This window comes from Mucilaginibacter sp. UYNi724, from assembly GCF_054057495.1.
The window spans coordinates 345,335-401,640 of the sequence record NZ_JBSRZI010000002.1 but is presented as its reverse complement, the minus strand read 5'-3'; the positions used below and the strand labels follow the sequence as shown (position 1 = coordinate 401,640).

General features: G+C 42.8%; 62 protein-coding genes and 1 other RNA gene (2 of these 63 running past the window's edge). 31 read left to right on the top strand and 32 right to left on the bottom strand.

The genetic code is table 11. From position 1 onward, the window contains the following. Positions 1–236, bottom strand: the 5' portion of a protein-coding gene (locus tag ACVW0P_RS04680) for a hypothetical protein (RefSeq protein ID WP_457131046.1). It extends 187 nt beyond the left edge of the window; 236 of the gene's 423 nt are visible here — the first part of the coding sequence; it begins with the start codon at positions 234–236; its stop codon lies off the left edge, out of view. 144 nt (positions 237–380) lie between these two features. Further along, complete coding sequence (locus tag ACVW0P_RS04675) at positions 381–1,778, bottom strand: dicarboxylate/amino acid:cation symporter (RefSeq protein ID WP_457131045.1); 1,398 nt, start codon at positions 1,776–1,778, stop codon at positions 381–383. A gap of 48 nt (positions 1,779–1,826) precedes the next feature. On the opposite strand from ACVW0P_RS04675, the gene ACVW0P_RS04670 reads away from it, so the two are divergent. The 4 genes from ACVW0P_RS04670 to ACVW0P_RS04655 are packed head-to-tail and all read left to right on the top strand — an operon-like array spanning position 1,827 to position 4,000. Next, entirely contained in the window at positions 1,827–2,354 is a 528-nt protein-coding gene (locus tag ACVW0P_RS04670; protein WP_457131044.1) for a hypothetical protein, read from the top strand. A gap of 45 nt (positions 2,355–2,399) precedes the next feature. Next, positions 2,400–2,897: an RNA polymerase sigma factor gene (locus tag ACVW0P_RS04665; RefSeq protein ID WP_134336942.1), complete on the top strand. Its 498-nt coding sequence runs from the start codon at positions 2,400–2,402 to the stop codon at positions 2,895–2,897. After that, positions 2,884–3,474, top strand: coding sequence for a hypothetical protein (locus ACVW0P_RS04660; protein ID WP_354430431.1), 591 nt, complete (start codon positions 2,884–2,886; stop codon positions 3,472–3,474). The genes ACVW0P_RS04665 and ACVW0P_RS04660 overlap by 14 nt, the downstream gene beginning before the upstream one ends. A 4-nt stretch (positions 3,475–3,478) precedes the next feature. After that, positions 3,479–4,000 carry a GNAT family N-acetyltransferase gene (locus ACVW0P_RS04655; RefSeq protein ID WP_457131043.1) on the top strand — a complete coding sequence of 174 codons (522 nt, stop codon included), beginning with the start codon at positions 3,479–3,481 and terminating at the stop codon, positions 3,998–4,000. A gap of 61 nt (positions 4,001–4,061) precedes the next feature. Here ACVW0P_RS04655 and dinB read toward each other — a convergent pair whose 3' ends face one another. Beyond that, complete coding sequence (gene dinB, locus ACVW0P_RS04650) at positions 4,062–5,246, bottom strand: DNA polymerase IV (protein ID WP_457131042.1); 1,185 nt, start codon at positions 5,244–5,246, stop codon at positions 4,062–4,064. Positions 5,247–5,317: 71 nt separating this feature from the next. Between dinB and ACVW0P_RS04645 the strand changes: the two genes are divergently transcribed. From ACVW0P_RS04645 to ACVW0P_RS04635, 3 genes are all read left to right on the top strand, one after another. Then, entirely contained in the window at positions 5,318–5,920 is a 603-nt protein-coding gene (locus ACVW0P_RS04645; protein WP_457131041.1) for a 2'-5' RNA ligase family protein, read from the top strand. 172 nt (positions 5,921–6,092) lie between these two features. Continuing rightward, an RNA gene (gene ffs / locus ACVW0P_RS04640) (signal recognition particle sRNA small type) lies at positions 6,093–6,191 on the top strand. Between the two features lie 113 nt (positions 6,192–6,304). Further along, positions 6,305–7,261, top strand: a complete 957-nt coding sequence (locus ACVW0P_RS04635; RefSeq protein ID WP_457131040.1) for a YpdA family putative bacillithiol disulfide reductase — start codon at positions 6,305–6,307, stop codon at positions 7,259–7,261. A 1-nt stretch (position 7,262) separates the two neighbouring features. Here ACVW0P_RS04635 and ACVW0P_RS04630 read toward each other — a convergent pair whose 3' ends face one another. Both ACVW0P_RS04630 and ACVW0P_RS04625 read right to left on the bottom strand, forming a co-directional pair. After that, positions 7,263–8,873, bottom strand: coding sequence for a beta-N-acetylhexosaminidase (locus ACVW0P_RS04630; RefSeq protein ID WP_457131039.1), 1,611 nt, complete (start codon positions 8,871–8,873; stop codon positions 7,263–7,265). A 101-nt stretch (positions 8,874–8,974) separates the two neighbouring features. Beyond that, positions 8,975–9,217 (bottom strand): hypothetical protein, encoded by a 243-nt coding sequence (locus ACVW0P_RS04625; RefSeq protein ID WP_354430419.1) that lies wholly within the window; start codon positions 9,215–9,217, stop codon positions 8,975–8,977. A 132-nt stretch (positions 9,218–9,349) separates the two neighbouring features. Here ACVW0P_RS04625 and ACVW0P_RS04620 point away from each other — a divergent pair, with 132 nt between their 5' ends. The 7 genes from ACVW0P_RS04620 (at position 9,350) to ACVW0P_RS04590 (ending at position 15,553) form a co-directional block, all read left to right on the top strand. Further along, a complete protein-coding gene (locus tag ACVW0P_RS04620; protein ID WP_457131038.1) occupies positions 9,350–10,003 on the top strand; it encodes a GNAT family N-acetyltransferase in 654 nt (217 codons plus the stop codon). A gap of 83 nt (positions 10,004–10,086) precedes the next feature. Beyond that, entirely contained in the window at positions 10,087–11,283 is a 1,197-nt protein-coding gene (argG, locus tag ACVW0P_RS04615) for an argininosuccinate synthase (protein WP_457131037.1), read from the top strand. 1 nt (position 11,284) lies between these two features. Beyond that, positions 11,285–11,635: a cupin domain-containing protein gene (locus ACVW0P_RS04610; RefSeq protein WP_354430413.1), complete on the top strand. Its 351-nt coding sequence runs from the start codon at positions 11,285–11,287 to the stop codon at positions 11,633–11,635. Beyond that, positions 11,616–12,611 carry an N-acetyl-gamma-glutamyl-phosphate reductase gene (gene argC, locus ACVW0P_RS04605; RefSeq protein ID WP_457131036.1) on the top strand — a complete coding sequence of 332 codons (996 nt, stop codon included), beginning with the start codon at positions 11,616–11,618 and terminating at the stop codon, positions 12,609–12,611. Before ACVW0P_RS04610 ends, argC begins: the two co-directional genes overlap by 20 nt. Positions 12,612–12,720: 109 nt before the next feature. Next, a complete protein-coding gene (locus ACVW0P_RS04600) occupies positions 12,721–13,872 on the top strand; it encodes an aspartate aminotransferase family protein (RefSeq protein ID WP_457131035.1) in 1,152 nt (383 codons plus the stop codon). Positions 13,873–13,927: 55 nt separating this feature from the next. After that, complete coding sequence (locus ACVW0P_RS04595; protein WP_457131034.1) at positions 13,928–14,878, top strand: acetylornithine carbamoyltransferase; 951 nt, start codon at positions 13,928–13,930, stop codon at positions 14,876–14,878. A 57-nt stretch (positions 14,879–14,935) separates the two neighbouring features. Further along, positions 14,936–15,553, top strand: a complete 618-nt coding sequence (locus tag ACVW0P_RS04590; protein ID WP_457131033.1) for an FMN-binding negative transcriptional regulator — start codon at positions 14,936–14,938, stop codon at positions 15,551–15,553. On the opposite strand, the gene ACVW0P_RS04585 is transcribed toward ACVW0P_RS04590, so the two are convergent. The 4 genes from ACVW0P_RS04585 to ACVW0P_RS04570 form a co-directional block, all read right to left on the bottom strand. Then, positions 15,550–16,794, bottom strand: a complete 1,245-nt coding sequence (locus ACVW0P_RS04585) for a cation:proton antiporter (protein ID WP_457131032.1) — start codon at positions 16,792–16,794, stop codon at positions 15,550–15,552. The two genes, ACVW0P_RS04590 and ACVW0P_RS04585, sit on opposite strands and share 4 nt — an antisense overlap. Positions 16,795–16,821: 27 nt before the next feature. Next, positions 16,822–18,120, bottom strand: a complete 1,299-nt coding sequence (locus ACVW0P_RS04580; protein WP_457131031.1) for an NAD(P)/FAD-dependent oxidoreductase — start codon at positions 18,118–18,120, stop codon at positions 16,822–16,824. A 163-nt stretch (positions 18,121–18,283) separates the two neighbouring features. Next, complete coding sequence (locus ACVW0P_RS04575; protein ID WP_457131030.1) at positions 18,284–18,451, bottom strand: hypothetical protein; 168 nt, start codon at positions 18,449–18,451, stop codon at positions 18,284–18,286. 138 nt (positions 18,452–18,589) lie between these two features. Next, positions 18,590–18,958: a BlaI/MecI/CopY family transcriptional regulator gene (locus ACVW0P_RS04570; protein ID WP_354430395.1), complete on the bottom strand. Its 369-nt coding sequence runs from the start codon at positions 18,956–18,958 to the stop codon at positions 18,590–18,592. Positions 18,959–19,178: 220 nt separating this feature from the next. On the opposite strand from ACVW0P_RS04570, the gene argB reads away from it, so the two are divergent. Both argB and proC read left to right on the top strand, forming a co-directional pair. Then, a complete protein-coding gene (gene argB, locus ACVW0P_RS04565) occupies positions 19,179–19,970 on the top strand; it encodes an acetylglutamate kinase (RefSeq protein ID WP_457131029.1) in 792 nt (263 codons plus the stop codon). 1 nt (position 19,971) lies between these two features. Continuing rightward, complete coding sequence (gene proC, locus ACVW0P_RS04560; RefSeq protein WP_457131028.1) at positions 19,972–20,787, top strand: pyrroline-5-carboxylate reductase; 816 nt, start codon at positions 19,972–19,974, stop codon at positions 20,785–20,787. Positions 20,788–20,978: 191 nt separating this feature from the next. Here proC and ACVW0P_RS04555 read toward each other — a convergent pair whose 3' ends face one another. Further along, positions 20,979–21,179 (bottom strand): hypothetical protein, encoded by a 201-nt coding sequence (locus ACVW0P_RS04555; RefSeq protein WP_354430389.1) that lies wholly within the window; start codon positions 21,177–21,179, stop codon positions 20,979–20,981. Between the two features lie 343 nt (positions 21,180–21,522). Between ACVW0P_RS04555 and ACVW0P_RS04550 the strand changes: the two genes are divergently transcribed. After that, positions 21,523–21,648, top strand: a complete 126-nt coding sequence (locus ACVW0P_RS04550; RefSeq protein ID WP_457131027.1) for a hypothetical protein — start codon at positions 21,523–21,525, stop codon at positions 21,646–21,648. 4 nt (positions 21,649–21,652) lie between these two features. Continuing rightward, positions 21,653–21,976 (top strand): hypothetical protein, encoded by a 324-nt coding sequence (locus tag ACVW0P_RS04545; protein WP_457131026.1) that lies wholly within the window; start codon positions 21,653–21,655, stop codon positions 21,974–21,976. A gap of 100 nt (positions 21,977–22,076) precedes the next feature. On the opposite strand, the gene ACVW0P_RS04540 is transcribed toward ACVW0P_RS04545, so the two are convergent. The 3 genes from ACVW0P_RS04540 to ACVW0P_RS04530 form a co-directional block, all read right to left on the bottom strand. Then, a complete protein-coding gene (locus ACVW0P_RS04540; RefSeq protein ID WP_457131149.1) occupies positions 22,077–23,426 on the bottom strand; it encodes a PhoH family protein in 1,350 nt (449 codons plus the stop codon). A 1,013-nt stretch (positions 23,427–24,439) separates the two neighbouring features. After that, positions 24,440–25,198: a TIGR03915 family putative DNA repair protein gene (locus tag ACVW0P_RS04535; RefSeq protein WP_457131025.1), complete on the bottom strand. Its 759-nt coding sequence runs from the start codon at positions 25,196–25,198 to the stop codon at positions 24,440–24,442. Positions 25,199–25,200: 2 nt separating this feature from the next. Next, positions 25,201–26,457 (bottom strand): putative DNA modification/repair radical SAM protein, encoded by a 1,257-nt coding sequence (locus ACVW0P_RS04530; protein WP_457131024.1) that lies wholly within the window; start codon positions 26,455–26,457, stop codon positions 25,201–25,203. Positions 26,458–26,609: 152 nt separating this feature from the next. Here ACVW0P_RS04530 and ACVW0P_RS04525 point away from each other — a divergent pair, with 152 nt between their 5' ends. Together ACVW0P_RS04525 and ACVW0P_RS04520 are read left to right on the top strand one after the other, a co-directional pair. Further along, positions 26,610–27,239 (top strand): class I SAM-dependent methyltransferase, encoded by a 630-nt coding sequence (locus tag ACVW0P_RS04525; protein ID WP_457131023.1) that lies wholly within the window; start codon positions 26,610–26,612, stop codon positions 27,237–27,239. Between the two features lie 40 nt (positions 27,240–27,279). After that, positions 27,280–27,558: a UBP-type zinc finger domain-containing protein gene (locus ACVW0P_RS04520; RefSeq protein WP_457131022.1), complete on the top strand. Its 279-nt coding sequence runs from the start codon at positions 27,280–27,282 to the stop codon at positions 27,556–27,558. Between the two features lie 8 nt (positions 27,559–27,566). Here ACVW0P_RS04520 and ACVW0P_RS04515 read toward each other — a convergent pair whose 3' ends face one another. From ACVW0P_RS04515 to ribD, 6 genes are all read right to left on the bottom strand, one after another. Continuing rightward, positions 27,567–27,881, bottom strand: coding sequence for a ferritin family protein (locus ACVW0P_RS04515; protein ID WP_354430375.1), 315 nt, complete (start codon positions 27,879–27,881; stop codon positions 27,567–27,569). A 32-nt stretch (positions 27,882–27,913) separates the two neighbouring features. Then, positions 27,914–28,930: a biotin synthase BioB gene (gene bioB, locus ACVW0P_RS04510; RefSeq protein ID WP_457131021.1), complete on the bottom strand. Its 1,017-nt coding sequence runs from the start codon at positions 28,928–28,930 to the stop codon at positions 27,914–27,916. Between the two features lie 28 nt (positions 28,931–28,958). Continuing rightward, positions 28,959–30,308 carry a magnesium transporter gene (mgtE, locus tag ACVW0P_RS04505; protein ID WP_457131020.1) on the bottom strand — a complete coding sequence of 450 codons (1,350 nt, stop codon included), beginning with the start codon at positions 30,306–30,308 and terminating at the stop codon, positions 28,959–28,961. Between the two features lie 73 nt (positions 30,309–30,381). Next, on the bottom strand, positions 30,382–30,996 hold the full coding sequence (locus tag ACVW0P_RS04500) for an IMPACT family protein (protein WP_457131019.1): 615 nt from the start codon (positions 30,994–30,996) through the stop codon (positions 30,382–30,384). A 3-nt stretch (positions 30,997–30,999) separates the two neighbouring features. Next, positions 31,000–31,863: an EamA/RhaT family transporter gene (locus ACVW0P_RS04495; protein WP_457131018.1), complete on the bottom strand. Its 864-nt coding sequence runs from the start codon at positions 31,861–31,863 to the stop codon at positions 31,000–31,002. A 12-nt stretch (positions 31,864–31,875) separates the two neighbouring features. Beyond that, complete coding sequence (gene ribD / locus ACVW0P_RS04490; RefSeq protein WP_457131017.1) at positions 31,876–32,928, bottom strand: bifunctional diaminohydroxyphosphoribosylaminopyrimidine deaminase/5-amino-6-(5-phosphoribosylamino)uracil reductase RibD; 1,053 nt, start codon at positions 32,926–32,928, stop codon at positions 31,876–31,878. Between the two features lie 33 nt (positions 32,929–32,961). On the opposite strand from ribD, the gene prmC reads away from it, so the two are divergent. Then, positions 32,962–33,834 carry a peptide chain release factor N(5)-glutamine methyltransferase gene (gene prmC, locus ACVW0P_RS04485; RefSeq protein ID WP_457131016.1) on the top strand — a complete coding sequence of 291 codons (873 nt, stop codon included), beginning with the start codon at positions 32,962–32,964 and terminating at the stop codon, positions 33,832–33,834. Between the two features lie 9 nt (positions 33,835–33,843). Here the strand turns inward: prmC and ACVW0P_RS04480 are convergent, their stop codons facing one another. Together ACVW0P_RS04480 and xerD are read right to left on the bottom strand one after the other, a co-directional pair. After that, complete coding sequence (locus tag ACVW0P_RS04480; protein ID WP_457131015.1) at positions 33,844–34,248, bottom strand: hypothetical protein; 405 nt, start codon at positions 34,246–34,248, stop codon at positions 33,844–33,846. Between the two features lie 104 nt (positions 34,249–34,352). After that, a complete protein-coding gene (gene xerD / locus ACVW0P_RS04475) occupies positions 34,353–35,258 on the bottom strand; it encodes a site-specific tyrosine recombinase XerD (protein ID WP_354430359.1) in 906 nt (301 codons plus the stop codon). Between the two features lie 40 nt (positions 35,259–35,298). Here xerD and aroQ point away from each other — a divergent pair, with 40 nt between their 5' ends. Both aroQ and ACVW0P_RS04465 read left to right on the top strand, forming a co-directional pair. Further along, positions 35,299–35,721, top strand: coding sequence for a type II 3-dehydroquinate dehydratase (gene aroQ, locus ACVW0P_RS04470; RefSeq protein ID WP_457131014.1), 423 nt, complete (start codon positions 35,299–35,301; stop codon positions 35,719–35,721). Between the two features lie 67 nt (positions 35,722–35,788). Next, positions 35,789–38,353, top strand: coding sequence for a mechanosensitive ion channel family protein (locus ACVW0P_RS04465; protein ID WP_457131013.1), 2,565 nt, complete (start codon positions 35,789–35,791; stop codon positions 38,351–38,353). Positions 38,354–38,420: 67 nt separating this feature from the next. Here the strand turns inward: ACVW0P_RS04465 and ACVW0P_RS04460 are convergent, their stop codons facing one another. Together ACVW0P_RS04460 and ACVW0P_RS04455 are read right to left on the bottom strand one after the other, a co-directional pair. Continuing rightward, complete coding sequence (locus tag ACVW0P_RS04460) at positions 38,421–39,479, bottom strand: glycosyltransferase family 2 protein (RefSeq protein ID WP_457131012.1); 1,059 nt, start codon at positions 39,477–39,479, stop codon at positions 38,421–38,423. Then, the gene (locus tag ACVW0P_RS04455) at positions 39,476–40,360 is read right to left on the bottom strand and encodes a lysophospholipid acyltransferase family protein (protein ID WP_457131011.1); all 885 of its coding nucleotides are present in this window, start codon (positions 40,358–40,360) and stop codon (positions 39,476–39,478) included. The genes ACVW0P_RS04460 and ACVW0P_RS04455 overlap by 4 nt, the downstream gene beginning before the upstream one ends. Before the next feature lie 35 nt (positions 40,361–40,395). On the opposite strand from ACVW0P_RS04455, the gene ACVW0P_RS04450 reads away from it, so the two are divergent. Continuing rightward, complete coding sequence (locus tag ACVW0P_RS04450) at positions 40,396–41,007, top strand: WbqC family protein (protein ID WP_457131010.1); 612 nt, start codon at positions 40,396–40,398, stop codon at positions 41,005–41,007. After that, positions 41,007–42,131, top strand: coding sequence for a magnesium/cobalt transporter CorA (corA, locus tag ACVW0P_RS04445; RefSeq protein WP_457131009.1), 1,125 nt, complete (start codon positions 41,007–41,009; stop codon positions 42,129–42,131). Before ACVW0P_RS04450 ends, corA begins: the two co-directional genes overlap by 1 nt. Here corA and ACVW0P_RS04440 read toward each other — a convergent pair. The 3 genes from ACVW0P_RS04440 to ACVW0P_RS04430 all read right to left on the bottom strand — a co-directional run bounded on the left by ACVW0P_RS04440 (position 42,128) and on the right by ACVW0P_RS04430 (position 46,151). Further along, complete coding sequence (locus ACVW0P_RS04440) at positions 42,128–42,409, bottom strand: helix-turn-helix domain-containing protein (RefSeq protein WP_457131008.1); 282 nt, start codon at positions 42,407–42,409, stop codon at positions 42,128–42,130. The two genes, corA and ACVW0P_RS04440, sit on opposite strands and share 4 nt — an antisense overlap. 482 nt (positions 42,410–42,891) lie before the next feature. Continuing rightward, on the bottom strand, positions 42,892–45,273 hold the full coding sequence (locus ACVW0P_RS04435; protein WP_457131007.1) for an ABC transporter permease: 2,382 nt from the start codon (positions 45,271–45,273) through the stop codon (positions 42,892–42,894). Positions 45,274–45,494: 221 nt separating this feature from the next. Next, entirely contained in the window at positions 45,495–46,151 is a 657-nt protein-coding gene (locus tag ACVW0P_RS04430) for a hypothetical protein (protein ID WP_457131006.1), read from the bottom strand. Between the two features lie 246 nt (positions 46,152–46,397). Here ACVW0P_RS04430 and ACVW0P_RS04425 point away from each other — a divergent pair, with 246 nt between their 5' ends. Together ACVW0P_RS04425 and ACVW0P_RS04420 are read left to right on the top strand one after the other, a co-directional pair. After that, on the top strand, positions 46,398–47,612 hold the full coding sequence (locus ACVW0P_RS04425) for a site-specific integrase (RefSeq protein WP_354427473.1): 1,215 nt from the start codon (positions 46,398–46,400) through the stop codon (positions 47,610–47,612). 278 nt (positions 47,613–47,890) lie between these two features. Beyond that, on the top strand, positions 47,891–48,019 hold the full coding sequence (locus tag ACVW0P_RS04420) for a hypothetical protein (RefSeq protein WP_354427474.1): 129 nt from the start codon (positions 47,891–47,893) through the stop codon (positions 48,017–48,019). Positions 48,020–48,622: 603 nt separating this feature from the next. On the opposite strand, the gene ACVW0P_RS04415 is transcribed toward ACVW0P_RS04420, so the two are convergent. The 4 genes from ACVW0P_RS04415 to ACVW0P_RS04400 all read right to left on the bottom strand — a co-directional run bounded on the left by ACVW0P_RS04415 (position 48,623) and on the right by ACVW0P_RS04400 (position 50,583). After that, positions 48,623–49,201 carry a DUF1579 family protein gene (locus tag ACVW0P_RS04415; RefSeq protein ID WP_354427476.1) on the bottom strand — a complete coding sequence of 193 codons (579 nt, stop codon included), beginning with the start codon at positions 49,199–49,201 and terminating at the stop codon, positions 48,623–48,625. Positions 49,202–49,374: 173 nt separating this feature from the next. Next, positions 49,375–49,566, bottom strand: coding sequence for a hypothetical protein (locus tag ACVW0P_RS04410; RefSeq protein WP_354427478.1), 192 nt, complete (start codon positions 49,564–49,566; stop codon positions 49,375–49,377). A gap of 4 nt (positions 49,567–49,570) precedes the next feature. Then, positions 49,571–50,113, bottom strand: a complete 543-nt coding sequence (locus ACVW0P_RS04405; RefSeq protein ID WP_354427480.1) for an SDR family NAD(P)-dependent oxidoreductase — start codon at positions 50,111–50,113, stop codon at positions 49,571–49,573. 32 nt (positions 50,114–50,145) lie between these two features. Then, complete coding sequence (locus ACVW0P_RS04400) at positions 50,146–50,583, bottom strand: SRPBCC family protein (RefSeq protein ID WP_354427482.1); 438 nt, start codon at positions 50,581–50,583, stop codon at positions 50,146–50,148. Between the two features lie 74 nt (positions 50,584–50,657). On the opposite strand from ACVW0P_RS04400, the gene ACVW0P_RS04395 reads away from it, so the two are divergent. Then, on the top strand, positions 50,658–51,020 hold the full coding sequence (locus ACVW0P_RS04395) for a winged helix-turn-helix transcriptional regulator (RefSeq protein WP_354427484.1): 363 nt from the start codon (positions 50,658–50,660) through the stop codon (positions 51,018–51,020). A 303-nt stretch (positions 51,021–51,323) separates the two neighbouring features. On the opposite strand, the gene ACVW0P_RS04390 is transcribed toward ACVW0P_RS04395, so the two are convergent. Continuing rightward, entirely contained in the window at positions 51,324–52,025 is a 702-nt protein-coding gene (locus ACVW0P_RS04390) for a LytR/AlgR family response regulator transcription factor (protein ID WP_457131005.1), read from the bottom strand. After that, the gene (locus ACVW0P_RS04385; protein WP_457131004.1) at positions 52,022–53,068 is read right to left on the bottom strand and encodes a sensor histidine kinase; all 1,047 of its coding nucleotides are present in this window, start codon (positions 53,066–53,068) and stop codon (positions 52,022–52,024) included. The genes ACVW0P_RS04390 and ACVW0P_RS04385 overlap by 4 nt, the downstream gene beginning before the upstream one ends. 256 nt (positions 53,069–53,324) lie before the next feature. Between ACVW0P_RS04385 and ACVW0P_RS04380 the strand changes: the two genes are divergently transcribed. The 3 genes from ACVW0P_RS04380 to ACVW0P_RS04370 all read left to right on the top strand — a co-directional run. Then, positions 53,325–54,611 (top strand): vanadium-dependent haloperoxidase, encoded by a 1,287-nt coding sequence (locus ACVW0P_RS04380; protein WP_354427490.1) that lies wholly within the window; start codon positions 53,325–53,327, stop codon positions 54,609–54,611. Positions 54,612–55,096: 485 nt separating this feature from the next. Then, positions 55,097–55,882 (top strand): hypothetical protein, encoded by a 786-nt coding sequence (locus ACVW0P_RS04375; protein WP_354427492.1) that lies wholly within the window; start codon positions 55,097–55,099, stop codon positions 55,880–55,882. 196 nt (positions 55,883–56,078) lie between these two features. Then, on the top strand, positions 56,079–56,306 hold the 5' portion of the coding sequence (locus ACVW0P_RS04370; protein ID WP_354428792.1) for a helix-turn-helix domain-containing protein. It continues 42 nt past the right edge of the window; only the first 228 of its 270 coding nucleotides appear in the window; the start codon lies at positions 56,079–56,081; the stop codon falls past the right edge of the window.

Genomic DNA, 56,306 nt, shown 5'->3' with positions numbered 1-56,306 from the left:
TTAAGTTCGTTTGCCGGGAAATCCCAAAAACCCAGGTCGGCAGCTTTACGGTGCAGGTATAGCAGTTCATCTTTGCTAAGTTTCAAGTTTATCTTCACTAACGAATCGCGCCTGTTTGTGAATTGGTATTCGCCGGTTTTAGAATCATAAGTGTTGTTAAGCGTATCCCCATAACCATACTCAAACCGTAACGATTGAAATTCAGAAAATTTATAAGGCGCGTTCTTGATCATCATACCGTAATAGTAGAAACAGTATAAAAGAAAAGGAACAACGATGCTTGCGATGAGGAATATTTTTTTAGAACGGGTTACCATTATATATAATTAGTGATTTATTGAGTTAGTGAATTATTAATAAACTTCGATATTTAAAATTCATTATTCGACTTTCGATATTTCATTTCCGCCACTCAGCTCCCCTTCCCATTTGCTTACTACTGCGGTCGCCATTGCGTTACCTAACACGTTGGTTGCAGAGCGGCCCATATCAAGCAGCGGGTCGATACCTATTAATAGCGCAAGGCCTGCCTCCGGGATGTTAAACATGGAGATAGTACCGGCAATAACTACCAGCGATGCACGCGGCACACCGGCAATACCTTTACTGGTAAGCATTAGGATAAGCAACATGGATAATTGCTGCTCAAAGGATAAGTGGATATTATAAGACTGCGCCAGGAATAACGACGCGAAGGTCATGTACATCATAGAGCCATCCAGGTTAAACGAGTAACCCAACGGTAATACAAAGCTTACTATTTTGTTGTTACAGCCAAAGCGCTCTAGTTCCAGCAATACTTTTGGATAGGCCGCCTCACTTGTTGAGGTGCTGAAAGCGATAAGCATGGCATCTTTAATGCGGCCTACCAGGCTAAATGCCCTGCCCTGTAATACTACAGACCCTGCAAGGATAATTACCAGCCACAGTATCAATAGCGAGAAGTAAAACTCGCCTATAAATATTGCGTAGGTAGATAAAATGCCTAAGCCTTGCTTCGCGATAATAGCGGTAATGGCGCCAAATACCGCCAAAGGTGCCAGTTGCATTACATAGCCGGTTATCTTTAATATAACATGCGCAATAGCGTCCATCGCTTTGATAACTACCTCGCCTTTTTCGCCGATGGCGGCAGTACCTACACCAAAAAATAACGAGAAGATCACGATCTGCAGGATCTCGTTGTTAGCCATCGCCTCCACAAAACTCTTCGGGAACACGTGGCCTATAAAATCGCGAAGTGAAAGCGCAGTTTTTTGTATCCCTGTGGCCAAATGGCTGTCCGGCAAAGGCAAATGCATAGCCTGGCCTGGTTTAAAAAAATTTACCAATAACATTCCCAAAGCCAATGATACCAGCGTAGCGCTCAAAAACCATAGCAGCGTTTTACCACCAATACGGCCAACGGCGCTTATATCGCCCACCTTAGCAACACCAACTACAAGGGTGGTAAACACGAGCGGGGCTACGATCATTTTTATCAGGCGAAGGAAAATATCGCTTAGTATGGTAAAGCCAACAAGCTTATCTTCGCGGCTGGTGTCGGCCGCTTTGCGCAGCGTTATCTGGGCGGCGCGGTCAACCTTTAAGCTTTTGTAAACGGCAGTTGTAGTATCTTTAGCCGCCACCAATTGCTCGTCTATTGTTTTTATATTTACCTCGGCGGCACTTATCTTGGTATTAATATTGTTTATAACGGTAGCATTATAAATGTATCCGGCGATTACGCCTAATACCAGGGCTACAAAGATGTACAGGGTTAATTTGCTTTTCTGCATGTGCTTGTTTGGTGGCGTAAAACTACAAAATTTAAAACTTTAATATCAATGAGTATCACTACCTATGGCTTGCAGCAAATAAAGAAAGAGATCCAACACCTGCCGCAAGAGCAGCTGACCGAATTATGCCTGCGATTGGTACGTTACAAAAAAGAAAATAAGGAACTGCTTGCCTACCTCCTTTTTGAAGCCCATAACGAACACGATTTTATAGAGAGTATAAAGGCCGAGGCCGGATTTATGTTTAGCCAGTTGCCTGCCCAAAGTTACTTTACAGCCAAAGGCCTGCGCAAGATCTTAAAAATGCTTACCAAGTACACCAAATTTATAGGCTCTAAGCCTGCGGAGATTGAACTGTTGCTGAACTTTTGTCAGAATTACCTACAATATGTAGTTCGCCAAACATCATACAAACCAATCCGGCTGATATTAACAAGACAGATAGAAAAGGTGAAAACCTCCATCAGCAAATTGCACGAGGACCTGCAATTTGATTACAGCCAGGACTATAATAAATTTTTAGATGACGCCGGTGAAAAATTGCCTTGGTTAAATAAAAAAAGTTACCTGTTGTAACATTAATGGTGTTACTTTGTCCAACTAAAAAACTAACTGAACCAGGTGGCAGACAGAGAAGACGCTTTCCGGAAAATATACGAAGCCAATTCGAAGAAAATTTACCATTTGTGCTATGGTTATACCGGCGATGACGATGCTGCGAACGACCTGCTGCAGGAAACCTTTTTAAAAGTTTGGCAAAACCTGCACAAATTTCGTAACCAGGCGCTTATTTCTACCTGGATCTATCGCATAGCGGTAAACACCTGCCTAACCTACCTACGATCAGAAAAACGACAAGCAAAAGACGAGCTGACCCCCGCCATTGCCGAAAATAAGCCAGAGGTTTTTTCGGAAAAGAACGAGCAGGTTGCTTTGTTGTATAAATGTATCTCCAAATTGGAGGAGTCGGAAAGAATTATTATAACATTGGTGCTTGATGAAGTGCCGTACCCCGAAATAGCGGATGTTTCGGGTATATCAGAAGGGAATTTGAGGGTGAAGATCTATCGCATTAAACAAAAATTGACAGAGTTATACAATCAGCATGAAAGACTTTGATCATTTAATGACGGTTTGGCAAGCGCAGCCAAAAAAGGAGCATTTATCTGTAGATGAAGTGCTTAAGCAAGTTAAAAGCGGCGTGCGCGGTTTAACAAACCGTATATATTGGAGTATTGTGGCCATGATAGTGATAATTGCCTTTGCTTTTATCATCACACTGTTTGGCGCGTTCAATTCGTGGCTTACCACTATTGGCATCATGATAGTGTTAATTACGATGCTTATGTACCTGGCGCTTATTGTAAGGCATTACCTTATCTTGAGTAAGCGCGACGCTACCGTTAACCCTACCGAATACCTGCATAGCCTAAAAGAGTACCAGCGTAATCGCAGTAAAGTTATAGGCTGGTTCTATTATATCTACACATTACTGATAAGCGGCGGCCTTGCTCTTTACTTTGTGGAGGTATTGCAGAATGCCTCGGCTACATTTAAGGGTGTTACATACGGTTCAATCATTGTATGGTTATTGTTTACTACATTCTATTTAAAACCCAGGATGTTTAAAAACGAGGAAGAAAAGCTAAACCTTATGATTGACAGGCTTGTTCGTTTACAAGACCAGTTCGATTAAACATATGCCCCATATTTTAGAGATAAAAGCAGTTGGCCTTGCCGATGCTGCTACACTATTGGCGCTAAGTCGTAAAACCTTCTTTGATGCCTTTTTGCCCACCAACAGCCCGGCAGCCATGGAAGCGTACGCTTCAAAAGCTTTTACCCTACCCCAATTTGAAAAGGAACTTAACAACCCTGATTCGCAATTTTACTTTGCTTTAGTGAATGGCACCCCTGGCGGATACATCAAACTAAATTACAATAGTGCCCAAACAGAACTGCAAGACGCCGAAGCTGTTGAAGTGGAGCGGATCTATGTTTTAGATGAATTTCAGGGGAAACAAATAGGACAGCAACTGATAGCGTTTGCTATGGAAACAGCCGTTGAAAAGAACCTCAAATACGTATGGCTTGGTGTATGGGAACACAATACCCGGGCCATTAAATTCTATAAAAGTAAGGGCTTTGAACACTTTGGCAGCCACCAATTTATGCTTGGTGATGATGAGCAAACGGATATTTTGATGAAGAAGGCTCTGTAGGTGTGCAGATGAGAATATATGCAAATGTGCAGATTGTGTATAAATCATCCGCACGTTAATTCTATCCCTTCAAAAACGGGTTAAAAGTCCGTGCTCCTATCTCCATACCCGCGGCACGGCAAATGGTTTTATCGCCAAAACGGAAATTGATATCATCCATCGCCTGGTAAAGTTTAATGCGTTCTTCGTTATCCTCAAAAAGGTTTATCTGGTAACTGCCGGGGCAAAGGTTGCTTAGCTTCACACCAATCAGCCGGATAGGCCGGTGCTGGTTCCATGCTTTGTTAAGCAAATTTTTTATGCCGGGGATTAGGATATGTTCTGCAGCGGTGAGGGCTATTTTGGTTTGCTGGGTATGCGTTTCAAAGTTGGCGTAACGGATCTTGATAGCAAGGCAGGACGATACCTTGTTTTCGCGGCGTAGCTTTCCCGCCAATTCTTCCGTCATGCTTACCAACACATTTTCAAGGGTGCGCTTATCGTTCACATCGTTGTGGAAAGTGGTTTCTGTTGAAATTGACTTACGGTCGCCATGCGGGATAATCTCGCTATCATCAATCCCATTCGCTTTGTTGTAAATATACAATCCCATTTTGCCAAAAACCGCTTCCAGGAATTTCAGGTTTACCCGCTGCAGGTCGCCAATTTTTTCGATGCCATATTGATAAAGCTTTTGCGCGGTGCTTTCACCAAGTCCGGGGATCTTACTTATATTTAGCGGCGCTAAAAAAGCTTTCTCCTGCCCGTGTTGGATCCAAAGCTGGCCGTTAGGTTTTGCCTGGTTGGTTGCCATTTTAGCAACCGTTTTGCCCGATGCCATGCCGAAAGAAATAGGCAGCCCTGTTTCCCGGATAACTTTCTGCCGCAATTCGCAGGCAAGTTTGAACGGGTCGTGGAAACGCTCCATGCCACTTAGGTCGATATAAAACTCATCTACCGATGATTTTTGGTATAACGGCACCATATCATGGATGATCTGGGTAACCTCTCGCGAAGCCTCCGAATACCGCCCATGTGTGCCATGGATGACTATAGCTTGCGGGCACAGTTTAAGCGCCTGCCTTGTCGGCATAGCAGAGTGTACACCAAACTTACGGGCCTCATAACTGCAAGATGCCACCACGCCCCTATCTGCAGAGCCGCCTATAATTACAGGCTTACCGATAAGCGATGGGTTGAATTTCCGCTCTACAGATACGAAGAACGAATCCAGATCGATATGTACAATATGCCGCTTAGCATCCATTCACAAATATGAAAATATAATTTGAATTGCTAAAATATTTAGTAAAATTTGTATCGATAATTCACCGATATATGACTAGCTATGCCGACTATCTTTTTCTCCTTTCGCCACCAGAACCCGTTAAAGAACTTATCGGCAAATACAAAAGAGCATCGGTAAAGCATATTGGCGAATTTAAAAGTATGGCATCGCCCGCGCATATTTCGGTAATGCATATGGAGCGGCAAAAGCCCTATTATGCCGACCATACCGTATCGCAAATTGAACGGGCCATTAACATTATGCCGCCGGTTTTGCTGCATATTGATGGGTTTAAATATTTTGCCCATTTGCATAATCAATACACCATTTACGCGCACATCCGCATTACCCCGGCTGTTGATGCCTGGTTTACCCTGCTCAGAAAAAACCTGAGCATCCGCAAAACTTTGGTGCCGCATGTTACGGTAGTCAGGAATATATCCGAGGGGCATTTTAATACACTTTGGCCGTACTTTAAACATAAAAAGGTTGTGGAGCCATTCTGGATCAAAGAGCTCAAAATTGTTAAGCGCGAAACCTTCGGCGGCTCGCCTACCTGGGATTCTTTTAGAACTTTTGGGTTTAGAGGGATAAAGGGTTTGGACGAAGTAGGTGTAAAAGGAGATGCACAGAAACAGATCGATTTGTTTTGAGTGGCTTCCCATTCCTAACTAAGAACTAATCTTCCTCAAGAGATTGCTTCGCACCTTTCAATGACGCAGGCTTTTTAATTTTACCCCTCTGATTATCAACCCCTCCACTGCTAAATTTCATTTTTTAATAATTTCTTAACCTAAAATGCATCCTTTTTCTATCTTTGCGGCGGGATAAGTCTTTTACGGCCAGCTCCTCTTGAACTCCCCCAGGGTGGGAACACAGCAAGGGTAAAGAGTTGAGCGGCGCGATAAAAGTAGCTTATCCCATTTTTGTTTTTTATACTTTGCTCTCTCCTCAGCAAATGAAGGTTCCCTTCAAATTTGACATTCAACATTCATTATTCGATATTAATTAGCCGTAATCTGCCTATCTTCGCCCTTATGCTCGATATACTCATTATAGGCGGTGGCCCCATTGGTTTAGCATGCGGACTTGCAGCCCAAAAAGCTGGTCTAAGTTTTGTGATCGTCGAGAAAGGCTGCCTGGTAAATTCGCTGTACAACTACCCTTCTACCATGACGTTCTTCTCCACTTCCGAGAAATTGGAGATCGGTGGTGTGCCATTTGTAACCGTACATAATAAGCCCACCCGTAATGATGCATTGGAGTATTACCGCCGCGTTGCCCTTTCAAACAACCTGCCGCTAAATTTATTTGAGGAAGTAACAAATGTTAACCCGGTCAATGGGGGGTATGAGGTCACCACAAGCAAAGACACCTATCAGGCTAAAAAGGTAATCCTATCCACAGGCTTTTATGACATTGCTGTAAACCTGGATATCCCCGGCGAAAACCTGCCAAAGGTTAAACACTACTACCAGGACCCGCATTACTACACTTCGCAAAAAGTTGTGGTTGTTGGCAGCAGCAATTCGGCTATAGATGTGGCTTTAGAAACTTACCGTAAAGGCGCTGAGGTCACTTTAATTATCCGCGGTGCCGAAGTAAGTAGCCGGGTTAAATATTGGGTGAGGCCGGATATTATTAACCGCATTAAAGAAGGCACTATCAAAGCCTATTTTAATTCGAGCCTTGCAGAGGTGCGCCAAAACGAGGTTGATATTGATACGCCCGAAGGCAAGGTAACCATCCCCAACGATTTTGTAATGGCCATGACGGGCTACAAACCCAACTTTGATTTCTTGAAGAAGATCGGCATCCGGCTAACAGAAGATAAGTTCATCCCCACCTATAATCCCGATACAATGGAAACGAATCAACCCGGCTTGTATCTGGCAGGGGTTGTTGTAGGCGGGTTAGATACGCACCTTTGGTTTATCGAGAACTCGCGCATCCACGCGGATATGATCATCGCGGACATTGTGGCTAAGCAGTAATTTAATCTTTTAAGGCTTTCTTTGGGGCAAAATCAACCACCTCGGGGTGTTCTGCCGGATTGAACGGGTTATAATAATAACCCCGTGCCATTTTATACCATTTTATTTCTGCTTTAAGTTTATCATCTAAATTCGCCTCATTTTTATTTGCTGCTGTACTCCATGCAGCTTCTGCCAGCGCCGCTATACGCGGGAATATCAGATAATCTAATCTTTTTTGAGTACCTACAGTTTCTGTCCATAGGTTGGCTTGTATGCCAATAATATTTCCAGAGTTTAGCTCCTGTCCATTAAAGTATTTATCCGGGAAGTTGTAAACATCATGTACGGCATTAAACCTTCCCTGTAACTGATAACCGACAACTTTTGTACTATCCCATTTACGGCCGGATATATGGGTACTATCCTGCACAAAATCAAAATACATGGGCAGGCGTGGGCAAAGCACTACCTGGTAATTTTTACTCAGCGCCAGTTTAAGGCTTTGAGGCTTATTTTGCCGCCACCAAAATACTATTGTTTTATCGTGCGGAAGGTCAGTTTCAACAGCTTCATCCCAGCAAAGCACCTTGCTGCCTAACTTTATTACAGTATCTCCCATCCGCCTAAAAAAATAACGCTCAAGTTCGGATGGCGTTTTAAAGCCATGCTTTGCCATCATTTCCGTTATATCTGGCTTTTTTAACCACGCCTGAATACCAAGAAAAACTTCATCGCCGCCTAAGTGGATCATCTTAGCAGGGAAAAGGCTATTGGTTTCTTTGATAATGGTTGATAAGTATTTATACGTTTGTTCTTTTGATGGATCGAAAGTAAAGTTGGGGTAACCTGCCACACTCCCTCCGCTATATTGCGGATATGCTTTATTGGCAGCACTTGCATGACCGGGCATATCAATTTCGGGTATTACCTCTATGAAGCGCACTTTGGCGTAAGCAACAATCTCGCGAATATCGGCCTGTGTGTAATATTGGGCGGCGGCGGTACTATCGGTAAAGTTACCTATACCGCCAATGGTGGTAAGTTTTGGATATTTCCTGATCTGCAAACGCCAGCCGTGGCTATCCGTTAAATGCCAATGAAACTTGTTTAGTTTATAGCGTGCCATCATGTTAAGTAGCTGCTTTACCTTGGTCTTCCCAAAAAAATGTCGGGATTCGTCAAGCATAAAGCCACGCCATTGATAACGTGGGACATCATTTATCTCTACACCGGAGATGGTTTTTGTATTGATATTTATCAGTTGCAGCAAAGATTGTATCCCATAAAATATGCCTTCGCTATCGGCAGATTCAATATGAACCCCGCTCCCATTTACACTTAATTTATAAGATCCGTTAATGATTTGGCCTGTCGACTTTTTTAAATGGAGAAAGAAACTCGGATGCATCCCGACAGGATGTTTTATTTTTACGTTACATGTTAAGTAAATTTGTCTCTCCAGGTATTTTGCTAACGGACCTAAAGATTTATCATTATAACCAATTTGGGTTGCACTCTTCAAATCAAAATCGCTTGGGCTTTTTTTACTGTAAACAGGTTGGGGTATAATAGATTGTGCGATGCAAAAGCCAGGCATCAAAAAAAGGATGATCAGAAATCTCATTTTCATAGGCCAACTAATGTACATATTTACGGTAATAGTTGATCTGAACTAAATTAAAAATGGGTTTAAACGATTTAACGCCATTTGTCAGACCAACGGTGTATCTGTTATATTAACATTTCCTGATTGTAATGTTTTGTGGCTACAGGCAAATTATAACAGTTTTTTCTTGCATAAGTAAAATTTAATGCAATAATTTGCACAAAATTTAAAAAGTATAACACTTTACATAAAATGATCAAACAAAACATAAACAGGATGGATACCAACGCGTTTTTTGCTATGGTTGCCACTGCTTTATTTTCTTTTGTTTTATTTTTCTCTCCCACCACCCGACGACGATTGTTCATCCCACGGGTTTTAATTAGGCTATAGTCTACCCCTTCCCTGCGATAAAGAAGGCTTTTAAACTTCTTTAAACAATGTCCCTCTAATTATTATGGCTTACAGCCAATAATTTACCGGTAATTTTTACTACAATAATGACCATACAAGATTTTGACATAACCGTAGCCACTGCACAACATGCAGATTTTGCGCCTATAATATGTGATGAAATGGCAGAATCGGCCAAGGCGCGTGGTACGGGTATAGCCCAGCGTTCGCCCGAGTATGTTGCCAATAAAATGCTGGAAGGCAAAGCGGTAATTGCTTTGCACAAGGATGGCACATGGGCCGGCTTTTGCTATATCGAGACCTGGAGCCACGGCGATTTTGTTGCCAACTCGGGTTTGATCGTGAACCCTATTTATCGTAAAGCAGGTTTAGCTAAAGCCATTAAGCATAAAATATTTGAACTATCGCGCAAAAAATACCCCGAGGCTAAGCTTTTTGGATTGACCACGGGTTTGGCTGTGATGAAAATAAATTCGGAGATAGGTTACGAACCTGTTACCTATTCTGAACTTACCCAGGACGAGGATTTTTGGAAAGGCTGCCGCAGCTGCGTTAATTATGATATTTTGATGAGTAAAGACCGTAAGAACTGCATGTGCACCGCCATGCTATTCGACCCGGAAGTTGTTCAGAAACAATATGAAGAAAAAATGCAAAAGATAACGCACAAGGCCACGTTGCTTGAACGGATTGAGGCGGCATTTAAGAAGCGCTTGGAGAAAATAGTCTCTTTAAGTTAAATTGTAGAGGCGCGATACTCCGCGCCTTCGTAGAATAAATAATACATAGATGCGAAGTATCGCGTTTTTAAGAATATAAAAACATGAAACAAAAAGTAGTACTGGCATACAGCGGCGGATTAGACACCTCATTTTGCTGTATTTATTTAACACGCGATCTGGGTTACGAAGTTCACTCGGTACTTGTAAACACAGGTGGTTTTAGTGATGAAGAGCTTAAGGGCGTTGAAGAACGTGCCTACCAAATGGGCGTAACCTCTCACCACGTGGTAAACGAGACCGAAAATTTCTATAATACCTGCGTGCGCTTTTTGATATACGGTAACGTATTAAAAAATAACACCTATCCTCTTTCGGTAAGTGCCGAACGGGTTAGCCAGGCAACTGCAATTGCCAATTACGCCAAAGAAATTGGTGCCGAATTTGTTGCCCATGGCAGCACAGGCGCTGGTAACGACCAGGTGCGTTTCGATATGATCTTTAACATATTGGTGCCCGAGGTTAAGATCATTACCCCTATCCGCGACCTTAAACTAAGCCGCGAAGCAGAAATTGAATACCTGAAGAAACACAGCGTTGAAATGAACTTCGAGAAAGCGAAGTACTCAATCAACAAAGGCATCTGGGGCACATCGGTAGGTGGTAAAGAAACTTTAACCTCCAACTTAGGCCTACCCGAAGATGCGTGGCCTACACAGGTTACCGCATCCGAGCCCAAAACTTTAGAGCTTGTATTTGAGCAAGGCGAACTGGTTGGCATCGATACCGAAAAATACGACCATCCAACCAAAGCAATACAGGCATTACAAGCTATCGCACAACCTTACGGCATTGGCCGCGATATCCACGTAGGTGATACGATAATCGGTATAAAGGGACGTGTAGGTTTTGAAGCTGCCGCGCCAATGGTAATTATAAAAGCACATCATACTTTAGAGAAACATGTGCTTACCAAATGGCAGTTGTCATGGAAAGATCAATTATCTGCTTTCTATGGCAACTGGCTGCACGAAGGGCAGTTTCACGATCCTATTATGCGTAACATGGAGGCTTTCCTTACCGACACGCAAAAGAATGTGAGTGGTAAGGTGTTTGTCGAGTTACACCCGTACCGTTTCCAGGTGATCGGTATCGAGTCGGACCATGACCTGATGAGCAATAAATTTGGCAGCTACGGAGAGATGAATAATTCATGGAGCGGCGAAGATGTAAAAGGCTTCAGCAAGATATTTGGTAACCAGGTAATGATCTACCATAAAGTAAACGGACAGGAACAATAATATGGAGAACCCCATCTTTTCTAGAAGCGAATGTTTAAGCACCTATAAATGGGGCGACGATTGCTACGGCTGGAATTATGTTGATACCGATGCATTATCGATAAAACAGGAATTGATGCCGCCGGATACCGCCGAGAAAAAGCATTATCACGAAAAAGCTTCGCAGTTTTTCTTTATCCTTAAAGGCAGGGCAACATTTTCAATTGATGGAATTATAAGCGTTTTAAAACCCGAGCAGGGCATAGAAATTAAACCGGGGCAGCACCACTTTGTAAGCAATAAAGAAAGCAGCGACCTCGAATTTATCTTGTACTCATCACCATCTACAAAAAATGACAGAATCAACCTCTAAAATAAAGGCAGGCATTGTTGGCAGCGCGGGTTATACCGGCGGCGAAATGCTGCGGATCTTGATTAACCACCCCGATGTGGAAATCGTATTTGTGCATAGCAACAGTAACGCGGGCAACCACGTTTACGATGTACATACTGATCTGTTTGGCGATACTACTTTGCAATTTACCGATCAGTTAGCTTACAATATCGATTTGCTATTCTTATGTGTCGGCCATGGCGATGCTAAAAAGTTTTTAGAGGCAAACGCGATCCCGGAGCATATCAAAATAATTGACCTGAGCCAGGATTTCCGTTTAAATCAAAATTCAAAATTCAAAAGTAAAAACTTTACGTACGGTCTTCCGGAGCTAAACAGGGAAGAAATTAGATCTGCAGATAACATTGCCAACCCGGGTTGTTTTGCAACCTGTTTACAATTAGGTTTGTTACCGCTTGCAAGCAAAGGTTTGCTGGATAACGAAGTGCATATTACCGCAACCACGGGATCTACAGGTGCAGGGCAAAGCCTTTCGCCTACTTCGCACTTTACCTGGAGGAACGATAACCTGTCTGTCTACAAAGTATTTAATCACCAGCATTTGGGTGAAATAAGCCAGTCGTTAAGACAATTACAAGCTGGTTTTGATAAAGAACTTAACTTTGTGCCATACCGGGGTGGCTTTACACGTGGAATCATCGCTTCCATTTATACCGAAAGCGACCTAAGCGAAGCGGATGTTTTAAACCTTTATAAGGATTATTATGCAAGCCATCCGTTTACGCATGTAACCAATAAAGATATCGACCTTAAACAAATTGTGAATACCAACAAATGCTTTATACAGGTTAAAAAACACGATAATAAGATCTTTATTATCAGCATAATGGATAACTTACTTAAAGGCGCGAGTGGCCAGGCGGTTCAAAACATGAACATCATGTTTGGCCTGGATGAACGCGCAGGATTACGACTTAAGGCGACCGGCTTTTAAGCCGAAAGCCCCAAAGTAGAAGGTCTAAAGCGAAAAGCTTTAATTGTTCTTATAATGTGCTGAAACAAAAGCTTTGGTCTTTTAGCTTTCAGCCTCAAGCTTAACACAAATGAAATTATTCGACGTTTATCCTATAAATAATATAAATATTACCCGTGGCATGGGCAGCCTTGTTTATGACGATAAGGGCATTGAGTACCTTGACCTTTACGGTGGGCACGCGGTAATTTCTATCGGCCATACCAACCCGCATTACGTAAAGCGATTGGAAGACCAACTACACCAGATAGGTTTTTACTCCAACTCTATTGAGATCCCGTTGCAAACGCAACTTGCAGAAAAACTTGGTCATGTTTCCGGTAAAGAAGATTATCAACTATTCCTTTGTAATTCTGGTGCAGAAGCTAACGAGAACGCCTTAAAACTGGCGTCTTTTTATAACGGTAAAAAGAAGGTAATCGCGTTTAGGAAAGCGTTTCATGGCCGTACATCATTGGCTGTCGCTGTTACGGATAACCCAAAGATCGTTGCACCAATAAATGAGACCGACAATGTAATATTCCTGCCGTGGAATGATGAAGCGGCTTTGGAAGAAGCATTTAAAGATAACGAGGTATCATCCGTTATCATCGAAGGCATACAGGGTGTTGGCGGCATACAGGTTGCGCCTGTGCGTTTCCTGCAAAAGATTAGGTCGCTTTGCGATACTCATAACGCTGTTTTTATAGCCGATTCGGTACAGTGCGGTTATGGCCGTACAGGTAAATTCTTCTCCCATGATTTTGCCGGCATCAAAGCCGATATATATTCTATGGCTAAGGGTATGGGTAATGGCTTCCCTGTTGGCGGGATCATTATCTCACCAAAAATCGCCCCTTCTTATGGTATGCTGGGTACTACCTTTGGTGGCAACCACCTGGCATGCGCCGCAGGTTTAGCCGTACTTGAAGTTATCGAACGCGATAACCTAATGCAAAACGCGGCGGATATTGGTGGCTACCTTATCGAAGAGCTGAAGAAATTTGACAAGGTAAAAGATGTGCGCGGCCGCGGCCTGATGATTGGCATCGACCTGCCGGAAGAATTGAGCAACGTTAAAAAAGACCTGTTGTTTAAACACAAGATCTTCACCGGCGAAGCTAAACCAAACGTGGTTAGGCTGCTCCCGGCATTAAACCTTACCAAAGCTTTTGCGGACAGGTTCCTGGAAGCATTTGCTACAACTTTAAATAACTCGAAATTAGATATATTTACAACATAATCATTAAAGTCCCACTCCCCGGAACGGGATTTAAGGTGCGGTTAAACAGGTTCTCATGAAACTATTCTCTTCGGTAAACGACGTTAAAGATGTAAGGGCGCTGGTTGCCGAAGCATTGCAAATGAAACAAAACCCGTATGCGCACCAGCATTTGGGTAAAAATAAAACCTTAAGTCTTATTTTCCTAAACCCCAGCCTGCGTACCCGCATGAGCACCCAAAAGGCCGGTGCAAATTTAGGTATGAACGTAATTGTGCTGAACATAGATAAAGAAGGTTGGGCACTTGAGCTGCGCGATAACGTGATCATGAACGGTACTACTGTGGAGCATATCCGCGAAGCCGCAGGTGTTATGGGCGAATATTCTGACATTATTGGCGTGCGTTCTTTCCCCGGGTTAAAAGATCGTGAGGAGGATTATAGCGAAACTATTTTTAACAAATTCGTTGAGTTTTGCAAAGTGCCCGTGGTTAGTTTAGAGTCGGCTACACGTCACCCACTACAAAGCCTTGCAGATTTAGTTACCATCGAAGAATTAAAAACTAAAGAACGCCCGAAGGTAGTATTGACCTGGGCGCCGCATATAAAGGCCCTGCCGCAGGCTGTGCCAAATTCTTTTGCCGAATGGATGTGCCAGGCTGATGTGGATTTTACCATTACCCACCCGGCAGGATACGGGCTTAATGCCGATTTTACAAAAGGCGCAACCATCACCCATAACCAGGATGAAGCACTAAAGGACGCGGATTTTATCTACGTAAAAAACTGGTCGGCTTATGAGCCTTATGGCGCGGTAACCGCTGGCAACGAAAATTGGATGCTTACCAATGCTAAATTGGATGCTGTAGCGTCGAATGCCAAAGTTATGCACTGCCTGCCAGTTCGTCGCGACCTGGAGCTATCTTCAGAGATACTGGACGGGCCAAGATCCATAGTGATCCACGAAGCCGGCAACCGTGTTTGGGCTGCGCAAGCTGTGCTAAAACAAATGTTAGAAGCGTTGTAATGAGTAAATCATAATCTGGTCTTGTTTCTTGGTTCTAAAAGTCTTGAATCTCTGAATATGTATGTACCTAAACATTTTCAACTAACCGACCATCAGGAAGCTATCAGCTTTATGCAGAAGTATAGCTTCGCTACGATAGTTACCATGTTGAACGGTGTACCCGAGGCTACCCACCTTCCCTTTTTGGTTGAACAGCGTGGCGAACAGCTACTTCTTATTTCTCACTTTGCCAAAGCAAACCCGCAAGCTGCAACAGCTTTCAATGAAACAAGCCTGGTGATATTTACCGAGCCGCATGCCTACATCTCCCCTGCCAATTACGAAAAAGAACTCAACGTACCTACCTGGAATTATATCGCCATCCACGCGTACGGCACGGCAACTATAATCGATGACAAAGACCAGGTTGCCCAATTGTTAGAGAAAATGATCGGCGTTTATGAAGCAGGGTATCGCGAGCAGTGGGATAACTTGCCGGATGATTATAAGCTTAAAATGATGAATGGTATTATAGCCTTCGAGATTTTAGTTGATGACTTGCAAGGCAAAAGCAAACTGAGCCAAAACAGAACAGCAACCGAGCGCGAAAGCATCATCACATCCTTAAGCGATTCACTGGATAAAAATGATCAGGGAATTGCCGCGTATATGTCGGTTATGAAGAAAGATTCCTAATCTTTGGTTTCTGTTTTATAAGAAGCGTTGATGAGCCTGTTGAGCGATAATCCCTGCACTACAATAGAAAATATCACGATAAAATAACTTCCCGACAGGATCAAATGCCGGTATGGCGATGCCGGTAAAGCCAATGCAAGTGCTATAGAGATCCCACCTCTTAGTCCTGCCCAGGTAAGGATATTAATACTGCTGTAATTAACGTTTAAAGACCGCCGCAGAAAGGTTAGCGGCAACATAATACTTATCCATCTTGCCCCCAGTATAATCACAATGGCTATGCCGCCGGTTATCCAGTAATTGCTTATGAAGGGTACATTCACCATTTGCAGGCCAATCATCACAAAAAGTACGGCGTTCAGGATCTCATCTATCAGCGACCAAAATTTCTCTAACGCCTGGTGCGAACGGTCTTTATTATCAACATTGATGGAACGGCCACCTACAAATAAACCCGCGGTTACTACCGCTAATGGTATTGATAAGTGCAGGTAGGATGCAATTACAGAATCGAACATAACCAGTGCCAAAGATACCAACACTATGGTCTGGAAATCATTTACAGATTTCATCAACTTAAAAGCCAGCCACCCGGTGATGGCCCCAAATAATATTCCTCCAAAAACTTCCTGCGTAAAAAGTAAAATTGCTTTACCAACATCCAGGTTGTCTACCCCGGATTGTGTTACCTCTAATATCAACAGGAATAATACTAAACCCACACCATCGTTGAATAACGATTCGCCGGAAATTATAGTTTCGAGGTTTGAAGGTAGTTTAGAGCCTTTGATGACAGCCGCGACTGCAACCGGGTCGGTAGGCGAAACCAGCGCGCCAAAAAGCAGGCAGTAGATAAAAGGCACCTTAATGTCTATCAGCCCGGTTATCCAATAGAATAAAGCACCAAATGCTGCTGTTGAAATAAGGACACCTAAAGTACTCAATATTAATACAGGGCGCATCTCGCGTTTCAGCTTACGGGTATCAAGGTTAAAAGCGGTAGCAAATAACAAAAAGCCCAGCATAACATTTAATACCGTGGTAGAAAAATTAATGTGTTTTGCTAAAACTGTGAAGTATTTTGCAATATCAGGCGATAAGGCTTCTGTAATAATTGTCAAAATGGAACCTAAAATTGCGAGCGTAACTATCCCTATAGTCCCCGGTAGTTTCAGGAACCTCGCATTGATGTAGGAGTACACGGCGCTAACGATGATGAGCAGCGCTATAATCAGGAACATATTCATCCGGTAATTTCCTTATCTAATTTACCGCGCTACCGGGTCCATCGTCATGGTATCTGTTTTAAAATAATGAATAATGAGCCTGTTATCACTGTTGCGGGTAAGGTAGTTAACAGCCCAGTTAAAAAACACAATGGCCTTGTTGCTAAACCCTGCAAGCGACATTAAGTGAACGAACATCCACAACAACCATGCAAAAAAGCCTTGGAAACGCAGTTTATGCAGGTCGGCAACGGCTTTGTTACGGCCAATGGTGGCCATAGTACCAAGATCGGTATAAGTAAATGCGGTAGTTGGCTCACCGTTGATGAGGTTAGTGATGTTCTTAGCAAGATGCTTACCCTGCTGTAGGGCAACCTGCGCCACACCCGGGAAACCCATTGGATGTTGTTCGGTAACCACGGCAGATACATCGCCAATGGCAAATACATTGCTGAAACCTTTAACACGGTTTATCTCGTCGGTAATTAAGCGGCCGCCCTTCATCACACTTTCTTCGGGCATGCCGGTTGGCACTTCACCCCTTACACCTGCCGCCCAAAACACATTGCGGGTGTTGATAGTTGTACCGTCGTCAATTTTCAACAAGCTTCCATTGTAGCTCTCTACGTGCACGCTATTGTAGATGGTGATATCCATATCCGTCAAAAACTTTTTGGCTTTGATGGATGCCTGCGGCGACATGGCGGCTAACAATTCGGCCTTGCCTTCGACCAAAAATACCTTCATATCGGCATTGCAAAGGCCGGGATAATCCTTACATAAAATAAATTCGCGCAGTTCTGAGATAGCTCCGGCAAGCTCCACGCCTGTTGGTCCGCCCCCTACTATTACAAAGGTAAGCAAGGCATCGCGTTCTGCTTTATCGGCTGTTACCAGTGCTTTCTCCAGGTTTTGGAGGATCAGGCTACGGATGTTCAATGCCTCTGCCACGTTTTTCATGGGCATGGTGTTGCGTTCCAGTTCCTTATTGCCAAAGTAATTAGTGTTGGCACCGGTGGCTATCACCAGGTAATCGTATTTAAGATTGCCAATGTTGGCGGTAACTATTTGTTTCTCCGTGTCAATGCTTTGCACTTCGGCCAGGTGAAATGTAAAATTCTTTTGCTTATTAAAGATACGCCTGATAGGGAAACCGATGGAATCGCCCTCGATAGCCCCCGTAGCTACCTGATAAAGCAGCGGCTGAAAAGTGTGGTAATTATGTTTATCCAGCAGAAGGACCTCTACCGGTGCATCCTTTAATTTTTTAGCCAGTTGTACGCCGCCAAAGCCGCCGCCAATAATAATAATGCGGGGCAAAGCGCTATTTTTTTTATCCATATGTTATATAACCGGCTGCAAATTAACGAATAAACAACCGCTGGTTTATCATCTAACAGGATAAAGCGGATATGTGTTTTAACATGGAAGTTTTTTTAGTTAAAACGTAAAAAGCACGAAGGTTTTAGCTTCGTGCTTTTATGAAAATCTAATGACCATCGGGTTATATCTTCTCGTAGAACTTATAAAAATAGTCCGGGTTTTTGATGCCGTAGTCTTTAATGTCATTGCTTATAGCTACCCAATCATTAACAGTGTATTCTTTGGTGCCTGTTTTAACTTCGTGCACAAAACGGAAGGTAACATGGTCGCCCCATTCTAATTTGTTCAAAGGGAGAAGACGGTTTTATGTTAAATTTTATTTTATAACCGTTCGACTCCACAACTGCACTTCTGCGCAGCAGCAGGAAATAAAAAGTATAAAAGATACCGGTACATGCCGACACCTGTAGCAGATAAATTATGGCTTTCATGGTGTTAAATTTTTATCTATCATTTCCTGAATTTTTTTGATATCGTCCTCACCCAGTTTTTGTTCTTTAACCATAAAGGATAAAAGGCTGTCTACCGAGTTATCAAAATATCCCGTAAACATTTTTTTGAAGGATGCCTTGCGGTAGTCGGCTTTGCTAATGGCAGGGAAGTATTCGTAGGTTTTGCCGTAGGCTTTGTAATCTACATAGCCCTTCTTTTCCAACAGTCTAACTACAGACGATATAGTGTTATACGGCGGCTTTGGCTCATCGGGCATAGCTTCAATGATGTCCTTCACAAAAGCCTTCTTCAGGTTCCAAAGTACCTGCATTACCCGCTCTTCTGTTTTTGTTAACTCTTCCATAAATCAAACTTATAACTTATTTATTAGTTATATATTGTTGATTATAAGTGTTTTAATTTTTAAACCCGGAGAACACTGTAGTATAAATTATAAAGATTGAAAAGGTTTTCATGTATAACTTTGTACCCTCTGTGAAAAACGCTATTGCCTTTGTGGTTAAAAAACCTACACCATCCCCAAAAAATAACTATAATTGCCATCGACTTATATATAATACTGTATGCAAGCCCTGCACATCATTAAAATTGGCGGTAACGTAATAGATAACTCAGAAAACCTTCACCGTTTTCTGAAAGATTTTACCGCGCTGGATGGGGTCAAGATTCTGGTGCACGGCGGCGGCAAGGTTGCCACCCAGATCTCGGAAAGTATGGGTGTCGAGGCCAAGCTGATCGAGGGCCGCAGGATAACCGATATAGATACCCTGCGTATCGTCACTATGGTTTACGGCGGGTTAATCAACAACAACATGGTAGCCCAGTTACAACGCTATGGTAATAATGCCATTGGCCTTACCGGTGCCGACGGTGATTTTATACGCGCTAAAAAACGCCCCGTTAAAACTATCGACTACGGTTTCGCAGGCGACCTTTTCGAGGGGTCTATCAATCCCCAAAACATTGCTAAGTTATTGGATGGCGGCTTTACCCCTGTTTTTTGTGCTCTAACGCACGATGGCGAGGGGCAGCTGTTAAACACAAATGCCGATACTATTGCATCGGCACTAGCGGTGGCCCTGTCTAAATTATATGAAACAACGCTCATCTACTGCTTCGAGAAAAAAGGCGTGTTGCAGGATATTAATGATGAGGATTCGTTGATAAGGGCTATAAATCCCGAACGGTACGAGGAATTGAAGCAGCAGCAGATCATCCACAGCGGGATGATCCCTAAATTGGATAATGCCTTTACCGCTATTGCCTGTGGGGTTAAGGCAGTAATCATAGGTCACTCAGATAACCTTGGGCAATTAGAGAAAAAAGAAAGTTTTGGTACGCGTTTAAGCAAATAAAATGGAAACACAACAACATATAGCCATATTAGGCAGCGGTAACATAGGGCTCGCATTAGCCAAAGGATTGGTTAAAGCAGGAATTTTTACTCCGCAGCAAATTACCCTAACCCGCCGTAATGTAGCCGCATTGAGCAGCCTGGCAGATGAAGGCTATAATGTAACTCCCAACAATGCCGAAGCAGTTACAAAAGCTGATATTGTGGTATTAGCGATATTACCGCAGCAATTGAATAAGTTGTTAGACGAGATAAAACCGGCTGCTAATCAAACCAAACACCTGCTTATCTCTGTGGTATCGGGTGTTAGTTGCCAGGACATCCGTACACAGTTGGGGTTGGATGTGCAGGTGATCCGCGCGATGCCTAATACCGCTATCGCCATAGGGCAAAGCATGACTTGTATTGCTACCGATAACGCATCGGCGGAAAATACGAGTTTGGTGCTATCATTGTTTGATACCGTTGGGGTAAGCATCCAGATAAACGAGGAACTGATGACATCGGCCACGGCGCTTTGTGCCTGTGGTATCGCTTTCTTCCTGCGTGCTATCCGCGCTGCATCACAAGGTGGTACCGAAATTGGTTTCCATGCGCATGACGCCCTTAAAATGGCCGCACAAACTGCGAAAGGTGCCGCCGACCTCCTATTGCAACTGGCATCGCACCCCGAGCAGGAAATTGATAAGGTAACATCGCCAAAAGGCTGTACCATTGCCGGCCTTAACGAGATGGAACATAATGGCTTTAGCTCGGCTATGATAAAAGGTATCAAAACATCTGCCGAGAAAGCCGGTGCCCTTTATAAAAGTGAGTGATTTTTTAAACGCTTATTTTAAAGCACTCAAAACCTACCAATGTTATACGCAAAGTTCTTGATTTGTGGAAGCCGATTGGTTAGATGCTGAAAGCATACAAAGTGATGGCAGATAATTACTGCGTTTAACAGAAAGGCGCTGCCCTTTTAGGAGAATATTGGGGCAAGGCCATCTAAAGGATAGTAACGGGACTAATCCGGTTCGTTTGTTTTCTTCTCTGGTGGGGTTGATACTATCTCGCCAAATTCATTGACATAAGCCATCATACCGTCTAAGTCGCCACCGGTCGAGCTTTCCTGGCGCTCTTGTTTACGTTGTGCTTTATCTTCTTTCTTTTTTGCCCTGTTTTTTTCGAGCTGTTTCTTCATGAATGTTGCCTGGGATTTAGCCATAGTTTTATCGGGGTTAAATGAACAAAAAAAGCACCTGCTTGTGTCAGCAAATGCCCTGTTTTGTCACAATGTACGTATTTTAATTGGATTTACCTATAAATAAAATCTTTTAAACAGTACGTAAAGGGGTAGCGTGCTGTAAATCAGATAATAATCTTTTAAGCTTTCTGGCCTGTTTACACTCTGTTTTATTAAAAAAGTAAAACTTGCACATTTACAGAAAATAAATATTAGCTTTAAGAAATTCCTCCCTCCGCGCAATCATTTTAGTGGCACTGCCGTACTTAAAATTGAATAGCTGCGTTCAATTGTGGGATTCTTTTAAACATCAAATATTAACGCCATGAGTAAAGACAGAAAAACGGTTAAGGAAGTTAAAAAACAGCCTACCGTAAACGTAAACAAAAAACAGTCGGCATATCAATCTGGTAAAGGTTCGGCTTCTTCCGATCCATCAAGCAAAAAATAATTAAATGAGCGAACAAAGCATCGAGCTACAAACCAAAATGTACCTGTACGAGTTAAATAACCTTGCCAAAGAGCACGGTTTCAAAGCCGACGATAATTGGGAATTTAGCATGGCATCAACTGCCGATAAGGTAAAGCTGCAGCGTAACTACTTCCCCACCAATGCCACTAAAATGGGGCCTGAAGTATTGTTACAAGTTTTAAACCTTGTTAAGGCCGGGCTTAAGCAATCGTACACAAATGACGACAGCCAGGTTGATAAACGTACAATCATTGCAGATGAGCTTGATTACCTGGTGGCGTTTAACCCAAAAAGGCCAAGGACTTAAGTTCTTTAATAAATTTGTCATGCTGAACGGATGTGAAGCATCTAATCGCCTACTGTATGTAGATTAGATTTTCGCTGCCACTCAGGATGACAATTGTATTTTACAACCTTTCTGTAGCTAAATTAGCAAGCTCGCTTCTCTCCCCTTTTTGCAGGGTAATGTGGGCATAAAGTGGATGGCCTTTGGCCTTATCTATAAGATACGATAAGCCGTTACTTTCCGCATCCAGATAAGGGGTGTCTATCTGGTAAATATCGCCTGTAAACACAAACTTGCTGTTTTCGCCTGCGCGGGATATAATGGTTTTTACCTCGTGCGGTGTTAAGTTCTGCGCCTCATCCACAATAAAAAAGATCTTGCTCAGCGTGCGGCCGCGAATAAATGCCAGCGGTGTGATAGAGATCTTATCATTAGCTACCAGCTCATCCAGCTTGGCCTGCATCTTCTCATCTTCGGCAAACTGGTCTTTAATAAACTTCAGGTTATCCCATATTGGGGCCATGTATGGGTCTATTTTTGATTTTACGTCGCCGGGCAAAAAACCAATATCCTTGTTGCTTAGCGGCACTATTGGGCGTGTTACAAAGATTTGGCGGTAATGCTTGCGCTGCTCCAGCGCACTGGCTAAAGCCAGCAGGGTTTTACCTGTACCGGCGTTACCCTGTATGGTTACAAGCTTAATATCCGGGTGCAAGAGGGCGTGGATGGCGTACGCCTGTTCGGCGTTACGCGGGTATATATTTAATACCGGTTGCTCTGTCACTTTTTCCAACAAACCGCTTTGCGAATTGTAAAAACCAGTTGCCGAACCATTTTTGCTGTTTAAGATATAAAATTGGTTGCCGGCTTTCGGGTCGACGTCCAGCTCGTCTATAGAAAGGCTATCATTCTTATTCAGTTTAGCTAAAAGTTTTTCTGTGACCTTATTCAACGTCGTTTTGCCGCTGTATAATTCTTCCAGGTTTTTCACCTTGCCGGTTTCGTAGTCTTCTGCGTAAAGGTTAAGGGATTTTGCTTTCAGCCTAAGGCAGATATCCTTAGAAACCAGGATCACCTTCTTATCCGGGTTCTCAAACTGCACACCCAGGGCGGCGTTCAGTATGCGGTGGTCAATCTTATCAGACCCAAAAACAACTTCGGCATCGGCGCTGCTGTTTTTCGCATCCATGATCACCTTGAAACAGCCTTTGCTTTTACCGTTTAGCGGGATCCACTGGTTTATCAGGCGGCTTTTCGACATATCGTCCATCAGCCTGATAAAGCTGCGGGCCTCAAAATTGCGGGTATCGTTGCCGCTCTTCATATTGTCCAGCTCTTCTAATACCTGTATAGGTATGGCTACGTCATGTTCCTGGAAGTTCTCAAAGGCATTATGGTCATAAAGTATGACCGAGGTATCCAGCACAAATATTTTTTTCTTTCCGTCGGTTTTTCCTGTAGATTCCTTCATCAATGCAAAATAGGCATTTTGATTGGTGACTTGCGGCAGTTGTTGAAAATGTACAGATTGTTGGGAAAGCTGAACAGCCGCCAAAAAATCACCTTTTGCAACGGCTTAAAAATGCTTAAGAACAAATAAGTTATTCCTGATTATAGCAACTCACGAATAAACACTTTAATAAAATCCCCTTAAAATAGGAAAACGGAAGCCTCTTCTTGCGAAATGACTCCCGTTTTTCCTGCCCTCATGAATGACCATAGCCCGTCATGAAGCATCAAGTTTTGTGTAAAATTAACCGACCTGCTCCCCTCTTTGTTATTGCGAACGCTGATGTCTCTTTATCCCTGCAAATGCCGATGTCTCAAATGTTAACACTGCTGCTGATCTTGTCTGTCTCCTTGCGGATGGCAACTCCTTCAAATTCGTTCCGTATGCGTCCTTCGTTCCTCTTGCGAGTGCAGATGGGTCATCTCGTATACAAATACTGATCTTGTCACTTCTCCCGAGGGGAAGTCGACTCCTTCGTTATCCGTGCAACGCTGCTACCTCTTTATTCTTTATGAATGCCGATTTCTCATTGTTACGCTAACGCCGATTCCTTCAAGGTCATTATTTTGTTTGCTGCTTTCCTTAGACTCTCGCAAAACCCATAATACCTCGTTAACCATTTCCGGGGTAAATTACTTTCGTATCCTATTCCCTTCAAATGACTCAGGCACTTCCCTTATCTTTAGTTCCCCCTGAGGTTCACCCGATTAAGTTTCTGTATTCCTGTAAGGCTGTCAAAGTACGTCGTTCTTGATGATTACAATATAGGGACATGCAGGCCCTTTTTGCAAATTTATTTTGGTTTTCTTTTTAACACGTTATTAACAAAAATTTAAGGTTTATCCACATGGGTTTGATATTAACAGATAAGACTTTATGCCGCTTGAAGCAGGTTTATAAACATCGCCCTTTATCCACAGCATTCAATTAAGCCACGTATCTCAATAAATTAAAAAAGCGTAAAATAGACAATTTCAGATTTTCTCTGTTAAATGCTTCCAGTATCTTTTAGGGATATGGCGCACATGCAGTTTCGTGTTTTTGCGCGACGGGATGTTCACACTGGTAAAATAGTTCTTCCACAGGTGCTGGTAAATGCCTTCATCTTCGTTAAAAGCGGCCATTACGTCGCTTGGTTTACTCTCGTTGGCAAAGTCAAGCGATATAAACTCGCAATTATGCAGGTTATAATAGATGCCGTATTTGCGCCTGATATCATAAATGATCCATTTTTGATCGGCATAGCGGCTTTTAAAATGGCGGATCAACAATGGCAACACATTAAAGTCGGGCTCTACCCCGGCATAAAAAGTATCGTCCTTTAATTTTTGAAACCGGACAAAGGCCTCCATCCTATGCTTTTCGCGCCGCACCATACGCACCATTTCTGAAACACGCATTACATACTTATTGCCGTAATCTTCCTCGATATTTTGTTTGGCATCAAATGCATAGCGCAAATAACCCATCAAATTATTATCCTCGCCATCCATTTCGGCAAGGTGGGCGGCATACAGGCGCTGTACCCCCATTGCCGAGATCTTTCGGCTTAACCCTTTCAACACCCGGTTAGCGCGTGCCTCATCGGTTATCACCTGCAGTTTATCTTCAAACATTGCACTGGTATCCGTTCCATTTTTCTGAAGGTTCACCTTGTCCAGTTTGCGGTCATACACCTCAAACACAGCGGTAAGCAAACCTTCAAAGGTGCCATCGTACATTAGGGTGGTCATGTTTAAAATAGGTTTAGCTGCACCTGCGTGTTCTTCAAAAATTTGCTTTGCGATGTTGCCAATATAAATTGCTTGATGTTGCTGCCGGTTAGGTCCCGCTTTTCAAATTGGGGGCTATTACAAGTTATGAAGTATTTGGCGCGGTTTAGGGCCACTCCCATTTTTTTAAGCTGATCCCAGTTAAGTTTGCCGAACATGCGTGCCTTAACAATTTTTTGTGCCGATAACAAGCCGATACCGGGCACGCGTAAGATCATTTGCAGATCGGCCTTATTAATATTAACCGGGAACGACTGCATATTGCGGATGGCCCAACTTAGCTTAGGGTCGATATCAAGATCGAGATGTGGCTGGTTGTCATTTACTATCTCGTTCACTTTAAAACCGTAGAAACGCATCAGCCAATCGGCTTGATAAAGACGGTTCTCGCGCACCATGGGCACGCTGGTATTTAAGGCAGGCAAACGGCTATCCGCCAATACCGGCACATAACCCGAATAATAAACCCGCTTTAAATTAAAGTTTTTGTAAAAGTAGTTGGCCGATTGCAGTACCTGGCTATCATTCTCTGGCGTGGCGCCAATAATAACTTGTGTGCTTTGCCCGGCCGGTGCAAATATCGGCGCTTTTTTAAAAAGCTTCTTCTCTTCCTTGCGTTGAATGATGGCATTTTTTAGAAAGCCCATCGGTTTTATCATGTCGGCCTGATTTTTATCGGGCGCTAACAATTTTAAACCTGCTTCAGTAGGCATCTCCAGGTTAACACTCAGGCGGTCGGCGTATAGGCCGGCTTCGTTCATCAGTTCATCGCTGGCACCTGGGATAGATTTAAGGTGGATGTAGCCGTTAAAGTTTTCTTCAGTACGGAGTTTTTTGGCAATACGGACAAGGCGCTCCATCGTATAATCGGCATCTTTAAAAATGCCTGAACTCAGAAACAAGCCTTCAATATAATTACGGCGGTAAAAGTTGATAGTAAGGTCTACAACCTCCTGCACGGTAAAGGCCGCGCGCTGGATATCGTTACTTTTACGGGAAACACAATATGCACAATCGAAAATACAATGGTTAGTCAGGAGTATCTTTAGCAGCGACACACATCGCCCATCCTCGGTGTAAGAGTGACAAATTCCATTACTGGCATTACCAAGGCCCTTGTTGTCGTTTTTACGTTTACTGCCACTGCTGGAGCATGATACATCGTATTTTGCCGCATCGGCCAATATGTTCAACTTCTCCGTTATCCTGTCTACATTCATATCAATTCAAAAATACTAATATAATTAGCAATTTATATGATGATATGAAATTTATTTCAGATGTTTTAGGAGTATTTTAAAGGCGTAAGTTTTAATTAATATCTTGGAAAATACACTATTTAATTGCAACTTTGTTGCATAAATAATCACGTGTGTCGGAAGAGAAAAATAAACAACCGGAAATTTGGGAGGCGAGTTTTCAAAAAAATAAGGAAATGTGGGGTCTTGAGCCGGCTAAGTCGGCTGTTTTGGTTAGAGACTTTTTTACTCAAGAGTCTGTAAAAGATATTCTTATTCCCGGTATAGGTTATGGACGGAATGCGCAGGTCTTCTTAGAAAACGGGATAAAAGTTACCGGTATCGAGATCTCGGAAACGGCCATCGCGCTGGCAAGAAAACATTATAATACAGACATGTACATTTACCATGGTTCGGTAACCGATATGCCTTTTGACGCGCACGTTTACGACGGTATCTTTTGCTATGCCTTAATTCATTTATTGGATACTGATGAACGTGCTAAACTTATTAGCGACTGCTACGCCCAATTAGCAAGTGGTGGTTATATGCTTTTTACGGCTATTACAAAGCAAGCACACACTTATGGCAAGGGCACATTTATAAGCAAAGACAGATATGAGATATTTGAAGGAGTTAAAATGCATTTTTATGATGATGCTTCTGTAGCGGCAGAGTTTGCTGATTACGGATTATTAGAGGTTACCAAGGTAGATGAAACATATCCTTTTTTCCTCATTAAATGTAGAAAAGGTGTTAAATAAAAATTCGCTTTACTATCTTAGCTTATAAATGACATCACCTATGCCAGATTTAGATCCAAGCTTTTGTCAGCACCTGCAAGCCATCAAAGAAATTAAACTAAGCGACGACCAGGTATGCGAAGAGTGCGTAAAACAAGGCACCGAATGGTTCCATCTGCGTACCTGCCAAACCTGTGGCGTAACGCTATGCTGCGACCAAAGCGATGAACAGCACATGACTAAGCATTATAATGCCGAACACCACCCCGTAATAGCATCGGCCCAGCCCGGCGAACGCTGGCTTTGGTGTTATCCTGATGAGCAATTCGCGGAATATTAGGAATTTGATTACTCCGACGCTTCTTCGCCTTTTTCACCAAGTTCAACTATATCGCCTTCTTTAAATAAAATGGCTTGCAGGGTTTTGCGCCATACGGGTTTTTTGCGCAACAGAAATTCCAGGTCCATACCAAAGTGTTTAAATTCTTCGTGTTGGGCGTTCTGCATAATTGCTTTTGCCTGCGGGTCTTTCTCTACCGAGATGCGTTGTTCGTACCAGTTGATGGCCTCAGCTTCTTCGCCAAGGGAAACTATCATACGAGCAAAGGTGCGGGTCTCGTCCGACAATTCATTTGCCGGTTCGTGGTATTGATCAAATGCCATAGCGTTTTGTTTTACAGGATAAAATGATTCTATTATATCACCTCGTTGATGCTCATTTCCCTTATTTCTTTAGACACATTGGGACGGCCATTTTTGAATGCCTTACGCGGGGTTAAGCCCAACAACTGGAACATCGCCATATCTTCATCAAATGATGGGTTTGGTGTAGTCAATAATTTTTCGCCGGCAAAGATAGAGTTGGCGCCAGCCATAAAACACATGGCTTGCTCAACCGTACTCATTTCGGTACGGCCTGCAGATAGTCTTACAACGGTTTTAGGCATGATGATACGCGTGGTTGCTATCATCCTCACCATATCCCAAACAGATACGCGTGGCTGATCTGCCAGTGGCGTGCCCTGCACAGGTACCAATGCGTTAATAGGTACTGACTCGGGGTGCTTCGGCATGTTTGATAATGTTTTTAGCATCGAGATCCTGTCCTGCGCTGTTTCGCCAAGGCCAATGATCCCGCCGCTGCAGACAGAGATCTTTGCTTTGCGCACGTGGTCTAAAGTTTGTAAACGGTCGTCATAAGTACGGGTGGTGATGATACGTTTGTAATCATCTTCAGATGTATCTAAGTTGTGGTTGTAAGCATACAGGCCTGCATCTGCTAAACGCTGTGCCTGGCTTTTCGTAAGCATGCCCAATGTACAGCAAACTTCCATATCCAGTTCGTTCACGGCTTTCACCATATCTATCACCTTGTCAAAGTCGCGGTTATCGCGTACTTCGCGCCATGCAGCACCCATACAAAGCCTTGAAGCACCGCCATTCTTTGCTTTTTGTGCTACCGCAATAACTTCTTCTTTCGGCATAATGGCGTGCACATCAACGCCGGTATTGTAACGCGCCGCCTGCGGGCAATAAGCGCAATCCTCTGGGCAGCCGCCTGTTTTTATAGAGATAAGCGAGCTTATTTGCACCTCTGCGTAATCCTTGTTCTCGCGGTGAATGGTACCCGCGCGAAAGATGAGGTCAAGTAGTGGTGAGTGATATATTTTTGAAATTTCTTCCTGTGTCCAGTCGTATCTAACTTCAGTCATAATAGTATGCGTTTTGAAAGGGTCAAAATTATAATAAAAGTTGGCTTGCAAGCCACAAAGGCAGCAAAAATCCAATACAGTCTGTAAATGTAGTGATGATGATAGATGACGCCACTGCAGGGTCTATCCCTACCCTTTTTAGTATCAGCGGGATACCTGCTCCTGTTAATCCGGCTATCAATAAGTTACCCGTCATGGCCAGGAACAACACCAGCCCAAGCATAGGGTTTTTATCGTAAAATATCGCAAACATCAACACTATCAAACCATTTGCGCCGCCGTTTATCATCCCAACGGAAACCTCTTTTACAACGGTTGTGTAGGTTTGCCTGTCTGTAAGGTCGCTTAACGAGATACGCCTAACGGTTACCGCAAGTGCCTGTGTTGCCGCGTTACCGCCCATTCCGCTTATAATGCTCATGTAGGCCACAATAATAGGCAGGCGTTCTTCCACAACACTAAAATGCCTGATGACGGATGCCGCCAAAAATGCGGTTCCAAGATTAACGATCAACCACGGCAAACGGCTTTTTACAGCGTCCTGCCAGTTACCGCTCAACTCTTCATCTTCAGATACTCCGGAGATCTTTAAAATATCTTCGGTGTTCTCGGCCTCCATAACGTCGATGATATCATCGACTGTAATGCGGCCCAATAGCTTCATGTCGTCGTTAACTACAGGGATGGTAGTCAAGTTGTATTGCGAGATCAGTTTGGCTACCTCTTCCTGGTCAAGCTCGGCTTTAACATAAACGTAGTCGGTTTGTACCAGATCGCGCACTTTGGCTTCGCTGCGTGCTTTTATAATATCTTTAATAGAGACAATTCCCTGTAAGATCTTAGCATCGTTCACCACGTAAATAGTATAAAATTCCTCCATCTCTTCAGATTGACGGATGATCTCGTCGAGCGCTTCTTTCTTATCCAGGTTGATGTTCACGCAGATCACGTCCGAGTTCATCAAACCACCGGCTGTGTCCTCGTCGTAGTTTAACAACGCGCGGATGCTGGTTGCATCTTCGTGGTCAATATCGTCAAGAATTTCCTGCTGGTCTTCCTCGTCAAGTTGAGAGATAATATCCGTCGCAACGTCATAATCCATCTCTTCAACAATCTCGGTACGCTTTTCGGGGTGCAGTCCTATCAAAAGCTCTTCGGGGTGGGCCTCCTCGTCCATCTCAGAAATAACCTCGGTGGCAATCTCAGTAGAAAGAAGATTAATGATGCGTTCCTTTGCTTCCTGCGGCAGCCTTTCGAACAAAATGGCAATCTCCGAAGAGTGGTACTCTTTCAGAACCGACTGTAATTCAGCATCATCGCCTTCGAGGGCGGTTTTAAAGCGGAGTAAGTCTGTTTTATCTATTTCAAAAGATTGCATATGCAGGCAAAATAAGCAATTTTACTGAAAAGGCGAACCGGGATTTATGCGATTATTTGGTTTTTGATTTCAGCTACCCACTATAAATATAAATCGCCTTTACCCCGTTTACTTTATTCAGCTTACTTATCGCCTGTTCTACCTGTGTTTTACGGATAGATAATTTTATCAGGCAATTCAATTCTGAAACCTGCTCCAATATTTGTAATTGTTCCTCTTTTATAATGCGCATTACGTCATTCATCTGCACGTAATCGAAAGTTATGGTGTAGATGTCGTTCACGGTTTTTTCGATAACTTCTGATACGTCCAGCGCCATTTCTGTTGCGGTTTTATAAGCGTTAATGAGGCCGGGAACGCCCAATAACGTACCGCCAAAATAGCGGACTACCACCACCAACACATTGGTGATATTGCGTGATAACAAGGTATTCAAAATAGGCCTGCCCGCGGTGCCCGATGGCTCGCCGTCGTCATTTACACGGAACACCGAACGGTCTATCCCTAACCTTATCGCCCAGCAGTGGTGATTTGCTTTTGGGTGTTCGGCCTTTAATTTGGCTATGATGGGTTTAATATCATTATCTGAAGTTACCGGGTAGGCATACGCCAGGAACTTGCTCCCGCGGTCGCGGAAGATATTTTCGGTGGGTGCGATAATGGTTTTGTAGGTATCGTCGAACAGCACGCGTTATTTATTTGAAAGGGTGATCACTATAATAGCAACAATTGCCAGCGCCACCCCTATTTTGTTAAGCACGCTCAGTCGTTCGTTAAACACCACAAGGCCCACCAAAGTACCTAAAGCAATAACGCCGATGTTCATAGCAGAAAATACGGTTGATGGTGTGCTCGATAATTCTTTATGCGCTTTTAAGTAAAATAAAATATTACCGAAATTAGCCACACCCAATATCCACCCAAAGCCAATATGCGGCCACGAGAATTTAGTTTTTTTGGTAAAAATTCTGATGCCCAGGATGAGAAGTGCTATCACAAACGACAAAATGTAGATCACAAAAAGCGAAGTGGTATATGGCACAGCATTAAACGCCGCTACCTGTTTAAACAGGGTATCGATGATCCCTATCCCGAAGAACACGATAAGCAAATAGATCCACGCGTTTGATATTACCTTGCGGTTAGCTGTTTTCTTTTGCCATGGAATGCTGCAAAGTATGGCAGCAAAACCTATTACAAGGCCCACAACTTTTAACGTGTTCAATTTATCGCCAAACAGCAGGAACGATGCAAGCAGCGGGATAAACAGCGACAAGCGTTGCGCTACATCTGTACGCACGATCCCGGCCACCCTAACCGAGACAGCCATCATCATAAAAATTACCGGCAGCAAAAAGCCTACCGCCACGTAAATGCTAACCGGAGCATTTTGCAGGCTGGGCACACTTGGCCTGAAAAATAACCAGGTAAGCAATATGGCCATGCTGTAATTCCACGTAATGGCCTGGAATACGTCTATTTGGTAACGTTTAGCCAGTTTCAGCATGATGGAAACAATTACGCTGCAGCAAATACTTAAAAAAACGTATAGCATGTTTTTTACAGATTAGGTAGGTGTATTTGTAATGATCTGTAAGTTATCGGCCCAAACCATTTGTTCCGAAATTACTGTCCCGGTTACTGTAGGCGCTTTAATACCGTTCTGCAATACAGATGCGCCGGTAAAAATACGTGCTTCATCCCACAAACCGGCATCAATGAACGAGTTTAATGTATGCGCCCCACCCTCAATTATTACCGACTGGATATCCTGCAGGTATAATTGGAACAAAATATATTGCGGTACAAAGCGGTCAAAATCTTCAAGAGCTATATATTTATTCTTGCCGTCCACATCAAACTTAACCTCGTTAAATATCAATGTTTCAACCGATTGATCGAACACGTTCAAAGTTTTATTTAGCTCCAGCTTTCGGTCTATCACTACCCTTTTAGGCGAACGGCCTTCGGCATAGCGCACATTCAATTGCGGGTTGTCGGCCAGTACAGTGTTCTTGCCAACCAGTATGGCATCTTCCTGGGCGCGCCATTGGTGTACAAGCTTACGGCTTTCGGGGCCGGTTATCCAATGCTGGCTGCCATCTGCGGGTGCAAAAAAGCCATCGGCAGTTTGCGCCCATTTCAGGATAATATATGGCCTTTGCTTTTGCACCTTGGTAAAAAAGCGGCGATTTAGCCACCGGCATTCTTGCTCTAACACGTCAACTGTAATCTCTACCCCTGCCGCCTGTAGTTTTTCGATGCCTTTACCATCCACCTGTGCAAATGGGTCGCGGCAGCCTACTACTACTTTGGGGATGCGGTGTTTGATAATAAGATCGGCACAGGGCGGCGTTTTACCGTAATGCGCGCAAGGTTCTAACGATACGTATATGGTGCTTTGCTGTAACAGGTCGGCATGGTTATCGTATTTGTTGGTCACCATTTTAACGGCGTTTACCTCGGCATGGGCTTCGCCATATTTTTGATGGTAACCCTCACCTATAATATTGCCATTCCATACTATCACAGCACCAACCATGGGGTTCGGACTAACCGAACCTGCGCCCAAAGCGGCCAGTTCAAGGCAGCGCTGCATATAAATATCATGTAATGCCATTGTGCAAAAGTAGGTTTTATGTTACTTTGTTGCATGAAAACTATTAAGGATGTATTCCTTTCCTTTCAGCAAGGTTTAAATGAAGTGTATGACAGCCGTGAAACAGCGTCCGTTGCGCTATTGGTGCTGGAAGAAATTACCGGTATATCCCGCGCTAAGATCAAAGCATTCCCCGATGATGAGATAGCAGGCGAAGCTGCTGAAAAGATCCAAAGCATCCTTGATGAACTTAAAACAGGTAAACCCGTGCAGTATATTTTAGGAAGCACAGAGTTTTACGGGTTAAACTTTTTAGTGAACCCCGCCACGCTGATCCCAAGGCCGGAAACGGAGGAATTGGTGGAATGGGTTTTGGAAAGTCAAAAATTGAAAGTTAATAATCAAAAGCCGGTTTCGGTCTTAGATATAGGTACCGGCAGTGGTTGTATCGCAATTAGCATTAAAAAGAACCTGCCGAGAGCCTTGGTCATGGCGATAGATATTTCTGCGGATGCTTTGCACACGGCCAAGCAAAACGCTGTAATAAATGAAGTGGAAGTGGAATTTGTTTTGGACGATATTTTAATTACAAAATTAGATATCGAAGATTCGAAATTCGATATCATCATCTCCAACCCGCCTTATGTTACGCTTGAGGATAAATTGCAGATGCACCAAAATGTAACCGCGTTTGAGCCCCACGGCGCCCTTTTTGTACCTGAGCACGATCCACTAATTTTCTACAAAGCCATTGCCAATTTTGCAATAGAACGTCTCTCTGATAATGGTTTGCTCTTTTTTGAGATCAACGAAAACTTTGGCAAAGAAACTGTGGAGCTATTGAGCGATAAAGGGTTTATTGCTATTGAGTTACGTAAAGATATGAGCGGCAGAGACAGGATGGTGAGGGCGGTAAAAACTATGTAATATTCGAATTTAATTGCTTATCAGCTGACTCATTTCACCTTCAAATTTTCCGCCGGATGTAGCAGTCATGTTTACAATACCAAAGTTTTTACCGTTATAAAATACATAGCAATTAATTGCCTTGTTAGCCTGTACTTTAACAGTTACTGTGCTTCCTGCTTCAGGGGTAAAACCATAATTAAAATCACCGCCATTTTCTTGTGTAACATCTATAACGTTATTGGAATTGTTAGTGCTTTTTTGGGTGATTGTAACATTAAACGGTGTACCTGCAGCTGTTGTTGTATGCACCCTGAAGATCTTATTAACAACATCATAATCAGGCGCCGGGCCTTCGTCAAGTTTTTTGCAACCGGTGTTTGCAACAAATAATATCGAACAAACTATAATTGCCAGCCCTTTTAAATTTTTCATACTTAAGTTTATACGAGTTATAATGCAATAACATGGTTATTGTTTCTTAAAAAGAGATAAATCTTTAAATAACTTAAAACTTATAGCCATTAATTGTTAACATGTCAATTCCTCGGGTGAAACTCAATTATCGTACTCTTCAAATACTCCCTGTCCAAATGTGTGTAAATCTCGGTTGTGGTAATGCTTTCATGGCCCAGCATTTCTTGTACGGCACGCAGGTCGGCGCCGCCTTCTACCAAGTGGGTTGCAAAGGAATGGCGAAACGTATGCGGGCTGATGCTTTTCTTTATCCCCGTTAATTCTGCCAATTGCTTAATCAGCAGGAAAACATAAACGCGGCTTAAACGCTTGCCGCGTCGGTTTAAAAATACCAGGTCCTCCTCTCCTTTTTGGATAGGCGTATGCACACGGATCTGTTTTACCCAAATGTTAAGAGCTTTAATGGCTTCGCCGCCAATGGGTACTAAACGTTCCTTGCTGCCTTTGCCGGTCACTTTTATAAATTCTACCGTTGGGTCCAAGTAAAGGTTAGAGAGGCGCAGTTCCGTAAGTTCTGATACACGCAGGCCGCATCCGTATAAAACCTCCAGCATTGCTTTATTACGGCCGCCTTCGGGTTTAGACAGGTCAATGGCTGCAATCATCTGGTTGATCTCGTGGATGCTGAGTGTATCGGGCAGCTTCCGCTGGATCTTTGGTGTTTCCAATAACTCGGATGGGTCGCTTACTATAAAGTCTTCCATCAGCAGGTATTTATAAAACGCTTTAATGCCCGATAGGATGCGCGACTGTGTGGAAGGGATCATCCCCAGTTCGTTCACCCAGTTGATGAAATTACGAAGATCGGTAAGGGTGAATTTGATTGGCGATGGCTTGGCCGGCAGGCTATCGGCGTATTGGTATAGCTTCTCCAGGTCGCGGGTGTAGGCCTCGATAGAGTTGGCCGCGAGCGAGCGTTCCAGTTTCAGATAGGTTTTAAACCCTTTAATTGCCCGTGGCCAGTCCAATTGATTTTAGTTTTAATGTTTTATACCTAAGTTTGAACAAATGAATATACAAATTATTAACGGGCCAAATTTAAACCTGCTTGGCGTACGCGAAAAATCTATATACGGCAGCAGCGATTTTGAAAGCTACCTTGCCGAATTGCAAAACCATTTTACAAACATCACCATTAATTATTACCAAAGTAATGTTGAGGGCGAAATTATAAATAAACTGCACGAAGTAGGCTTTACCTTCGATGGTATTGTGCTTAACGCGGGCGCTTACACCCATACTTCAGTAGCCATTGCCGATGCGATAGCGGCTATTAAATCGCCAACTATCGAAGTACACATTTCTAACGTATATAAACGCGAAGAATTTAGGCACCACTCTATGCTGGCTGCAAGCTGTAAAGGCGTCATAGCCGGTTTTGGCATGCACTCGTACAGGTTGGCAATAGAAAGCCTGTTGTTGGAATATTAAGCTTTGGCTCATAATTCTAAAAGAGGTTAAGTTTAAACTAAATAATACAACATCTGTAATACCCCCGATGAATAAAGTATTCAAAATAAGTTCCGTTCTATTTCTCCTGTTTACTTTATTTGTGGCGGATGTTTCGGCGCAAAGCAAGCGCAAACCGCAAACCGTCCGCGATTCGCTCCGCCGGGCCATCCTGCGCCGCGATTCAATGATGCGGACGTTCAAAAAGTCCGATACCTCCATCAATAACCTGCTGCAAAAGGTTGAGTACTATACCGCGTCATTCAACTCCATAAAAACCAGCCTGTCGCGCAACATAGATACGGTTGATGTAAGCCAAAAACTGCCTTCATTCGAGAAACGCATCGGCCTTATAAAAAGCCTGATAGATGACGACCAATCCAGCACCCTGCGTTACCTGTATGCCATCCGCGATATCCTTACCCGTAGCGATGATCAGCTTGACCTGTGGCAGGATAAACTGGCCGACATTAATACAAAACTGGTGCAAAACCAAAATGAGCTTGCGTCGATGGATAAAGATTCGGCCATGAAAATTGTGCCTGCCGATAGCAGCCTGCTTACCACCTTCCTGATCCAGAAGATAGCGATGGAAAGCAAGTATAAACGGTTGGATACCACCAATAAAAAGCTATTGCTTAAAGTTGGTTTACTACAAAACAGGGTGTCATCGGTTTACATTTCCCTGCTCGATCTTAAAGACCAGATAGACATCAAGATCCGCGAGTTTAGCATCCAGGCGCTTAGCGACGAGAATAATAGCATTTGGGAGATGGACCGCAACACCCAAAGCACTTTTAAAACAGCGCTTTCCAAAACCTGGAGCATGAATACCAAGCTGCTTGGGTTTTTTGTTATCCGCGACCCGCTGATACACTTTGCCGGTTTCCTGATACTGATCTTATTTTTTGTGTGGATCTATAACAACCGTCGCAAAGTTTTACTGATCAAGGAGTCGCCTGCGAGTGTGTTTAGTCACGCTAAATATGTATCGCTTTATCCTATCGCGTCGTCGTTAATTATGGCATTTGCCATAGTGCCTAATTTTTACGACCATCCGCCGGTGGTGGTGCTGGAACTATTTTTTGTGGTGCTTATAACAGCCATCTTATACATCGTAAAAAAAACATGCCCGCAGGAGCTATTCAAATACCTGCGGATAATGTATTGCCTGGTTATTTTTTACAGCTTTAGCAACCTGTTTGTTGAGGTATCAAACACCGACAGGGTGATTGTGCTGATACTATCGGCTATTACCGCGGTGGTGAGTTATTACTTTTTACAAAAGGTACAAAAAGCGCCCGAAGATTACCTGCCACATACCAAAACCATCATCAAAATATTTATTGGCTTACAGGTTATCGCATTTTTATTTAATGTGTTTGGCCGTGTTACATTAGCTAAAATTGTTGGGGTAACCAGCATTTATAATCTGTGGCTGGCTTTGGGGATGTACTACCTGGTGCAGATAATTATGCAAAGCCTTTTCCTGCAGTTAGAGGCTAATAAAAACAGCAACGGCTTAAGCTCGTTTATCGATTTTAAGATGCTGCAAAATAAGTTCAGGAGTATTTTAACCATAATGGCAAGCGTGCTTTGGCTGATAATGCTTACTCAAAACCTAAGCGTTGAGGACGCGGTGTTTGACTGGTTAAGTAAATTCCTGACTACCAGCCGTAGCATAGGCGGTACCAACACCAGTTTTACTTTCCAAAGTATCATTATCTTCATTGCGGTTATCTGGCTGTCGTCTGTAGCGGCGCGCATCATTAGCTACCTGTACGAAGTTGCGGGCAAGCATGCCAACGATATTGATGTAGCTAAAAAGAAGAACCGCACATCTACCTTGCTAATTAAGCTGGGTGTATTTGCAGTAGGGTTTTTACTGGCGGTAACCGCTTCGGGTTTCCCGCTGGATAAGATCACTATCATCATCAGTGCGTTTGGTATCGGTATCGGTTTTGGCTTGCAGAACATCGTAAACAACCTGGTATCGGGTTTGATACTGGCCTTTGAGAAACCGATCCAGATAGGCGACATTATTGAGGTGGACAGCCGCAGCGGTACCATCATGGAAATTGGCATCCGTTCCAGCAAGATAGCCACCAGCGATGGCGCCGAGGTAATAATCCCCAATGGCGACCTGATATCTCATCACGTGATCAACTGGACACTAAGTAATAACAATCGCCGGATCGAACTCATTATCGGCGTAGCTTACGGTTCTGATATTGAGAGGGTGAAAAAGATGCTGACCGATCTGCTCTGCAACCGTGAAGAGATCATGGACAACCCCGCCCCGTTGATATTTGTGCATAACCTGAACGAGAACTCGGTCGATTTTAGGCTGTTATTTTGGGCGGCTGATATTGGTACCTGGTTATCCCTTAAAAGTGCCGTGCTAACGGATATATACGCCACATTTGATAAAGAAGGCATCGAGATACCATACCCGCAACGCGACCTTCACTTAAGGCTCACCAGCGACCAGGAAGAACTCTTTAAAAAGAAAAAGAAAAAAGCCGCTGCGGATGAGCCAACGGAAGCACTTACAGATACTAACGATACCGACCTGCCGGATGCAGGCACCGGGCCGATTGCGCCGGATCAGTAGGTAATGCAAAAAAAGCAGTCATTGCTTCGTACCTTGCAATGAAGCGCGGCGAATTTTCATGTTTTATTTACGCCAGGTCCTTCTTCTCTAATTCCGTGAACTTTGTTTTCTTATTCACAAAGAAATCCCACACCAGGCTGCGTGAGTAAACGCCGGTTACATGGTGATATTTTTCGTTCGAGATCTGTTTGTGGTATCTTTTGATCACATCGCTCTTAACCTTTGATTGGAACAAGCGCCTTACAAAGTTTTGATGCGCGCGGCTTATTGCCCAGGCATCTTTGCGTTTGCCCTCCATCAAAAAGCGTACAAGTGCCAGCAGGTCCATCCAGAAACGGATGTTGATGGTCCAGAATGCCCGCCAGAATGGTAGGTTGTTCTTCAGCAACAACAAATTATTGCGGAAGTTTAGGTACGTTTTGAAAGGATTTTCGGCATTAAGGGTGCCGCCGCCAACGTGGTAAATCACCGACTGCGGACAGTACATCACTTTGTAACCCATGTTTTTTAAACGCCAGCAAAGGTCTATCTCTTCCATGTGGGCAAAAAAGCTCTCATCGAAACCACCTGCTTCGTCCCAGTTTTTCTTTTTGATGAACATGGCCGCGCCCGATGCCCAAAAGATTTCTCCTGCATCATCGTATTGGCCCTTATCCACCTCTATCTCGTAAAAGATCCGCCCGCGGCAAAAAGGGTAGCCAAACTTATCTATAAAGCCACCTGCAGCCCCTGCGTGCTCAAAATGGTCTTTCTGCGCGTACGACATGATCTTGGGCGCGGCTGCTGCAATCTTCTCGTCAGTCTGCATCAAGGCGATGACAGGCTCTATCCAGCCGGGTTGTACCTCCACGTCGGAATTGAGCAGGATGTAGTAATCTGCTTCTACCTGTGCGAGCACGCGGTTGTATCCACCGGTAAAACCATAGTTCTCTTTATTTTCGATGATCCGGATAGACGGGTAAGTACTCCGTAAAAACTCCAGTGATTCGTCCGACGAGCCGTTATCGCCCACCACAATATCCAGGTTGGGCCAGGTAGAGGCCAGTACGAACGGCAGAAAATCGCGGAGGTATCTGATGCCGTTCCAGTTCAATATTACTACGGCAACTTTTGGTGTATCTATCATGTATTCATATCCTCCGGCTTAAATTTCCACCTGCGGTGGCTCCAAAGCCAATATTGGGGGGTTTCGCGGATCAGTTTTTCAAGGTATTGTACGTGCGCCTCGGTAATTTCGTGGCCCATTGTTTCTTTAGGGTGCTCAATCAATGGCACCAATGTATAGGTATAATAACCACGGCTAACACGGTCTATGCGGTAAAATAACACCACAGCGTTTATCATTTTAGAGAGCTTCTCTATCCCCAAAAAAACAGCGGTTGGCTGGTTTAAAAAAGTGGTGAAATAATTTATCTCGTGCTTTACGGGCGTTTGGTCGCTTACCAGCACGCTGAAAGTCAGGTCGTTTTTAAAGGAAACCATGGTGCGCAGGGTTTGCTTCATGGCAACCAGTATGGCGCCGAAACGTGCCCTGACTTTATTGAACAGCCCGTCGAAAACCTCGTTAGAGAGTGGCTTGTAAACGATGATGCGTTTTTCTTTTGTAAGCAGACCAAAGGCCAGCGCGGCCATTTCCCAGTTACAGTAATGCCCGGCGGCGGCAATGATGCTTCGCCCCTGGCTAAAATAATGTTGAACAAGTTCGGGGTTGGTAGGCTTCATCCGCTTGCGCAATGATTTTTCGGTAACACTGATCATCTTAATGGTTTCTACCATCAGGTCGGCCATGTAGCGGTAGTACCGGCGCTCAATTTTCTGGCGCTCGGCCTCGCTGCGTTCGGGGAAGGAATTGGCAAGGTTTGTCTTCACCACATCACGCCGGTAGCGGATAACGTAGTATAAAATAAGGAAGATAACATCGGCTATGCCGTATAAAAACCAAAAAGGCAGCAACGATACCAGGTATAAAAAAAATATACCCGTATTTAAAGCCGCTTTTCTTAACATTTTTACCAATTTTGCCACAAACATAAAAAATATATATGATTGAGAACGGTGCTGTTTTGCCTATGTTTTACCTGCCCCCGATAGATTATTTTACAAACCTTGCGGCATTTACGCCGGACGTTGTGTTTGAGCGTGAGGAACATTTCCCAAAACAAACCTACCGCAACCGCGCCAACATCTACTCGCCCGATGGCAGGCAGGTGCTTACCGTGCCGGTTATTAAAGGCTCCAAAAATCATACGGTAACTAAAGACGTAAAGATCAGCTACGATTTTAGATGGCAGCGCGCACACTGGATGGGTTTGCAAACCTGCTACCGCAGCTCGGCATATTTTGAATATTACGAGGACGATTTCGCGCCCTTCTATGAAAAGCAAACCACTTTTCTGTTTGATTATAACAGCGAACTGATGGCCTTATTGCTGCGCCTGCTTAAAATAAAGATGGAGATGCAGGTTACCGATACCTACGAGGCTACCTACCCCAACCTTACCGACCTGCGTACCACCCTAAACGGTAAAAATGCAGACCATACACAACAAAAGCCTTACTTTCAGGTTTTTGAAGAGCGGCAGGGCTTTTTGCAAAATTTAAGCATTGTAGACCTGTTGTTTAACCAGGGCCCGCAAGCCTTAAACTATTTTTAATGGCAACTTATACCAAGCGCGTACACTATAAAGGCAAAAAACGACAACTTAATGTAGGCGCGCGCCCCGGTAGTATCATAATTCCCGATGATGCCCTGCCCCCTAAAATTACCATATACTCCTTTACACAGGATGACCTGCAAACCAGCAAGGGTAAGGATATGGAAACCATTACCAAGCAGATAGCCAAGTGTAAAGACCATACCCACTGGATAAAGATAAACGGTATTGGCGATGCCAAGTTGATTGAAGACATCGGCACGTTTTTGGGCATTAACCAACTGGTGTTAGAGGATGTGGTGAACACCCATCAGCGGCCCAAGTTTGACGAGTACGAAGGCTACGTTTTCGGTACCAGCCGCATTATTTATTTTAACAAAGAAAATGAACTGGTGAACTGCCAGTTTAGCGGCATCGTAAAAGATAATATCATCATCAGCTTTGAGGAAAGCCATGTGGATTACTTTGAGGTAGTTACCACCCGGTTAAAAGCCGGTAAAGGTGTGATCCGTACTGCGGGGCCGGGTTATATATTTTATGCCCTTACCGATACCATCCTTGATAATTACTTTGTACTGCTGTCTAAACTTGGCGACATGATTGATGAAACCGAGGATAAATTGTACAAAAGCCCCGATAAAAGCATCATGTTTGATGCGCAGCAACTGAAACGTACGCTCATCATCATCCGCCGATCGTGCTGGCCGGAGCGCGACAAGATCAATGACATGATCCGCAGCGAAAGCCCCGAGATAACCAAAGAAACGAAACTGTTTTTACGCGACGCCTACGACCATTGCATCCAGGCGATGGATATGGTAGAAAGTTATAAAGAGGTAACCAGCAGTATAATCGACCTTTACCTGAGCATGGTAAGCAACCGCATGAACGAGATCATGAAGGTGCTCACCATAATATCGGTGATATTTATCCCGCTGACGTTTATAGCCGGTATCTATGGTATGAACTTTAGCCGCGAGGACACCCACGGGCACGTGATACGTGATAATATGCCCGAACTGTATGTGCAGCACGGGTATGTGTACGCAATAATAGGAATGTTTTTGATAGGCGCCTTCCAGGTGCTTATATTTTGGCGCAAGGGGTGGTTCAATAAGCTTTAAGCCTGGCTTAACCTTAGGGCGGGGTTATGTACCAGCAGGTAAGGTGCTTTTGGCTTGCGCGGGTGCATGATATCTACCACGCTAACGTCCAGGATCTGGCAGATCTCCAACAATTTTGTCATCGTTAACTTCGAGTAACCCAGCTCCAGTTTTGAATAAGAATTTTGTGAGGAATTCATCTTCATGGCAATATAATCCTGGCTGTAATTTTTACGCTCGCGTATAATCCTGATGTTGTTTACTATCTGATCGACCTTTTTTTGGTATTCGCTTTTCATGGATCTCAGTATGTGTTTTGGTATACTAACACATACGGTAAAACGAATCTCTTGGATTTATAAATTATCTTTCTAATTAAAAAAATGTTACCTCAAATTGTACGATTAAGCATTAGGTAATTAAGTGGCTGTCTTTCTATTCAAAATCCGTGATGCTTAATTTATTTCGGCATCCCAAATACTAAGTAATCAGTCATCCATCTCCACCATGTAATTGCGGGCGTCTTCGTGACAATTTCGGATAGAAACGTCGGCTATTAGTTATTCGTTAGGTGCGGTGTAGGGCTGTGATCAACGCCAGTCCGCTCATTGCCTCGGATGGTTATTACTTTTTGCTTGATCAAAAAACAACAAAAACCGACCATAGGGAACTCCTGAACCTATAAACACCTGAATAATTCAAGCCAAAAAATCCTTTCTCGAACAGGCCTTAACCCTCGGCCACGGCTTTTTGTCGGCCCGGCGCTCTTCAGTGAATAAAATTATACCTTTAATTTAATAGCCGGATTAAACCTTACGGCCCGGATAACCTGCAGGCAAACTGTAAAAAAAACGATAACTATAGATATAACCAAAGCAATTACAAAAGGTGTAATGGAAAGATGTATTCTGTACGCAAAGGTTTGTAACCACTTATTTGCAACTATTAGGGAAACGGGCCACGCAATAATATTTGCAATGAAAACTAAATAGAAAAAGGGTTTGCTTAAAACCAGCATCAATTGCTCTCCCTTTGCGCCAAATACTTTCCTGATCGCCATTTCCTTCATTCGTAAGTGGATAGAATGAGCTGCCGAAGCGAAAAAACCTAAACCGGCTATAAATATGGCCAATGCCGAAAAATAGCTTAGCACGGTTTGTAATTGCTCCTGTTTTATAAAAAGCTTTTCATACAATTCATCCAGGAAATGATAGTTGAAATTATCTCCGTCGAGTTTATTGATGCTACTCCACTGGTTGCCCAATGTTTTTAGCAGCGACGGTATTACTTTGTTTTCGGCACTTATCATAATTTGTGTTTTGGAAAGCGAGCTATGGTCGTTCATTAAATAGATAGTTGGCTGTATGTTTTCTTCAAACCCGTAAGCTTTCACGTCTTTTATAACCCCAATAACCTTGTAGTAACCTCCCCGCCCCTTTATGGTTATACCAACAGGGTTTTTTAATGCCATCGTTCTTGCGGCTGATTCATTAATCACTGCGTTTGAAGAATCTACCGGGAACGATGAAGAAAAAACATGCCCTTCCTTTACCCCGATATTCAGGGTTTCAAAATATTCGTAGTCGACACTGATGGTATTTAAAGTAAACGCCTTATTAAGAATAGTATAGTCAAAAGAAGCAGGCATAATGCCGCCCGGGATATTAGAAGCTACCGTTACGCTTTTAACACCGGGCATCGCTTTTATACGGTTCCGTACCTGTTCAAACTTATCAGGTGTATTATACAGAGCGAGGTTATCTATATACACAACTTGTTGGGCGGTAAAGCCGGTATCTTCGGTTTTCATGTATTTAACCTGTTGGTTGATCACGATAAGCGATATCACAAACACAATAGCAAACGTAAACTGCAGTACGGTTATAGAACCCCTAACCCACGAAAGCTTGCCGCCGTTAGTATGCTGGTTGCCCCGCAATACATCAGCAGGTTTAAAACCGGCCATAATTAACGCAGGGTAAGTACCAGCCAGTAAAGTAAGGATAATTAGGGTAAGGCAAAGTTGACTAACAATACTAAAATTTATACCCGAGATGAGCAGGTTTACCTGCAGCAACTGGTTAAAATAAGGCAGGCCTGCTATTACTATCCCAAAAGAAATAGTTAAGGAAATAATGCATTGGATAAATATCTCTAATATAAACTGCAAGGCTATTTGCCTCTTTACTATACCATTAACTTTTTTAATACCGACTTCTTTGGAACGTTTGAAAGCTTGCGAAATGTAAAGATTTGTAAAATTTACGCCTGTTACGATCAGTATCACCATAGCCAGTATCATCAGGCCGTTGACGATCTGATTATTTACGTGCGAACCGTAATGAGGTTTTAAATGCAGGTTTTTCAGTGGGTCTAAATAAATTGCTGCTGCTCCCGTTCTTCTTAACGATTCCTTGGCAACCTGGCTGGTATCTGCCAGGGCGGCGGCCTCATATATTTTATCTATCTTTTTAGAAAGCAGCTTAATATCGGTGTTTGGCTTTACCAATATATAGGTTTGATAGATTTGTGTTGCGTAGCTCTGATCCTTTCCCTTTGTAATATCTTCAGAAAAGCCGATACAATCATAGTTTAAATTGGTATTACCCGGCACATCCTCAGCTACCCCCGCAATGGTCATGGGCATACCCGACTTCGACATCATATTCACTGTTTTATTCTGCACAAAGCTACCGCCCGGGAAAAGGGCATCAGCTGTTTTTTTCGATAACAGCGTAGTTGGTATAGTGGTTTTTGGATCAAGTTGACCACCCTTAAGTTTGATACCAAATATTTCAGCGATGGAGTAATCGGCCCCTACCCACTTTTTTACGAGGAATTTTCCCGATTGTGTATAAAATGGAATTTGAAAAAGAGCGGTATTAGTCCTCCCTATCATTTCCACCTCGGGGCATTGGCTTTTTATTTCGCCGGCTAAAAGCCCGGGTGTATATGGCGAAGGACCATTGGTCAGTTCGCGTTCAACAAGAAAAATACGATTAATGTTTTTGTTCCACTGATCGTAACCAGTTTCGTAATTAAGATAAAGGGTCACAAAAATAAATGCTGCCAAACCAAGGGATAGCCCGGCAATATTTAAAAAGTTATACCATTTCCCCTTTAAAAAGGTACGTACCGCAATCTTTAAGTCTGATTTATTCATTATGGCTGTATAACTAAATTTCAGGATAGCATATAAGGGGTATTCAACTTATTTCAACATATTATATGCCAATAGAATAACCTGTTAACGATCAGACAGTTAACAGGTATAGCTATTGTTCGTTTATGAACAATGTGTTCGATTATATTACAGCCATCATACAACTGGCGCTCCATTACCTTTCAAAACCCGCGTTACCGCAAGCGTCTCGGCTTGTTGATCTACCCTAACCATCTTGCCAATGTACTCACCGGGATATTGAGTTGCGCGCTTATTTGGCGGTAGCTTTTGCCGGTTAGGTGCAGGTCGCGGGCTTTTTGTTGGTTTAGTTCGCGGGCGCGGGCGTCGGCGCTTTGCAGGTGGTCGCGTTCTTTGGCGTGGCCGTCAAATACGAAATGCAGGTCCGTCATGTCCTTCTCTATGTGGCAAAGGCAAACATTATGCTCGTCGTGCACGGTTTTGCGGCTGCGTTGTTTTACCTGTTTCAGGTACAGTTTGCCGGGTTCGGTGTGGCTTTTACCAATGGCAAAGGCGCTATCGCAAAAGTTGATGATCATTTTGCTGCCTTGCAGGTCGTTCACGGTAATGGGGCTGCTTTGGTTGCGTTTTGGCGTGTGGGCCAGTACCAGCATGCTCAGTTTATGCTTCGCCTTTAGGGCTTTCAGCTTTTTCATTAGCGGCAGGGCATCGCGTGCGCGCTCGGTGCCGGTGGCCATATAGGTAAGGTTATCGATGATGAGCACCTGCGCCTTTGTTTTGTTGATGGCCGCTTCAAGGGCCGATTCCAGGTAGGTTTCGTAATTAGCGTACAGGGCGGGATTCTCAGCCTCGGGGTTGAACTCGGCCCGGAAAAACGTATTCCCAAACGGGCTACACAAAACAATACCAAAAGGTGCTAAAACCCTGCAAATCAAAAGTTTACATGGTTTTTTGTTGGCATCAAAACTCCATATTATGCACCAAAACGCAACAAAAATGAGCGTAATTCGGTGCGTAACTAAGTGGAAAATAACTACGCACCGAATTGCTTATAATTAATTGACTGTCAACCTGTTCAGCGAGTGAACATCTTGATAAAAGCAGACTACAAACTTACTTTTGTTTAACTTTTTAAGCTTGTAATTATGAGTAATTTCCATCTGCTTTTCTACATCAGAAAGCAAAAAAACTACAAAGGGGGTGCAATGCCCATCTACATGCGCATCACCGTTAGTGGCAAACGCGCAGATATATCAGTAGGGCGCGATTGTGATCCGGTCAAATGGAACAACCAAGCGGGGCGTGCAATTGGATCCAAAGAAGAAATCAAGTCACTTAACAATTATCTAGACAGCCTGCAAACCAAACTTCGGAATGCACAACAGGCATTAATTGATACGAACCAGCAGGTAACAACTGAAAGCCTTCACAACGAATTTGCCGGAAAGAATCAAAAGAACCACTTCCTGATGCAATTATTCAATGAGCATAACTCGAAAGTAAAGGCTCTGATAGGAAATGGGTTTGAGGTCAACACATTGAAAGGGTATAACACTTCCGAGAAACACCTCATAGCTTATTTACAGAAGGAATATGGTAAAACCGATATAGAAATCAACCGATTAAATCATGCGTTTATTGCCGGGTTTGAATTTTATCTAAAAGCCGAATGTAAAATTAGTGGGGTATCGGCAGCCAAATACATAAAGCATTTGAAAAAAATCGTCAATCACTGTATTGCAAACAATTGGCTAAAACAGAACCCGTTTATCAATTTCAAATCTACTGCAAAAGCCAAAGAGCGCATTTATTTAACACAACAAGAACTGGATGCCATCACCAGTAAAAAATTTGTTGTTGAACGTTTAACACAGGTACGGGATGTTTTTGTTTTTTGCTGCTATACCGGATTATCCTATGCTGATGTTAAAAAACTAAGAAGAAACGAGATAGGTATAGGCATGGACGGTGGCCAATGGATATTTACAAGCAGGCAAAAAACAGATACTTCTTCAAGGATACCGCTCTTACCTGTAGCATTAGAAATTTTGAACCGATATCAGGATCACCCGCAATGTGAAAATCAGGGCTTATTATTGCCGGTTTTGAGCAACCAAAAGATGAACGCTTACTTAAAGGAGATAGCAGACTTATCGGATGTCTTTAAGCATCTAACATTTCATTTGGCAAGGCACACTTTCGCAACAACTGTTACTTTATCTAATAATGTTCCAATAGAAACGGTTAGCAAAATGTTAGGCCATACCAGTATTAAAACCACTCAGCATTACGCTAAAATATTGGATTTAAAAGTAAGCCAGGATATGGCTGCTCTTAAACAGAAGTACGCTGCAATTTAAATCATTCAATCTCTAAGGTGCCTCCTGTCACGTAATTGAATATATTTGCGTTACATTTCGTAGCAAACTTATCCGTAGTTTTAATGTTACTTGTATATACTAAAGAGCAGGGGTGTTCTTTAGTCAATAGTTAACTCTTTGGAATTCAGATTCCGAAGAGTTTTTTTTTGGACTCACAACAAATTTTGAATGTTTAGCGTATAAGTAAGTAACTATTGACTAACCCACCCTTTCGGATCAGCCTCGGTTTCTAACCGGGGCTTTCTTATTACCGGCCAATGCAAACCTCGATCCCGGAGCATGGCTTTATAGGAATCAACCAATATTTAAGGGCACCCGCATCGGATGCCCCCAATAATCTAATGCCGGTGCAGGTTTACTTTTCCAGCACCATTAAAAAGTACTGACAAAGCGCCCCGGCTGCCAAGCCCAACATTTTCCACCGAATGTTACCGTACCCTGCACATCATCTTTTTGTAAATATTCAGGAAATTAGTTTTGGGGTTGTTAGTACCAAGTTGGCCGCTAACTTTTGTAGAGCTTTGTAGCCAGTTTGGTAAAGTAGTTGCACGCGGGCCGTAAGCTAAATAAACAGTAATGGCACATTCGCCTCATTATGCCCATCTTCGGGTTCTTGTGGGCCTGTAATTGTAGTTCATGCCTACATATCGTAATATTTAGCCTATTTATGATATATCAAGTGACCCCCTGAGGATTATCCCCTACTCTTTTTCTCTTTAACAGTTATTGGTGTCATATTCCAAACACAAAATCAATTGTGGAAGGCACAATTAACCATGTAATGCAAAAATCGTGTAATTTCCCTCACTTACCCAGTATTGAAAGCCGTCAGAAATTTAGAGTTTTCATGGCATGAACCCGCTCTACCCATTGATTATAAAGTTTAGCATGAAGTATTTTTGCTTTGGTAGGGGGCTTGCCAACTTTCCTTTTAAATTACATTATATTAAAATCAACTAGTGTTTGCTGACAGCCATTGTCAAACTTTTTTACTTTATGTAATCTAGTTCTCTCACCTTTTCGAAAGTTCCTTTATTAAATTCGAAGTACTCCTCAATATAGTGATTCCCATCAACAAAAGTTATTATTCTTCGATTTCTCATTTTTTTATCCGGGAGAATGCTACTTTCCCACTCATAACTCAATTGCTTTTTTGCAGCATCGTAATTACCTGTTTGCTCCTGAATATCACTTCCTATGTGATTGTTTATCGAGATCGTGATAAACTGCTTTTTAACGTTGTCGTATCCCTCTAATTGGAAGCTATGATAATTATCTTCCTTCATCCCGCTACGGATAGGTAATTGAAGTTTACCGCCAGTGATTTCTACATTGAAAAAGCGATCATTGTATATTGAATTACGGGTCAGTGTACCTTTTACAAAAGCTAATTTTTTATCCTGAAATCGCCAGGTCCCGATTAGCTGCGATAATATTTCATGCATTTCGCCAGGACGGGATAAGTCCAGCATTATAGTCATATCGGTATTCTCTGGTTTGGCCTGCCCCATTAAAACCATTGGGCTTGCGCAAATCAATACGATTGAAATAAATTTATAAATTTTCATGAGTAGGTGTTTTCATTAAAGATAAAAAATAGTATTTGACTTTAAAAATAAACCACTTATTGTAAGAAATTGAAAAGTCCCCAGGCTGGACTAATTTCGAACCATATACTGGAACAACTGAAAATTTTAAACTATTTGCAAGCGGTTTAATCGAAGAACTAGGTATTTCATTTTTAGGGATTCACCGCCATAAAAGCTTCCTCTGGAGACCTCAGAAACAGCTGATATATTTTTTTGGTATCTCCTACATGTATTTCTAATTCATCTTTTTCAAAGCTGTCGATAAACCAGGATGCCACCTCAGCTGCGGTAATTTTAGGCGCATCTAATCCTTTCGCTAAGGGCGTTTCAGTTAACGGCGGCATCAAATCAAAAAAACTTAATTTTTGACCCCTTTCTTTTCAGCGCCAGCCGCGATGCCAGGGCGAATGAATGTAGTGCGGCCTTGGTAGCACTGTAGGTTGGGTAATTCAGGTTTGGAACAAATGCGAGCCCGGATGTAGTAACCACAAATGCGGCTTCCGTTTTGGTACTTAATAATGGTTCTAAAGCATGGGTTAGCCTAACATTTGCGATGTAGTTTGTGTGAATTTCCGACTTCGCATATTCCAGGTCATACTCTGTGCTATAAAGCGAATAGTCATTAGCTGCGCCAGCATTGAGTATAGCAATATTCAAGTCGCTAAAATTTAGCTTTATCGTTTGAATGAGTTTATTCATATCATTTTCGTCAGTCAAGTCTACAGCAATTGCTACAGCGTTTTCCAATTTTGACGCTTCAATTTTAAGTTGGTCAATTGACCTATCCGCCATGATAATCTTATTATTTTTTTGGCTAAACAACTTGGCGATTTCTAATCCAATACCACTGGCTGCTCCGGTAATCAAAATGGTGTTTTCTGATGTTTTCATATGTTTTATTTGCGATTATGGAAGTTAAATAACTAACTAGTTTGATTTTTAAGGTAATTTTTCAGGTTGCTCCCGATGATCTGCTTCCAGCCATCTTCAAACCTGCGTCTTGCAAAGTGCGGATCATCTGGAAAGCTTGCCAAGCCTGTATGGGTAAGCTTAAGTCTGGTTTTATTGCCTACCGGAAACAATTCAAATGTTACCTCTGAACTGCCTGGGTAATCCTTGTAAATCCAGCTATGCCCTAATTTTCGTCCCTCATCAATTTTAGTAACCTGCCATTCTTTTTTATAATCTGAACCATCGTCGGTAAAATCAAATTTGTAGCTGACGACAGGCTTAAATTTTTTTAACTGAGGAAAATACCATTCTTTCATATCGTCTTCATCAGTAAGTATTCTCCAGACTTCTTCAATGGGAGCATCATAAACTTGCTCTAGTTCAAATGGTCTATTATCCATCATTTTCATTTTAATAATATCTAAGTAACATTAACAATCCTTATTAGTTGCAGGATTATGGTATCTTTGAGGATACCAAAGATATGAGAGACAAAGAAAAACATATTTTTCATCGTGATGTTCAGGATGCATTGGAACTGATAGGAGGTCGCTGGCGTGGTGCTATTATGGCTTCACTTTGCGGAAGCCCTAAACGATTCTCGGACCTCAAGGCGGACTTAAATCCTGTCACTTCGCGGGTATTAATTAGAGAATTGCGGTACCTTGAACATAACAGGCTTATTGTAGTAGAAAGAAGTTCACTGGCAGCAAATTCAGTGCTTTATTCTCATTCTGAACATGGCAGCAGTTGCGCGCCTATTATCATACAACTTCGCGATTGGGCAGTAAAACATCGTATTATTATGCTCGACGTGATAAAAGAGAATAGCAATTCTAAAACTTAGTTTATGAATATCGTTATAGTGGCTTAATACCAAAATCAATCTCCAATAAAGTAACTTCCCGAGAGTGGACTCGAACTACTTCATATATAATTTGAAAGAGATATCCGGTTTAGCGTAAAGTGTTCTAGCCCATTCTGGGAGCAATTCCGTGCAATTCCTATAGAGACTTATGTGTCAAAACTAGCCTTGTGACTTATTAAAAATATTTTGTAAAACAAGCTAATTGCTAGTCAAAAGTTAGTTGTTTAGCTAAGGGCCATCTGGGGTTGCAGCTTAGTAAAGTATTTTATATATTAATTCCGTTCATCCTTTAGACTGTGAATCCTTTAAAACGCCCGAGTATTGCCTGCCAATGGGAATTTCTAATTCCCCGATCTCTACATCTTGATTGGTATAGGCCGTGATCTTATCAACGGAGACAATAAAAGATCGGTGTATCCTGATAAACATCTTTTTAGGCAGCATTGCCTCCAATGTTGAAATGGATTGCTTTACCATCAAAGGGCTATCACCTGATCGATATATTCGGATATAATCCTTTAAGCTCTCGACATACACTATGTCTGACAGGAATACTTTTATCATTTTCCTTTCTGCCCGGAAGTATAAAAAGCCTTGCATTGGCTGAGGTTCCGTTACAGGCCGGACATTATTTGTGCTGGTTACTTTGTTTATAGCCTTTAAAAAACGCTCAAATGAGATGGGTTTCAATAAGTAATCAACCGCATCCAGGTCAAAAGCGTCAGTAGCAAATTCTTTGTATGCAGTAGTAAAAATTACTTGGGGCGGATGTTGTAAGGTTTTCAGAAAGCTGGTGCCCAATAATTTAGGCATTTGTATATCCAGAAAAAGCAAATCAACTTTATTAGATTTTAAAAACTCTATAGCCTGTAACGCGTTTGAACAGCTGCCTGTAACTTCCAACTGCTCTACCATTTCCGCGTAACTTCTGATGATTTTTATTGCAGGCGGCTCATCGTCTACAATCAAGCATTTCCACTTCATACCGCTTCTTTTTTTGCTATAGCATATTCAAGGGCTTCATTTGCTGGTGATTCCGATAACTTTATTTCAAGGTTTACCACGTAAACCTCATCTTTCATCAACATGTCCAGATGATAAAGGCCGTTATATAACAGGTCGAGCCGGCGCTTTACATTTTGCAAGCCCAAACCACCTGTTTTGTAATTAGCTGGTTCTTGCTCACGGTCAACACTATTTACCAGTTTAAAATACAGTAAACCCTCATTAACCGACATTGTGAGGCTTATCCAACATTGATCAAGTTGTTTACTGGTGCCGTGTTTAAATGCATTCTCCAAAAACGGAAGCAATAATAAAGGTGCAATTTGATGCAGGTTTGTATCGCCAGTAATTACTGTAGATACATCCAGCCTTTCGCCGTACCTTAATTTTTCCAGCGAGATGTAGTGCTCCATCAGCATAATTTCCTTTTCCAGTTCTATACGATCTGAACTTTCGTAGATCATAAACCGGAGCAACGCAGAAAGCTTTAACACAATTTCTGGTGCCTTTGGCGATTGTTCCAGTGTATGGCTATATAAATTATTTAACGTATTAAATAAAAAGTGAGGATGAAGCTGTGACTTTAATAATTGCAGTTCAGCTATAGTTCGCTGCTGTTCCGCCGCTATGGTTTGCTGCTTTTGTTTGTACCAATAGCTTAATAACTTAATAGAAATGGCGATACCGCCAACATGAAAGAAAGGAAGAATAGCCCTGCCCGTGGTCATGGTAAAATCTCCCGGGCTACTTTTAGCCCCCAGGGTGAGCTGCATCGCCCTTGCATAAGCAGTGCAGCAAGCCACTGTTAAAAACAATCCGCCAAAAAAGTGAAGGAACTTTCGTGTAATAAGATAACGGGGAACCAGCAAATACAAAGATACGTACACGATGAACATGTGGCCCGGCAGGTAAAACAATGCGTTTAAAAACGATTTTTTATAATTAAGGTTAAACCCGAAACCCCAGGCAAAATAGGTCACGATCAGGACCCAAAAGAGTAGGTGAAGTAAAAATCTCCGCACCAAAGCTTTATAGTCCAATTTGTTATCACTGATATGCATATCTATCTAAAGTTACCCAATTTAAGCGGATAAATATCATCGGCCATTAATTGAAGTCATACAGCATGATTTCGCAAACAAATAACAGGTAAACATAAGGATATGCGGTTCGTCTACTATAATCAGCCGTCGGTCGGTAAACTGTGGGTAAATAGCTACTATTTAAATTGGGGATAGATATTCCATTTATGTTTAGCGTAAATCAACCCATCAACATATGAAAAAGCCAATATTTTATCTCTTGTGTACTACAATGATCAGCATGTTATCCTGCAAAAAAGACCAACCAGCAACACCCGACATTACCGAAACTTACAGTGCCGGGATGGTACTAAAATGGAACGAAGCCGGGACTAAGGCAGTTGCCAAAACCACCGGTATACAACCGATGCCCGAATCACGCATATATGCCATGATTAACCTGGCTATGCACGATGCATTGAACGCTATTGTTCCAAAATACGACACCTACACTTCAATTACCTCAAGCGACAGCGAAGCTAGTCCGGATGCGGCGGTTGCACAGGCTGCTCATGATGTGATGTTAGCGCTGTTTCCTGTTCAGCAAACAACAACGGATAGTTTGCTGAACAGCAGTTTAGCAGATCTAACTACAGGAAGGGAAAAAGGAATAGCAATTGGCAAGGCGGCAGCAAAAGCGATGCTGGACAAACGAGCAAACGATGGTTCTATGACTGCGCAATATCCCTTTACCCCGGGTATTCTGCCGGGAGAGTACCGTGCTACGCCACCATTTGATATGCCGCCTTACAACGGATTGGTTGTTTTGCCAGGCTGGGGGAAAGTGAAAACGTTTAGTGTTACTTCTGCAGATCAGTTTAGAGCGCCGGCACCCTACGCCATTAACAGCGATGCTTATACAGCTGATTTTAATGAGATCAAAACCCTGGGCTGTATGGGCTGTACCGCACGCAGTACAGATCAGACACAAATTGGCTTGTTCTGGCTGGACAATATTCCGCTAAGCTGGAACCGGATTGCCCGCACGCTAATTTTACAGAAACACTTGAACGGATGGAAGGCAGCACGGCTGCTGGCTTTGCTGCAAATGGCAGAAGCCGATGCTAACATCAGTGCTTTTGACGGTAAATTTTATTACAAATTTTGGAGGCCGATAACTGCGGTAAGGCTGGCCGAAACGGATGGCAATCCCAACACAGCAGGCGATGCGGCCTGGAACTTGTTATCGCCGCCAACACCGCCGGTACCCGATTATCCGTCAAACCACGCGCTTGACGGCGGTGCAGCAGCAGAAGTTTTAAAAAACTTTTTTAACACGGATGCTATGGCTTTTTCTTGCAGCAGTAATGCCCTTCCCGGTGTTACCCGCAGCTTTACAAATTTTTCTGATGCGGCAAGGGAAGTTTCGCTTTCGAGAATTTATGTAGGTTTCCACTTTAGAAATGCCGTTATGCAAGGCGAAACCCAAGGCAGGAAAGTAGGTAATTATATTTACCTGAACTGTTTAAAAGAACGAAATTAGATTATTAGAGTAAAAGATCATGAATCATTAAATCTACTACCCATCAAAATTTATCAAACCCTCTTTAAATTTAAAAGTATTGAGTTCAGTGGCTATGCCTGGAAGTGATTATCGGGACAACGACGGCTAGAGCCTTTATCGGGTTAACCTTAATAAAAAAGCAGGCAAAAGGTTTCTCTTGCCTGCTCATTGAAGCTCCCCAAACTGGGCTCGAATCAAAGTATTAACAGGCCAACTGATTCAATTATTAAAAAAATGATGGGATATCCTTGAACTATCAAACTATACATTTTGTGCTATCAATAAAGGATAACTGAACATTATCGTTAAATTCATCACTCACGTATTTTTTTGGTTAATGGTATCTATAAAAGTTAGCGAAAGCTAATATTAGCCAACATACAAGTATTTATTACAGATCACTGGTTATTTGGCATAATCTAAATTTTATCATCTTTGTTCATGTTGATCAATTATGTATCCTCATGAAAGAATATTTCAAACCTCTTGCCCGCTTTAAAAAACGCGAACATCCGTTCGATATAGGCATGCCCTTTTCCTGGTGGCGGGGCCATTATGACCGCCATTTCCTGAATAACTTATATGAACGTAAGGAAAATGAATTTGAAGCATTTTACAAATATCACCTGGATCATTTTTTAAAGGTAAATGCAGGATCTCAAGAGATTGAATTCTACAAGCACCTGAGAGACGTTATCAACGATGGCATTGCAGCATTAATTAAAGAAGATAAACCCGGATCGAAAACCAAGCATGAGCGAACTAATATTCAAAAAGTGAAATTACGGACATTTGCCGATTACTTGAATTCGATTGATCAATGGGCCGTTCGTCCACAACTTGAGGTTTATACAGAAAAGGATGCTACCATCGCAAGGTTGCAAAAACACATCGCAGTGTTAGAAAAGCAAATTAACGAAATGAAGGAATACGATGTGGTACAAAAGATTAGAATAGAGGAAGGCCATTTGCCTACAGTCGTTGATCTAATTCAGCAACTTCGTGACCTGCAATTACCCGCTAACCGGCGGCTGCTTCGCTGCGATCATAAGACGCCCTATTATAAAATGATCAGCAAATACTTTTCCATTGACGGCAAAGACATACCCATAGAGACTGCCAAGAATTATTTCTCCGATAAACAAGACGATATAGGAGTCAAGGGGACTAAAGTTCCTGCCGAGAATAAGCTGTTTAAGATAGTATCGGACACCCCAAAAAAAGGCGTCAAGAACAGCAATAAAGCTTAATCATTCATTTCTCATTTATTTCAGCCAGTTTTCGCCTCGTTTTCTGCACGAGAAAGTAATTTGCTTTATATCAATTATTTAGGCTTTATAATAACCATCTTGTTCGCCTCTTATACATGACCATCGGAAACCGATGGTCATGAGATCAGCTATCTCGCAATTTACATTCGTCCCGTTAACCAAAAACGGAGTACAGATGCAAGTAGAGATTTTAACTAAAGAAGACCTAAAACAGTTCAAAGCAGAACTGGTACAGGAACTAAAAGATGCGTTCAGCGGCAATGCAAAACCACAAAACAAGGAATGGCTGAAAAGCAACGAAGTAAGAAAGCTGTTAGGTATATCGCCTGGCACCTTACAGAACCTGCGTATAAACGGCACACTCACCTATTCTAAAATAGGCGGCATGATGTATTACCGTTAC

Coding starts and splice junctions, on each gene's coding strand:
- ACVW0P_RS04675 (WP_457131045.1), bottom strand. CDS start 1,778: ATGCAGAAAAGCAAATTAACCCTGTACATCTTTGTAGCCCTGGTATTA.
- ACVW0P_RS04670 (WP_457131044.1), top strand. CDS start 1,827: ATGAGTATCACTACCTATGGCTTGCAGCAAATAAAGAAAGAGATCCAA.
- ACVW0P_RS04660 (WP_354430431.1), top strand. CDS start 2,884: ATGAAAGACTTTGATCATTTAATGACGGTTTGGCAAGCGCAGCCAAAA.
- ACVW0P_RS04655 (WP_457131043.1), top strand. CDS start 3,479: ATGCCCCATATTTTAGAGATAAAAGCAGTTGGCCTTGCCGATGCTGCT.
- dinB (WP_457131042.1), bottom strand. CDS start 5,246: ATGGATGCTAAGCGGCATATTGTACATATCGATCTGGATTCGTTCTTC.
- ACVW0P_RS04645 (WP_457131041.1), top strand. CDS start 5,318: ATGACTAGCTATGCCGACTATCTTTTTCTCCTTTCGCCACCAGAACCC.
- ACVW0P_RS04635 (WP_457131040.1), top strand. CDS start 6,305: ATGCTCGATATACTCATTATAGGCGGTGGCCCCATTGGTTTAGCATGC.
- ACVW0P_RS04630 (WP_457131039.1), bottom strand. CDS start 8,873: ATGAAAATGAGATTTCTGATCATCCTTTTTTTGATGCCTGGCTTTTGC.
- ACVW0P_RS04625 (WP_354430419.1), bottom strand. CDS start 9,217: ATGAACAATCGTCGTCGGGTGGTGGGAGAGAAAAATAAAACAAAAGAA.
- ACVW0P_RS04620 (WP_457131038.1), top strand. CDS start 9,350: ATGACCATACAAGATTTTGACATAACCGTAGCCACTGCACAACATGCA.
- argG (WP_457131037.1), top strand. CDS start 10,087: ATGAAACAAAAAGTAGTACTGGCATACAGCGGCGGATTAGACACCTCA.
- ACVW0P_RS04610 (WP_354430413.1), top strand. CDS start 11,285: ATGGAGAACCCCATCTTTTCTAGAAGCGAATGTTTAAGCACCTATAAA.
- argC (WP_457131036.1), top strand. CDS start 11,616: ATGACAGAATCAACCTCTAAAATAAAGGCAGGCATTGTTGGCAGCGCG.
- ACVW0P_RS04600 (WP_457131035.1), top strand. CDS start 12,721: ATGAAATTATTCGACGTTTATCCTATAAATAATATAAATATTACCCGT.
- ACVW0P_RS04595 (WP_457131034.1), top strand. CDS start 13,928: ATGAAACTATTCTCTTCGGTAAACGACGTTAAAGATGTAAGGGCGCTG.
- ACVW0P_RS04590 (WP_457131033.1), top strand. CDS start 14,936: ATGTATGTACCTAAACATTTTCAACTAACCGACCATCAGGAAGCTATC.
- ACVW0P_RS04585 (WP_457131032.1), bottom strand. CDS start 16,794: ATGTTCCTGATTATAGCGCTGCTCATCATCGTTAGCGCCGTGTACTCC.
- ACVW0P_RS04580 (WP_457131031.1), bottom strand. CDS start 18,120: ATGGATAAAAAAAATAGCGCTTTGCCCCGCATTATTATTATTGGCGGC.
- ACVW0P_RS04570 (WP_354430395.1), bottom strand. CDS start 18,958: ATGGAAGAGTTAACAAAAACAGAAGAGCGGGTAATGCAGGTACTTTGG.
- argB (WP_457131029.1), top strand. CDS start 19,179: ATGCAAGCCCTGCACATCATTAAAATTGGCGGTAACGTAATAGATAAC.
- proC (WP_457131028.1), top strand. CDS start 19,972: ATGGAAACACAACAACATATAGCCATATTAGGCAGCGGTAACATAGGG.
- ACVW0P_RS04555 (WP_354430389.1), bottom strand. CDS start 21,179: ATGGCTAAATCCCAGGCAACATTCATGAAGAAACAGCTCGAAAAAAAC.
- ACVW0P_RS04550 (WP_457131027.1), top strand. CDS start 21,523: ATGAGTAAAGACAGAAAAACGGTTAAGGAAGTTAAAAAACAGCCTACC.
- ACVW0P_RS04545 (WP_457131026.1), top strand. CDS start 21,653: ATGAGCGAACAAAGCATCGAGCTACAAACCAAAATGTACCTGTACGAG.
- ACVW0P_RS04540 (WP_457131149.1), bottom strand. CDS start 23,426: ATGAAGGAATCTACAGGAAAAACCGACGGAAAGAAAAAAATATTTGTG.
- ACVW0P_RS04535 (WP_457131025.1), bottom strand. CDS start 25,198: ATGACCACCCTAATGTACGATGGCACCTTTGAAGGTTTGCTTACCGCT.
- ACVW0P_RS04530 (WP_457131024.1), bottom strand. CDS start 26,457: ATGAATGTAGACAGGATAACGGAGAAGTTGAACATATTGGCCGATGCG.
- ACVW0P_RS04520 (WP_457131022.1), top strand. CDS start 27,280: ATGCCAGATTTAGATCCAAGCTTTTGTCAGCACCTGCAAGCCATCAAA.
- ACVW0P_RS04515 (WP_354430375.1), bottom strand. CDS start 27,881: ATGGCATTTGATCAATACCACGAACCGGCAAATGAATTGTCGGACGAG.
- bioB (WP_457131021.1), bottom strand. CDS start 28,930: ATGACTGAAGTTAGATACGACTGGACACAGGAAGAAATTTCAAAAATA.
- mgtE (WP_457131020.1), bottom strand. CDS start 30,308: ATGCAATCTTTTGAAATAGATAAAACAGACTTACTCCGCTTTAAAACC.
- ACVW0P_RS04495 (WP_457131018.1), bottom strand. CDS start 31,863: ATGCTATACGTTTTTTTAAGTATTTGCTGCAGCGTAATTGTTTCCATC.
- ribD (WP_457131017.1), bottom strand. CDS start 32,928: ATGGCATTACATGATATTTATATGCAGCGCTGCCTTGAACTGGCCGCT.
- prmC (WP_457131016.1), top strand. CDS start 32,962: ATGAAAACTATTAAGGATGTATTCCTTTCCTTTCAGCAAGGTTTAAAT.
- ACVW0P_RS04480 (WP_457131015.1), bottom strand. CDS start 34,248: ATGAAAAATTTAAAAGGGCTGGCAATTATAGTTTGTTCGATATTATTT.
- aroQ (WP_457131014.1), top strand. CDS start 35,299: ATGAATATACAAATTATTAACGGGCCAAATTTAAACCTGCTTGGCGTA.
- ACVW0P_RS04465 (WP_457131013.1), top strand. CDS start 35,789: ATGAATAAAGTATTCAAAATAAGTTCCGTTCTATTTCTCCTGTTTACT.
- ACVW0P_RS04460 (WP_457131012.1), bottom strand. CDS start 39,479: ATGATAGATACACCAAAAGTTGCCGTAGTAATATTGAACTGGAACGGC.
- ACVW0P_RS04455 (WP_457131011.1), bottom strand. CDS start 40,360: ATGTTAAGAAAAGCGGCTTTAAATACGGGTATATTTTTTTTATACCTG.
- ACVW0P_RS04450 (WP_457131010.1), top strand. CDS start 40,396: ATGATTGAGAACGGTGCTGTTTTGCCTATGTTTTACCTGCCCCCGATA.
- corA (WP_457131009.1), top strand. CDS start 41,007: ATGGCAACTTATACCAAGCGCGTACACTATAAAGGCAAAAAACGACAA.
- ACVW0P_RS04440 (WP_457131008.1), bottom strand. CDS start 42,409: ATGAAAAGCGAATACCAAAAAAAGGTCGATCAGATAGTAAACAACATC.
- ACVW0P_RS04435 (WP_457131007.1), bottom strand. CDS start 45,273: ATGAATAAATCAGACTTAAAGATTGCGGTACGTACCTTTTTAAAGGGG.
- ACVW0P_RS04425 (WP_354427473.1), top strand. CDS start 46,398: ATGAGTAATTTCCATCTGCTTTTCTACATCAGAAAGCAAAAAAACTAC.
- ACVW0P_RS04420 (WP_354427474.1), top strand. CDS start 47,891: ATGCAAACCTCGATCCCGGAGCATGGCTTTATAGGAATCAACCAATAT.
- ACVW0P_RS04415 (WP_354427476.1), bottom strand. CDS start 49,201: ATGAAAATTTATAAATTTATTTCAATCGTATTGATTTGCGCAAGCCCA.
- ACVW0P_RS04410 (WP_354427478.1), bottom strand. CDS start 49,566: ATGCCGCCGTTAACTGAAACGCCCTTAGCGAAAGGATTAGATGCGCCT.
- ACVW0P_RS04405 (WP_354427480.1), bottom strand. CDS start 50,113: ATGAAAACATCAGAAAACACCATTTTGATTACCGGAGCAGCCAGTGGT.
- ACVW0P_RS04400 (WP_354427482.1), bottom strand. CDS start 50,583: ATGAAAATGATGGATAATAGACCATTTGAACTAGAGCAAGTTTATGAT.
- ACVW0P_RS04395 (WP_354427484.1), top strand. CDS start 50,658: ATGAGAGACAAAGAAAAACATATTTTTCATCGTGATGTTCAGGATGCA.
- ACVW0P_RS04390 (WP_457131005.1), bottom strand. CDS start 52,025: ATGAAGTGGAAATGCTTGATTGTAGACGATGAGCCGCCTGCAATAAAA.
- ACVW0P_RS04380 (WP_354427490.1), top strand. CDS start 53,325: ATGAAAAAGCCAATATTTTATCTCTTGTGTACTACAATGATCAGCATG.
- ACVW0P_RS04375 (WP_354427492.1), top strand. CDS start 55,097: ATGAAAGAATATTTCAAACCTCTTGCCCGCTTTAAAAAACGCGAACAT.